56 protein-coding genes (2 of these 56 cut by a window edge) are annotated in these 56644 nt (G+C 67.8%); 42 read left to right on the top strand and 14 right to left on the bottom strand.

Going from position 1 to position 56644, the window contains the following annotated elements:
- From rimP to AC5Y6Y_RS15440, 7 genes are all read left to right on the top strand, one after another.
- Window positions 1-21, top strand: the end of a protein-coding gene (gene rimP / locus AC5Y6Y_RS15470) for a ribosome maturation factor RimP (protein WP_463826971.1). Its footprint begins 501 nt before the window's first position; 21 of the gene's 522 nt are visible here — the last part of the coding sequence; its start codon lies off the left edge, out of view; its stop codon occupies window positions 19-21.
- On the top strand, window positions 18-1061 hold the full coding sequence (gene nusA, locus AC5Y6Y_RS15465; RefSeq protein WP_463826970.1) for a transcription termination factor NusA: 1044 nt from the start codon (window positions 18-20) through the stop codon (window positions 1059-1061). The genes rimP and nusA overlap by 4 nt, the downstream gene beginning before the upstream one ends.
- Window positions 1062-1127: 66 nt before the next feature.
- A complete protein-coding gene (locus AC5Y6Y_RS15460; RefSeq protein ID WP_463826969.1) occupies window positions 1128-1478 on the top strand; it encodes a YlxR family protein in 351 nt (116 codons plus the stop codon).
- A 75-nt stretch (window positions 1479-1553) separates the two neighbouring features.
- Window positions 1554-4358, top strand: a complete 2805-nt coding sequence (gene infB, locus AC5Y6Y_RS15455) for a translation initiation factor IF-2 (RefSeq protein ID WP_473139936.1) — start codon at window positions 1554-1556, stop codon at window positions 4356-4358.
- Between the two features lie 47 nt (window positions 4359-4405).
- Window positions 4406-4945 (top strand): 30S ribosome-binding factor RbfA, encoded by a 540-nt coding sequence (gene rbfA, locus AC5Y6Y_RS15450; protein ID WP_463826967.1) that lies wholly within the window; start codon window positions 4406-4408, stop codon window positions 4943-4945.
- Window positions 4908-5933 (top strand): DHH family phosphoesterase, encoded by a 1026-nt coding sequence (locus AC5Y6Y_RS15445; RefSeq protein ID WP_473139935.1) that lies wholly within the window; start codon window positions 4908-4910, stop codon window positions 5931-5933. The genes rbfA and AC5Y6Y_RS15445 overlap by 38 nt, the downstream gene beginning before the upstream one ends.
- The gene (locus AC5Y6Y_RS15440; RefSeq protein ID WP_463826965.1) at window positions 5926-7227 is read left to right on the top strand and encodes an MATE family efflux transporter; all 1302 of its coding nucleotides are present in this window, start codon (window positions 5926-5928) and stop codon (window positions 7225-7227) included. Before AC5Y6Y_RS15445 ends, AC5Y6Y_RS15440 begins: the two co-directional genes overlap by 8 nt.
- A gap of 52 nt (window positions 7228-7279) precedes the next feature.
- Here the strand turns inward: AC5Y6Y_RS15440 and AC5Y6Y_RS15435 are convergent, their stop codons facing one another.
- Window positions 7280-8029 (bottom strand): enoyl-CoA hydratase, encoded by a 750-nt coding sequence (locus AC5Y6Y_RS15435; protein ID WP_463826964.1) that lies wholly within the window; start codon window positions 8027-8029, stop codon window positions 7280-7282.
- Window positions 8030-8114: 85 nt separating this feature from the next.
- On the opposite strand from AC5Y6Y_RS15435, the gene AC5Y6Y_RS15430 reads away from it, so the two are divergent.
- Window positions 8115-8384: a DUF2277 domain-containing protein gene (locus tag AC5Y6Y_RS15430; protein WP_463826963.1), complete on the top strand. Its 270-nt coding sequence runs from the start codon at window positions 8115-8117 to the stop codon at window positions 8382-8384.
- A 16-nt stretch (window positions 8385-8400) separates the two neighbouring features.
- Entirely contained in the window at window positions 8401-8943 is a 543-nt protein-coding gene (locus AC5Y6Y_RS15425; protein ID WP_473139934.1) for a DUF1802 family protein, read from the top strand.
- On the opposite strand, the gene AC5Y6Y_RS15420 is transcribed toward AC5Y6Y_RS15425, so the two are convergent.
- Together AC5Y6Y_RS15420 and AC5Y6Y_RS15415 are read right to left on the bottom strand one after the other, a co-directional pair.
- Window positions 8902-10620, bottom strand: a complete 1719-nt coding sequence (locus tag AC5Y6Y_RS15420) for a CocE/NonD family hydrolase (protein ID WP_473139933.1) — start codon at window positions 10618-10620, stop codon at window positions 8902-8904. The genes AC5Y6Y_RS15425 and AC5Y6Y_RS15420 overlap by 42 nt on opposite strands.
- A gap of 45 nt (window positions 10621-10665) precedes the next feature.
- Window positions 10666-11247 (bottom strand): DUF3558 domain-containing protein, encoded by a 582-nt coding sequence (locus AC5Y6Y_RS15415; RefSeq protein ID WP_463826960.1) that lies wholly within the window; start codon window positions 11245-11247, stop codon window positions 10666-10668.
- A gap of 106 nt (window positions 11248-11353) precedes the next feature.
- On the opposite strand from AC5Y6Y_RS15415, the gene pptH reads away from it, so the two are divergent.
- The 3 genes from pptH to truB are packed head-to-tail and all read left to right on the top strand — an operon-like array spanning window position 11354 to window position 13868.
- Window positions 11354-12313, top strand: a complete 960-nt coding sequence (gene pptH, locus AC5Y6Y_RS15410) for an ACP phosphodiesterase PptH (RefSeq protein ID WP_463826959.1) — start codon at window positions 11354-11356, stop codon at window positions 12311-12313.
- The gene (pptT, locus tag AC5Y6Y_RS15405) at window positions 12310-12990 is read left to right on the top strand and encodes a 4'-phosphopantetheinyl transferase PptT (protein ID WP_463826958.1); all 681 of its coding nucleotides are present in this window, start codon (window positions 12310-12312) and stop codon (window positions 12988-12990) included. The genes pptH and pptT overlap by 4 nt, the downstream gene beginning before the upstream one ends.
- On the top strand, window positions 12987-13868 hold the full coding sequence (truB, locus tag AC5Y6Y_RS15400) for a tRNA pseudouridine(55) synthase TruB (protein ID WP_473139932.1): 882 nt from the start codon (window positions 12987-12989) through the stop codon (window positions 13866-13868). The genes pptT and truB overlap by 4 nt, the downstream gene beginning before the upstream one ends.
- Before the next feature lie 55 nt (window positions 13869-13923).
- Here the strand turns inward: truB and mntR are convergent, their stop codons facing one another.
- Window positions 13924-14613, bottom strand: a complete 690-nt coding sequence (gene mntR / locus AC5Y6Y_RS15395) for a manganese-binding transcriptional regulator MntR (RefSeq protein WP_463826956.1) — start codon at window positions 14611-14613, stop codon at window positions 13924-13926.
- A gap of 83 nt (window positions 14614-14696) precedes the next feature.
- Between mntR and AC5Y6Y_RS15390 the strand changes: the two genes are divergently transcribed.
- The 6 genes from AC5Y6Y_RS15390 (at window position 14697) to AC5Y6Y_RS15365 (ending at window position 21537) form a co-directional block, all read left to right on the top strand.
- Entirely contained in the window at window positions 14697-15665 is a 969-nt protein-coding gene (locus AC5Y6Y_RS15390; protein WP_463826955.1) for a bifunctional riboflavin kinase/FAD synthetase, read from the top strand.
- Window positions 15666-15819: 154 nt separating this feature from the next.
- A complete protein-coding gene (gene rpsO, locus AC5Y6Y_RS15385; RefSeq protein WP_065161293.1) occupies window positions 15820-16089 on the top strand; it encodes a 30S ribosomal protein S15 in 270 nt (89 codons plus the stop codon).
- 47 nt (window positions 16090-16136) lie between these two features.
- The gene (lppU, locus tag AC5Y6Y_RS15380) at window positions 16137-16625 is read left to right on the top strand and encodes an LppU family putative lipoprotein (RefSeq protein ID WP_473139997.1); all 489 of its coding nucleotides are present in this window, start codon (window positions 16137-16139) and stop codon (window positions 16623-16625) included.
- A gap of 313 nt (window positions 16626-16938) precedes the next feature.
- Window positions 16939-19191, top strand: coding sequence for a polyribonucleotide nucleotidyltransferase (locus AC5Y6Y_RS15375; RefSeq protein WP_473139931.1), 2253 nt, complete (start codon window positions 16939-16941; stop codon window positions 19189-19191).
- Window positions 19188-20504, top strand: a complete 1317-nt coding sequence (locus AC5Y6Y_RS15370; protein WP_463827173.1) for a M16 family metallopeptidase — start codon at window positions 19188-19190, stop codon at window positions 20502-20504. The genes AC5Y6Y_RS15375 and AC5Y6Y_RS15370 overlap by 4 nt, the downstream gene beginning before the upstream one ends.
- 4 nt (window positions 20505-20508) lie before the next feature.
- On the top strand, window positions 20509-21537 hold the full coding sequence (locus AC5Y6Y_RS15365; protein ID WP_463826953.1) for a nitronate monooxygenase: 1029 nt from the start codon (window positions 20509-20511) through the stop codon (window positions 21535-21537).
- Here the strand turns inward: AC5Y6Y_RS15365 and ald are convergent.
- Window positions 21525-22658 carry an alanine dehydrogenase gene (gene ald / locus AC5Y6Y_RS15360; protein ID WP_463826952.1) on the bottom strand — a complete coding sequence of 378 codons (1134 nt, stop codon included), beginning with the start codon at window positions 22656-22658 and terminating at the stop codon, window positions 21525-21527. The genes AC5Y6Y_RS15365 and ald overlap by 13 nt on opposite strands.
- Before the next feature lie 88 nt (window positions 22659-22746).
- Here ald and AC5Y6Y_RS15355 point away from each other — a divergent pair, with 88 nt between their 5' ends.
- The 4 genes from AC5Y6Y_RS15355 (at window position 22747) to AC5Y6Y_RS15340 (ending at window position 26844) form a co-directional block, all read left to right on the top strand.
- On the top strand, window positions 22747-23208 hold the full coding sequence (locus AC5Y6Y_RS15355) for an SRPBCC family protein (protein WP_473139930.1): 462 nt from the start codon (window positions 22747-22749) through the stop codon (window positions 23206-23208).
- 71 nt (window positions 23209-23279) lie between these two features.
- On the top strand, window positions 23280-24197 hold the full coding sequence (locus AC5Y6Y_RS15350; RefSeq protein WP_463826950.1) for a metal-dependent hydrolase: 918 nt from the start codon (window positions 23280-23282) through the stop codon (window positions 24195-24197).
- 3 nt (window positions 24198-24200) lie between these two features.
- Complete coding sequence (locus tag AC5Y6Y_RS15345) at window positions 24201-25757, top strand: SDR family NAD(P)-dependent oxidoreductase (RefSeq protein ID WP_473139929.1); 1557 nt, start codon at window positions 24201-24203, stop codon at window positions 25755-25757.
- A gap of 4 nt (window positions 25758-25761) precedes the next feature.
- Complete coding sequence (locus AC5Y6Y_RS15340; protein ID WP_473139928.1) at window positions 25762-26844, top strand: PDR/VanB family oxidoreductase; 1083 nt, start codon at window positions 25762-25764, stop codon at window positions 26842-26844.
- Here the strand turns inward: AC5Y6Y_RS15340 and AC5Y6Y_RS15335 are convergent.
- Window positions 26841-28571 carry an alpha/beta fold hydrolase gene (locus AC5Y6Y_RS15335; RefSeq protein WP_473139927.1) on the bottom strand — a complete coding sequence of 577 codons (1731 nt, stop codon included), beginning with the start codon at window positions 28569-28571 and terminating at the stop codon, window positions 26841-26843. The two genes, AC5Y6Y_RS15340 and AC5Y6Y_RS15335, sit on opposite strands and share 4 nt — an antisense overlap.
- A 53-nt stretch (window positions 28572-28624) precedes the next feature.
- Window positions 28625-29965, bottom strand: a complete 1341-nt coding sequence (nhaA, locus tag AC5Y6Y_RS15330; RefSeq protein WP_473139926.1) for a Na+/H+ antiporter NhaA — start codon at window positions 29963-29965, stop codon at window positions 28625-28627.
- A 180-nt stretch (window positions 29966-30145) separates the two neighbouring features.
- Between nhaA and dapB the strand changes: the two genes are divergently transcribed.
- The 6 genes from dapB (at window position 30146) to AC5Y6Y_RS15300 (ending at window position 38065) form a co-directional block, all read left to right on the top strand.
- Window positions 30146-30883: a 4-hydroxy-tetrahydrodipicolinate reductase gene (dapB, locus tag AC5Y6Y_RS15325; protein ID WP_463826945.1), complete on the top strand. Its 738-nt coding sequence runs from the start codon at window positions 30146-30148 to the stop codon at window positions 30881-30883.
- The gene (locus AC5Y6Y_RS15320) at window positions 30880-31344 is read left to right on the top strand and encodes a tetratricopeptide repeat protein (protein WP_473139925.1); all 465 of its coding nucleotides are present in this window, start codon (window positions 30880-30882) and stop codon (window positions 31342-31344) included. Before dapB ends, AC5Y6Y_RS15320 begins: the two co-directional genes overlap by 4 nt.
- Entirely contained in the window at window positions 31341-31796 is a 456-nt protein-coding gene (locus AC5Y6Y_RS15315; RefSeq protein ID WP_473139924.1) for a flavodoxin family protein, read from the top strand. Before AC5Y6Y_RS15320 ends, AC5Y6Y_RS15315 begins: the two co-directional genes overlap by 4 nt.
- Before the next feature lie 134 nt (window positions 31797-31930).
- On the top strand, window positions 31931-33472 hold the full coding sequence (locus tag AC5Y6Y_RS15310; protein ID WP_473139996.1) for a class I adenylate-forming enzyme family protein: 1542 nt from the start codon (window positions 31931-31933) through the stop codon (window positions 33470-33472).
- A 190-nt stretch (window positions 33473-33662) separates the two neighbouring features.
- A complete protein-coding gene (locus AC5Y6Y_RS15305) occupies window positions 33663-34793 on the top strand; it encodes a PPE family protein (protein ID WP_473139923.1) in 1131 nt (376 codons plus the stop codon).
- Window positions 34794-34813: 20 nt separating this feature from the next.
- Window positions 34814-38065, top strand: coding sequence for an acetyl-CoA carboxylase family protein (locus AC5Y6Y_RS15300; protein ID WP_473139922.1), 3252 nt, complete (start codon window positions 34814-34816; stop codon window positions 38063-38065).
- Between the two features lie 8 nt (window positions 38066-38073).
- Here the strand turns inward: AC5Y6Y_RS15300 and AC5Y6Y_RS15295 are convergent, their stop codons facing one another.
- A complete protein-coding gene (locus tag AC5Y6Y_RS15295) occupies window positions 38074-38400 on the bottom strand; it encodes a PE-PGRS family protein (protein ID WP_463827171.1) in 327 nt (108 codons plus the stop codon).
- Window positions 38401-38502: 102 nt separating this feature from the next.
- On the opposite strand from AC5Y6Y_RS15295, the gene AC5Y6Y_RS15290 reads away from it, so the two are divergent.
- Genes AC5Y6Y_RS15290 through AC5Y6Y_RS15280 form a run of 3 tightly spaced genes read left to right on the top strand, consistent with a single transcriptional unit; the run spans window position 38503 to window position 41533 of the window.
- Window positions 38503-39270, top strand: coding sequence for an SDR family oxidoreductase (locus tag AC5Y6Y_RS15290; RefSeq protein WP_473139921.1), 768 nt, complete (start codon window positions 38503-38505; stop codon window positions 39268-39270).
- On the top strand, window positions 39267-40448 hold the full coding sequence (locus AC5Y6Y_RS15285; RefSeq protein WP_473139920.1) for an acyl-CoA dehydrogenase family protein: 1182 nt from the start codon (window positions 39267-39269) through the stop codon (window positions 40446-40448). The genes AC5Y6Y_RS15290 and AC5Y6Y_RS15285 overlap by 4 nt, the downstream gene beginning before the upstream one ends.
- Window positions 40445-41533 carry an acyl-CoA dehydrogenase family protein gene (locus tag AC5Y6Y_RS15280; RefSeq protein WP_473139919.1) on the top strand — a complete coding sequence of 363 codons (1089 nt, stop codon included), beginning with the start codon at window positions 40445-40447 and terminating at the stop codon, window positions 41531-41533. The genes AC5Y6Y_RS15285 and AC5Y6Y_RS15280 overlap by 4 nt, the downstream gene beginning before the upstream one ends.
- Window positions 41534-41536: 3 nt before the next feature.
- Here AC5Y6Y_RS15280 and AC5Y6Y_RS15275 read toward each other — a convergent pair whose 3' ends face one another.
- A complete protein-coding gene (locus tag AC5Y6Y_RS15275) occupies window positions 41537-42274 on the bottom strand; it encodes a dienelactone hydrolase family protein (protein WP_473139918.1) in 738 nt (245 codons plus the stop codon).
- Between the two features lie 316 nt (window positions 42275-42590).
- Between AC5Y6Y_RS15275 and AC5Y6Y_RS15270 the strand changes: the two genes are divergently transcribed.
- The 4 genes from AC5Y6Y_RS15270 (at window position 42591) to AC5Y6Y_RS15255 (ending at window position 45953) form a co-directional block, all read left to right on the top strand.
- Entirely contained in the window at window positions 42591-43391 is an 801-nt protein-coding gene (locus AC5Y6Y_RS15270; protein ID WP_463826936.1) for a thymidylate synthase, read from the top strand.
- A complete protein-coding gene (locus tag AC5Y6Y_RS15265; RefSeq protein ID WP_463826935.1) occupies window positions 43388-43867 on the top strand; it encodes a dihydrofolate reductase in 480 nt (159 codons plus the stop codon). The genes AC5Y6Y_RS15270 and AC5Y6Y_RS15265 overlap by 4 nt, the downstream gene beginning before the upstream one ends.
- Before the next feature lie 66 nt (window positions 43868-43933).
- A complete protein-coding gene (locus AC5Y6Y_RS15260) occupies window positions 43934-44680 on the top strand; it encodes an ATP synthase subunit B family protein (RefSeq protein ID WP_473140078.1) in 747 nt (248 codons plus the stop codon).
- 61 nt (window positions 44681-44741) lie between these two features.
- A complete protein-coding gene (locus AC5Y6Y_RS15255; protein WP_473140089.1) occupies window positions 44742-45953 on the top strand; it encodes a winged helix-turn-helix domain-containing protein in 1212 nt (403 codons plus the stop codon).
- A gap of 184 nt (window positions 45954-46137) precedes the next feature.
- Here the strand turns inward: AC5Y6Y_RS15255 and AC5Y6Y_RS15250 are convergent, their stop codons facing one another.
- Window positions 46138-46314 (bottom strand): hypothetical protein, encoded by a 177-nt coding sequence (locus AC5Y6Y_RS15250; protein ID WP_473140077.1) that lies wholly within the window; start codon window positions 46312-46314, stop codon window positions 46138-46140.
- 71 nt (window positions 46315-46385) lie between these two features.
- On the opposite strand from AC5Y6Y_RS15250, the gene thyX reads away from it, so the two are divergent.
- The 3 genes from thyX (at window position 46386) to AC5Y6Y_RS15235 (ending at window position 49999) form a co-directional block, all read left to right on the top strand.
- The gene (gene thyX, locus AC5Y6Y_RS15245; protein WP_473140076.1) at window positions 46386-47138 is read left to right on the top strand and encodes an FAD-dependent thymidylate synthase; all 753 of its coding nucleotides are present in this window, start codon (window positions 46386-46388) and stop codon (window positions 47136-47138) included.
- Between the two features lie 274 nt (window positions 47139-47412).
- The gene (gene dapA, locus AC5Y6Y_RS15240) at window positions 47413-48315 is read left to right on the top strand and encodes a 4-hydroxy-tetrahydrodipicolinate synthase (protein ID WP_473140075.1); all 903 of its coding nucleotides are present in this window, start codon (window positions 47413-47415) and stop codon (window positions 48313-48315) included.
- Window positions 48316-48322: 7 nt separating this feature from the next.
- Window positions 48323-49999, top strand: coding sequence for a ribonuclease J (locus tag AC5Y6Y_RS15235; protein ID WP_473140074.1), 1677 nt, complete (start codon window positions 48323-48325; stop codon window positions 49997-49999).
- A 43-nt stretch (window positions 50000-50042) separates the two neighbouring features.
- Here AC5Y6Y_RS15235 and AC5Y6Y_RS15230 read toward each other — a convergent pair whose 3' ends face one another.
- The 3 genes from AC5Y6Y_RS15230 to AC5Y6Y_RS15220 are packed head-to-tail and all read right to left on the bottom strand — an operon-like array spanning window position 50043 to window position 52052.
- Window positions 50043-50915, bottom strand: a complete 873-nt coding sequence (locus tag AC5Y6Y_RS15230) for an SAM-dependent methyltransferase (RefSeq protein WP_473140073.1) — start codon at window positions 50913-50915, stop codon at window positions 50043-50045.
- Window positions 50916-50919: 4 nt separating this feature from the next.
- Window positions 50920-51741, bottom strand: coding sequence for a mycofactocin-coupled SDR family oxidoreductase (locus tag AC5Y6Y_RS15225; protein ID WP_473140088.1), 822 nt, complete (start codon window positions 51739-51741; stop codon window positions 50920-50922).
- Complete coding sequence (locus AC5Y6Y_RS15220; protein WP_463826928.1) at window positions 51738-52052, bottom strand: putative quinol monooxygenase; 315 nt, start codon at window positions 52050-52052, stop codon at window positions 51738-51740. Before AC5Y6Y_RS15220 ends, AC5Y6Y_RS15225 begins: the two co-directional genes overlap by 4 nt.
- Window positions 52053-52230: 178 nt before the next feature.
- Here AC5Y6Y_RS15220 and AC5Y6Y_RS15215 point away from each other — a divergent pair, with 178 nt between their 5' ends.
- Window positions 52231-54759 (top strand): FtsK/SpoIIIE family DNA translocase, encoded by a 2529-nt coding sequence (locus AC5Y6Y_RS15215; RefSeq protein ID WP_473140072.1) that lies wholly within the window; start codon window positions 52231-52233, stop codon window positions 54757-54759.
- Between the two features lie 13 nt (window positions 54760-54772).
- On the opposite strand, the gene AC5Y6Y_RS15210 is transcribed toward AC5Y6Y_RS15215, so the two are convergent.
- Window positions 54773-55297 (bottom strand): amino-acid N-acetyltransferase, encoded by a 525-nt coding sequence (locus AC5Y6Y_RS15210; RefSeq protein ID WP_463826926.1) that lies wholly within the window; start codon window positions 55295-55297, stop codon window positions 54773-54775.
- A gap of 58 nt (window positions 55298-55355) precedes the next feature.
- Here AC5Y6Y_RS15210 and pgsA point away from each other — a divergent pair, with 58 nt between their 5' ends.
- From pgsA to pspA, 3 genes are all read left to right on the top strand, one after another.
- Window positions 55356-55952 (top strand): CDP-diacylglycerol--glycerol-3-phosphate 3-phosphatidyltransferase, encoded by a 597-nt coding sequence (pgsA, locus tag AC5Y6Y_RS15205; RefSeq protein ID WP_463826925.1) that lies wholly within the window; start codon window positions 55356-55358, stop codon window positions 55950-55952.
- 95 nt (window positions 55953-56047) lie between these two features.
- Window positions 56048-56368 (top strand): transcriptional regulator ClgR, encoded by a 321-nt coding sequence (gene clgR / locus AC5Y6Y_RS15200; RefSeq protein WP_463827168.1) that lies wholly within the window; start codon window positions 56048-56050, stop codon window positions 56366-56368.
- A 111-nt stretch (window positions 56369-56479) separates the two neighbouring features.
- Window positions 56480-56644 carry the beginning of a phage shock protein PspA gene (gene pspA / locus AC5Y6Y_RS15195; RefSeq protein WP_463826924.1) on the top strand. The gene runs 657 nt beyond the window's last position, so the window shows 165 of its 822 coding nt (coding positions 1-165); its start codon is at window positions 56480-56482; its stop codon lies off the right edge, out of view.

Below are 56644 nucleotides of genomic sequence, written 5' to 3'. Positions count from 1 at the left end.
GGGACGGAGGCCGGAGCATGAACATCGATATGGCCGCGCTGCACGCGATCGAGGTGGACCGGGGCATCTCGGTCAACGAACTGCTCGACACGATCAAGTCCGCGCTGCTCACCGCCTACCGGCACACCCAGGGGCACCAGAATGACGCCCACATCGAGATCGACCGCAAGACCGGTGTGGTCAAGGTGATGGCCCACGAGACCGACGACGAGGGCAACCTGATCGGCGAGTGGGACGACACCCCGGAGGGTTTCGGGCGCATCGCCGCCACCACGGCGCGTCAAGTGATGCTGCAGCGTTTCCGCGACGCCGAGAACGAGCGCACGTTCGGTGAGTTCTCCACCCGCGAAGGCGAGATCGTCGCCGGGGTGATTCAGCGCGACAGCCGGGCCAACGCCCGCGGGCTGATCGTGGTGCGCATGGGCACCGAAACCAAAGCCTCCGAGGGCGTGATCCCCGCCGCCGAACAGGTGCCCGGCGAGACCTACGAACACGGCAACCGGGTGCGCTGTTACGTCGTCGGGGTCAGTCGCGGTGCCCGCGAACCGGTGATCACCCTGTCGCGCACCCATCCCAACCTGGTGCGCAAACTCTTCTCGCTGGAAGTGCCCGAGATCGCCGACGGGTCGGTGGAGATCGTGGCGGTAGCCCGGGAGGCCGGCCACCGCTCCAAGATCGCGGTCAAGTCCAACGTGGCGGGGCTGAACGCCAAGGGCGCGTGCATCGGCCCGATGGGCCAGCGGGTCCGCAACGTGATGAGCGAGCTGTCCGGGGAGAAGATCGACATCATCGACTACGACGAGGACCCGGCCCGGTTCGTGGCCAACGCGCTGTCGCCGGCGAAGGTGGTCTCCGTTTCGGTGATCGACGCGACCGCCCGCGCAGCCCGCGTGGTGGTGCCCGACTTCCAGTTGTCGTTGGCCATCGGCAAGGAGGGCCAGAACGCACGGCTGGCGGCCAGGCTCACCGGTTGGCGCATCGACATCCGGGGCGACGCGCCGGCCCAGCCCGGCAACCAACCCGAGCAGGGCGCCGCCCACGGAGTGCCGCAGGACCATTAGCCCGCCGCAGTACACCGGGCCCGCCGGGTGGTTCAGGGCACCGGTCCGGTGACGCTAAACTAAACCGTGATCCAGCGCGAGCCTTCGGTCTCGGCGCACGGAAGCCCGGATAACCCCAGCGGACCGGTGCGGACATGTGTCGGGTGCCGGAAGCGAGAGTTGGCCGGCGAACTGCTTCGAGTGGTGGCTCGGTCGGATGGGAACGGCGGCTACGCCGTGATCGTTGATCCGGCCGGACGCCTGCCGGGGCGGGGTGCGTGGCTGCATCCCGTTCCGCAGTGCCTACACCAAGCGATTCGGCGGCGGGCTTTCACCAGAGCGTTGCGCATCACCGGTTCGCCGGAAACATCCGCGGTGGTCGAGCACGTGAGTCCACCCGTAACAGAACAGGTAGCGAAGAACATGAGCACACCGTGAAGTCCCGATGACCATGTGTCATAGCTAATACCCGAGGCGCGGCCCAGCACTGTCGCCTCTTAGACAGGAGATGTAGTGGCAGGTAAGGCCCGCGTACACGAGTTAGCCAAGGAACTCGGTGTCACCAGCAAGGAAGTCCTCGCCCGACTGAACGAACAGGGCGAATTCGTCAAATCCGCATCCTCGACCGTGGAAGCGCCGGTAGCCCGGCGGTTGCGCGAGTCCTTCGGCGGCAGCAAACCCGCCGGCCAGAAGGCCCCGGCAAGCTCGCCCAGCGCCCCCGAGAAGGTGGCAGCCAAGGCGCCCGATGCGGCCCTTGATCAAGCACTCGACAAGGCGGTCGGCAACGGTGCCGCGGTCCCCGCGCCTGCCAAACCCGCAGCGCCTGGGCGCCCGGCGCCACCCGCAGCTCCGCCCACCCCGGCCGCACCGGCCGCCAGCACGCCCACTCCTGCTGCGCCGGCACGGCCGACGCCCGGGCCTCCGGCACCCACACCCGCCCCGGGCCAGCCCGGCCCGCAGGCACCCCAGCCGGGTGCAACGCCCGGACCGCGTCCGGGCCCGGCGCCCAAGCCCGGGGTCCGCACCCCGCGCGTCGGCAACAACCCGTTCTCGTCGGCGCAGCCCGTCGACCGGCCCATCCCGCGGCCGCACCCGCAGGCTCCGCGGCCCGGCGCACCCCGGCCGGGTGCACCACGCCCCGGCGGCGCTTCGCCGAGCAGCATGCCGCCGCGTCCCGGCGGTGCCGCGGGCGGTCCCCGTCCGCCGCGCACCGGCGCGCCCCGGCCCGGCGGTGCCCGGCCCGGCGGTGCCGGTGGCGGACGCGAAGGCGGCGGCGGTAACTACCGCGGCGGTGGCGGCGTCGGTGCCGCACCCGGCGGCGGCGGTCCCGGCGGTTTCCGCGGCCGGCCCGGCGGTGGCGGTCCCGGTGGCGGCGGTGGCCGGCCCGGCCAGCGCGGCGGTGCTGCAGGTGCGTTCGGCCGGCCCGGCGGCGCGCCGCGGCGGGGACGCAAGTCCAAACGGGCCAAACGCGCCGAGTACGAGAACATGCAGGCGCCGGTCGTCGGCGGCGTGCGGTTGCCGCACGGCAACGGCGAGACCATCCGGCTGGCCCGCGGGGCGTCGCTGAGCGACTTCGCCGACAAGATCAACGCCAACCCGGCCGCGCTGGTGCAGGCGCTGTTCAACCTCGGCGAGATGGTGACGGCCACCCAGTCGGTGGGCGACGAGACCCTCGAGCTGCTGGGCAGCGAGATGAACTACGTGGTCCAGGTGGTCAGCCCCGAGGACGAGGACCGTGAGCTGCTGGAGTCCTTCGACCTGACCTACGGCGAGGACCAAGGCGACGAGGACGACCTGCAGACCCGGCCGCCGGTGGTGACCGTCATGGGTCACGTCGACCACGGTAAGACCCGACTGCTGGACACCATCCGTAACGCCAGCGTCCGCGAGGGCGAGGCCGGTGGCATCACCCAGCACATCGGTGCCTACCAGGTTGCCGTCGAATTCGAGGGCAGCGAGCGGCTGATCACCTTCATCGACACCCCGGGTCACGAGGCGTTCACCGCCATGCGTGCCCGCGGCGCCAAGGCCACCGACATCGCCATCCTGGTGGTCGCGGCCGACGACGGTGTGATGCCGCAGACCGTGGAGGCGATCAACCACGCCCAGGCCGCCGACGTGCCGATCGTGGTGGCGGTCAACAAGATCGACAAGGAGGGCGCCGATCCGACCAGGATCCGGTCGCAGCTCACTGAGTACGGTCTGGTGGCAGAAGACTTCGGTGGCGACACCATGTTCGTCGACATCTCCGCCAAGCAGGGCACCAACATCGCGGCACTCGAAGAGGCGGTGCTGCTGACCGCCGATGCCGCGTTGGACCTGCGGGCCAACCCCGACATGGAAGCCCAGGGTGTGGCCATCGAGGCGCACCTGGACCGCGGTCGCGGTCCGGTGGCCACCGTGCTGATTCAGCGCGGCACCCTGCGGGTCGGCGACTCGATCGTCGCCGGCGACGCCTACGGCCGCGTCCGACGCATGGTCGACGAACACGGCGAGGATGTGCACGAGGCGTTGCCGTCGCGTCCGGTGCAGGTGATCGGTTTCACGTCGGTGCCCGGCGCCGGCGACAACCTGTTGGTGGTCGACGAGGACCGCATCGCCCGCCAGATCGCCGACCGGCGCAGCGCTCGCAAGCGCAACGCGCTGGCAGCGCGCAGTCGCAAGCGGATCAGCCTGGAGGACCTGGATTCGGCGCTGAAGGAAACCAGCCAGCTGAACCTGATCCTCAAGGGCGACAACGCCGGTACCGTCGAGGCGCTGGAAGAGGCCCTGATGGGTATCGAGGTGGACGACGAGGTGGCGCTGCGCGTCATCGACCGCGGCGTCGGTGGCATCACCGAGACCAACGTCAACCTGGCGTCGGCCTCGGATGCGATCATCATCGGCTTCAACGTGCGGGCCGAGGGCAAGGCGACCGAGCTGGCCAACCGCGAGGGCGTGGAGATCCGCTACTACTCGGTGATCTACCAGGCGATCGACGAGATCGAGAAGGCCCTGCGCGGCATGCTCAAGCCGATCTACGAGGAAAACCAGCTGGGTCAGGCCGAGATCCGGGCGATCTTCCGGTCCTCCAAGGTCGGCATCATCGCCGGCTGCATGATCACCTCGGGTGTGGTGCGCCGCAACGCCAAGGCGCGGTTGCTGCGGGACAACATCGTGGTCACCGAGAACCTTTCGATCAATTCGCTGCGCCGGGAGAAGGACGACGTGACCGAGGTCCGCGAGGGCTTCGAGTGCGGTCTGACACTGGGCTATTCGGACATCAAGGAAGGCGACATCATCGAGTCCTTCGAGCTGGTCCAGAAGGAACGCGCCTGACCACGACAAGGCAGTGCGAAGCGATGAGAAGAAGGCGGTGAAGTGATATGGCCGACCCGGCCCGGGCGCGCCGATTGGCCAAGCGGATCAACACGATCGTCGCCTCGGCGATCGAATACGAGATCAAAGATCCGGGGCTGGCCGGCATCACCATCGTTGACACGAAGGTGACCGCCGACCTGCACGATGCGACGGTCTACTACACCGTGATGGGCCCCACCCTCGATGACGAGCCGGACTACCCCGGCGCGGCGGCGGCGCTGGACCGGGCCCGGGGTGTGTTGCGGACCAAGGTGGGCGCCGGCACCGGGGTGCGGTTCACCCCCACCCTGACGTTCGAGCGCGACACCACCTCCGACGCCGTCAAGCGGATGGAGGAGTTGCTGGCCCGCGCCCGCGCGGCGGATGCGGATCTGGCGCGGGTCAGGGTGGGCGCGAAACCCGCCGGCGAGGCCGACCCGTACCGTGAGAGTGGGTCGACGGCCGAACCGGCGGCCTCAGGGGGACTCGGAGCTTTGGGGGTACCGCCCGTTCGCGGGGGAGACGCCGATGACGACAACCGACCGCACGATCGATCCGAAGACTGAGCTGACCGGTATGCCGCGCCTTCCCGGGGCGCGCGTCGACGCAGTCGGCGCCGCCGAACTGCTGTCGGCGGCCGACTCGGTCGCGGTGATCTGCCATGTTCACCCCGACGCCGACACCATCGGCGCCGGACTCGCGCTCGCCGCGGTGCTCGACCAAAGCGGTAAGAAGGTGCAGGTCAGCTTCGCCACGCCGGCACAACTGCCGGAGTCGCTGCGGTCGCTGCCCGGCTGTCACCTGCTGGTCACGCCGGAAGAGTTGCGCCGCGACGTCGATCTGGTGGTGACCGTCGACGTGCCCAGCATGCACCGGCTTGGCGCGTTGCGGGATCTGGCTGCCCCCGGCCGGCAACTGCTGGTTATCGACCACCACGCGTCCAACGGTCTGTTCGGCACCGCGAATTTCGTCGACGAGTCGGCCGATTCGACGACGATGATGATCGCCGAGGTCCTCGACGCGTGGGGCAAACCGATCGACCAAGGTGTGGCGCACTGCATCTACGCCGGGTTGACCACCGACACCGGGTCGTTTCGCTGGGCCAGTGCCCGCGCCCTGCGGCTGGCCGCGCGGCTGGTCGAGATCGGTGTGGACAACGCCGCGGTCAGCCGGGCACTGATGGACACACATCCGTTCGCGTGGTTGCCGATGCTGTCGCGGGTGCTGGGGTCGGCCCAGCTGGTGCCGGAGGCGGCGGGCGGTCGCGGACTGGTCTATGCCGTCGTCGATCACCGGGATTGGTCGGGATCCCGTCCCGAGGAGGTCGAGAGCGTGGTCGACATCGTGCGCACCACGCAGCAGGCCGAGGTGGCGGCGGTGTTCAAGGAGGTCGTCCCGCAGCAGTGGTCGGTGTCGATGCGCGCCAAGACCGAGGTGGACCTGGCTACGGTCGCATCCGGTTTCGGCGGTGGCGGTCACCGGCTGGCGGCCGGCTATTCGACGGCCGGCGCCATCGAGGACGTCGTGGCGTCGTTGTGCGCGGCGCTTGGCTGAGTTTCGCCAGATCACCCGGCTGGCTCTGCCCGCGTTGGGCGTGCTGGCCGCCGAACCGCTGTATCTGTTGTTCGACACCGCGGTGGTCGGTCGGCTGGGGGCGGTGCCGCTGGCCGGACTGGCGATCGGCAGTCTGGTGTTGGGTCTGGTCAGCACTCAGCTGACGTTTCTGTCCTACGGCACCACGGCCCGCGCGGCCCGCTACTTCGGCGCCGCCGATCGTGGCGCCGCGGTCCGCGAAGGGGTGCAGGCGACCTGGCTCGGCCTGGGTTTGGGCGCGGCGATCGTCGTCGTGGTGCAGGCCGCGGCGGTGCCGGTGGTGTCGGCGATCGCCGCGGGTGGCGAGATCGCCGCTGCGGCGTTGCCCTGGTTGCGGATCGCGATCCTGGGGGTGCCGGCGATCCTGGTCTCGCTGGCCGGCAACGGCTGGCTGCGCGGCGTGCAGGACACCGGACGTCCGCTGCGTTTTGTGGTCGCCGGATTCTCGGTGTCGGCGCTGCTGTGCCCGCTGCTGGTCTACGGCTGGTTGGGTCTGCCCCGGTTGGGGTTGACCGGGTCGGCGGTGGCGAACGTGACCGGGCAGTGGCTGGCGGCGTTGCTGTTCGGCCGTGCGCTGCTCGCCGAGCGGGTGCCGCTGCAGGTCGATGGTGCCGCGCTGCGCGCCCAGGTGGTGCTCGGACGTGACCTGATCCTGCGCAGCCTGGCGTTCCAGGTGTGTTTCGTCTCGGCGGCCGCGGTGGCCGCCCGGTTCGGCGCCGCCGCGCTGGGGGCCCACCAGATCGTGTTGCAGCTCTGGACCTTTCTGGCTCTGGTGCTTGATTCGCTCGCGATCGCCGCGCAGGCCCTGGTCGGCGCCGCGCTGGGAGCCGGTGATGCGGCGCACGCGCGGTGGGTCGCGTGGCGGGTGACGTTGTTCTCGCTGCTCGCCTCCGCACTGTTGGCCGGTTTCTTCGCGGCGGGATCCGCGATGCTGCCGGACCTGTTCACCGACGACAGCTCGGTGCTGGCGGCGATCGGAGTGCCGTGGTGGTTTCTGGTGGCCCAATTACCGGTCGCCGGAATCGTTTTCGCACTGGACGGAGTGTTGCTGGGCGCCGGGGACGCCGCGTTCATGCGCACCGCGACGGTGCTCAGTGCGCTGCTGGGATTCCTGCCGCTGATCTGGTTGTCGCTGGCCTACGGCTGGGGGTTGACCGGTATCTGGTCAGGGTTGAGCACCTTCATGGTGCTGCGGCTGGTGTTCGGCGGCTGGCGCACGCTGTCGGGACGCTGGGTAGTGACCGGCACGGCCTGACGGCTCGGACGGCATCGTGACCGGGCGTATCCGGGGGGTGCGGGTGACGCGATCAGCGCACCTGCGAACGTCCGCGCTGCAGCACCGCTTCCCGGTTGGCGGCGATGTCGTCGCCGCTGGGCCGGAACTGCCGAGCCGCGGCCGCTTCCAGCCACAGCCCGCCGCCGAGCTGCGCGTCGTCGATGTGGTGGTAGGACGCCAGCAGGGCGCGCACCGCGTCCTGGTTGTTGCCGACGATGGACGCCGCGACGCCGCGCGCGGTCGCCAGCAACTTGTCGTGCGGCACCACTTCGGTGACCAGCCCGGCGCGCAGCGCGTCGGCCGCCGACAGGTAATCCCCGGTCATGCTCATCCGTCGGGCCAGGCCCACCCCCACTTTCTGCGGCAGTCGCACGCTCAAACCCCAGGTGGGCAGCAGACCCACCCGGGCGTGCGTGTCGGCGAACCGCGCCTGCTCGGAGGCGATCAGGATGTCGCAGTACAGCGCCAGCTCGAGTCCGCCGGTGACCGCGGCGCCGTTGATGGCGCCGATGACGGGTTTGGTCAGCGCCGGCCAGCGCGGCGAGATGTCGGGCAACGCGGTCTGCCCGCCCAGCTCCTTGAGGTCCAGTCCGGCGCAGAACACCGGGTCGGTGCCGGTGACGATCACGACGTCGACGCCGTCGTCGGACTCGGAATCGGCCAGGGCGCCGAAGAATTGGTCGCGCAGCGCCGCGGACAGCGCGTTGCGGGACTGCGGCCGGTTCAGGGTCAGGGTGCGTACCCGCTCGTCGGTGTCGATCAGCAGGATGTCGTCGGTCATAAGGTTCACCGTAGTCACCCACGGGGTGGCGATCGGCACCCGCGGCCGATCGCGGTCTGGTAGCGCCGCACCTATCGTGGACACCATGTGTCGGAATATCACCGAGCTGCGTGGGCTGGAACCACCGGCTACCGCCGAAGAGATCGCGGCCGCGTCACGTCAGTACGTGCGCAAGGTCAGCGGCATCACGCACCCGTCCGCTGTCAACGAAGACGCCTTCGAGGCCGCCGTCGCCGAGGTCACCGCCACCACCACCCGGTTGCTCGAAGCGCTGGCACCTCGACGGCAGCCGCCCAAGACGGTGCCGCCCCTGCGCCGCCCCGAAGTTCTGGCCCGGCTCGCCAGATCGCAGTAGCGGAGAACGCTGAAAGATGTACGCGCTCAAGGAGTGGAGCGCGGCGGTGCACGCGCTGCTCGACGGGCGCCAGACCATCCTGCTGCGCAAAGGCGGCATAAGGGAGAAACGGTTCGAGGTCGCCGCCCGGGAGTTTCTGCTGTTCCCGACGGTCGCGCACAGCCACGCCGAACGTGTCCGGGCTGAACATCAAAGCCTGCTCGCACTGGCGGCCGCCGACAGCACCGAGCAGCAGGTCACGGTGCGGGCCGCCGCGAAAGTGGTTGCCGCGCTGCCGGTCAACCGCCCGGAGGGGCTCGCCGAGATCGAGGATCTGCACATCTGGACCGCCGAGTCGGTGCAAGCGGACCGGCTGGACTTCCGGCCCAAACACAAGCTGGCGGTGCTGGTCGTCCAGGCGATGCCGCTGGTCGAGCCGGTCCAGCCGACCCGTACCCCCGACTATGCGGGATGCACCAGTTGGGTGCCGCTGCCGGTCGAGCCTGCGCTGGCGGCGCCGGTGCACGACGACGGGACGCTAGCCGGGATCGGGGCCCGGGTCCGGCGCGCGGTCGGATGAGTCTGCCTGCACCGGCAACAACAGCCGGGATTCCCCGAAGTGCACCGAGTGCGTCGCCGGGCGGATCTGGCGCCCGGTCAGCACCGGCTCGTCAGTACCGAGGTTGCGCGCGTAACGCGGAAACCAGCTGCCGGTGATCAGCACCCGGATCCGGGAACCGGCCTCGAAGCGGTGCGCGATCGCGTCGAGTTCGATGGTGACCCGTCGGGTGCCGGGCTCGTCGGTGGCCAGGCGCCGGTAGCCGTCGCTGACATTCTGGGACCTGCCCTTGGCGTTGACCTTGCTGACCCGCACGAACAGGTCGACGTTGGGGTTGTCGGCGCTGTGCTCCAGTTCGATGACGGGTTGGCCGTAGACGTGCAGGTCGTGGGGGAGCGCGGCGCCGGTGAAGCTCAGCACGTCGTCGCGCGTCGCCAGATGGGTGTCGTCGCGGTAGCCGCCCTTCGGTGACAGCAGTGGACCACCGGTGGTGGGGGTCGGGTCGGCCGGGTCGTAGTGGAAATTCGCCGGTCGCGTCTTGGTGGTCGGCGGAGTGTCGCCCAGGTGTCCATAGGGCTGCAGGTACAGCGCGTGTTCGCTGGTGGCCGGTGGCCAGTCGGGCAGGTGACGCCACCCCACGCCGGCCTCGTAGATGTGCACCGGGCTGGGACGGTCCAGGGCCGGCGCGCCGCCCAGATAGGTGTCCAGCCAGTCCAGGGTTTCGCGCGCGCAGGTCGGCAGCCCCTGGACCAGCATCTGGGTGTGGGTCCACGGCCCGACGGTCAGCGCGACGTTCACCCCGCGGTCGCGCAGGTGCCGGTACTGCTGCAGGGTCTGGCGCAGGAAGATGTCCTGCCACCCGCTCAGCAGCAGCACCGGTACTTCGACGCGGTCCAGTGCGTCAGGGAAGCGCAGCCGGTCCCAGAACGGGTCGTGCGCGTCGGTGTGTTCGACCCAGGATTCGAACCACGGCGCGCCGGCGCCGAGCAGGGTCCGCGCGGCCGGCCCCAGCGGCACCTCGCGGACCGTGCGGGCCACTTTGCGCGGTGCCCGCAGCTGGCGAAGGCCGGTCCGGAGGCGTCCCGGATCCTCCTGGCGGGCGACCAGATCACTCCAGCCCAGGAAGTCGTTGACGGCGAATGTGCCGGTGCCCCACACCGAGTCGCGGAAGTCGTGCGGCCCCACCGTGATCACCGCCGCGGCCAGCTCCGGCGGCGGGTCCTGCAACAGCGCCCACTGGGTGAAGCCGAGGTAGGACAGGCCCACGGTGGCGAAGCGGCCGGTGAACCACGGCTGTTGACGCAGCCATTGCACCGTGTCCTGGCCGTCGGCGGCTTCGTGGACCATCGGCTCGAAGTCACCGGTGGAGCCGAAGGTTCCCCGCACGCTCTGCAACACGACGTGGTAGCCGCGGGCAGCGTACAACCGGGCGAAGGCAAGGGAGAACGGGAACTTACGTCCGTACGGGCCGCGGGCCAGCAGGGTGCCGGCCGGCTTGGCCGTTGCGGGCGCGTAGTGGTCGCCCACCAGTTCGACGCCGTCGCGCATCGGGATGCTCACCCGGGTGACGGTGTAGCGGGTCCTTGCCCGGGGCAGCCGCAGAGCCAGGCCGAGTGCGCCCAAAGCCGCTCGGCCGCCGGCTCCGGTGGCGCGGGTGCGTAGCTTCGGCTCGTCGTGCGGGATCGATGTGGTGCTCACGTGCCAAGCCTAGGGAAGGCCGGGCGCGCACCGCGCAACCCGGGACTAGAACTTGTACATCGGCGCGAGTTCGTTGGCGCGCTGCAGGTTGGTCGACGGGCAGTCGACGTCGGGCTCGGAGTAGACCGTGGAGTAGAACAGCGACTGCTGGATCACCCCGTAGCTGGTCTTGAACGTCACCATGCACGAGATGTACCAAAAGCTGTTGTGGTAGGTGGGTTTGAGCACCCAGTACTGCGCGGCGCGGTGACCCTGGATCGTGGTTTCGATGGCGTCCGGCGGCAGGGTCTGGGCGTAGGTGCGCCAGACGATCGGCTCCACGGCCAGCTGGTAGTTGCCCGCGTCGAACTGGCAGCGCAACCCTTCCTGCGGTTCGGGCGGGGTGAACGCCAGGCCCAGCCGCTGCACCGCCTCCAGCGGGATGTCGGTGCACGGGTCGAACGGGCTCGGATCGGTGGTGGCCACGATCGGGCTCTTCATCGTGGTTTCCATCGGCGCGGCGGTGGACCGCAGTTCGACTTTGCCACGATGGGTCGGCGGGGGGCCGTCCTGCCAGCCGGCCACCCCCACCGTGACCGCTGTGACCAGCGCACCGAACGCTGCAGCCAGACGCATTTTGGCGAACACGACACCCCCTGCTCTCGGCAGCACCCTTGCCGGGAGTGTACAAGTAGCCTCTGCGCGGTCACAGGGAAACGAGCACACCGACCGCGGGTCGCTAGGCTGGTTAATCGTGGCAGGACACGAATCGACCGGACAGCCGACGCTGTGGGCTGTCTCGGACCTGCACACCGGGCATCTGGGCAACAAGCCGGTCACCGAGTCGCTGCATCCGTCGTCGCCGGATGACTGGCTGATCGTCTGTGGCGACGTCGCCGAACGCACCGACGAAATCCGCTGGGCGCTGGACTTGCTGCGCCGCCGCTTCGCGAAGGTCATCTGGGTGCCCGGCAACCACGAGTTGTGGACCACCAACCGCGATCCGATGCAGATCTTCGGGCGCGACCGCTACGACTACCTGGTCAATATGTGCGACGAGATGGGTGTCGTCACCCCCGAGCACCCCTTCCCGGTCTGGACCGAGCGGGGCGGCCCGGCCACCATCGTGCCGATGTTCCTGCTCTACGACTACAGCTTCCTGCCGGCCGGAGCCGCCACCAAAGCCGAGGGCATGGCCATCGCCAAAGAGCGCAACGTGGTGTGCACCGACGAATTCCTGCTGTCGTCCGAGCCGTACGCCACCCGCGACGCGTGGTGTCGCGACCGGGTCGCCAAGACCCGGGCCCGCCTCGAACAGCTGGACTGGATGCAGCCGACCGTGCTGGTGAACCATTTCCCGCTGGTGCGCAACCCCTGCGACGCGCTGTTCTACCCGGAGTTCTCGCTGTGGTGCGGCACCACCAAGACTGCGGACTGGCACACCCGCTACAACGCGGTGTGTTCGGTGTACGGGCACCTGCACATTCCGCGGACGACCTGGTATGACGATGTGCGCTTCGAAGAGGTGTCGGTCGGCTACCCGCGGGAGTGGCGGCGCCGCAAGCCCTACAGCTGGCTGCGTCAGGTGCTGCCGGACCCGCAGTACGCGCCGGGGTACCTGAACGACTTCGGCGGCCACTTCGTCATCACTCCGGAAATGAAGGCGCAGGCCACCCAGTTCCGGGAAAAGTTGCGGCAACGGCAAAACCGGTGACGGCGCGCACACTGGTGTCGACGTTGTTGCCCGGCACCCTGGTCGACGACATGGGTTACGCCGAGTTGTATTCCGACCCGCCCGGGCTGGTGCCGTTGCCCGAGGAGGAGCCGCTGATCGCCAAGTCGGTGGCCAAGCGGCGCAACGAATTCATCACCGTGCGGCACTGCGCGCGGATCGCGCTCGACGAACTCGGGGTAGCGCCGGTGCCAATCCTCAAGGGCGACAAGGGCGAACCCTGCTGGCCCGACGGTGTGGTCGGCAGCCTGACACACTGCACCGGATACCGCGGCGCCGTCGTCGGCCGCAGCGAGGCGGTGCGTTCGGTGGGCATCGACGCCGAACCCCACGACGTGCTGCCCAATGGTGTGCTGGACGCGATCAGCCTGCCCGCCGAACGCACCGAGCTGCCGCTGGCGCTGCCGTCCGCGCTGCACTGGGATCGAATCCTGTTCTGCGCCAAGGAGGCAACGTACAAGGCGTGGTTCCCGCTGACCAAGCGGTGGCTGGGGTTCGAAGACGCGCACATCACCTTCTCGGCGGACACCGAGTCCAGCGGGCGGTTCGTCTCCCGCATTTTGATCGACCCGGCCGCGCTGTCGGGCCCACCGCTGACGACGCTGGCCGGACGCTGGTCGGTGGCAAATGGCTTGGTGCTGACCGCGATCGTGTTATGAGCGAGGCCGGTCTGGCGATCGTCGACAAACCGGAAGGCATGACGAGCCACGACGTGGTGGGCCGGTGCCGGCGGATCTTCGGCACCCGCCGGGTGGGTCATGCCGGCACGCTGGATCCGATGGCCACCGGCGTGCTGGTGCTCGGAATCGAGCGGGCCACCAAAATTCTGGGCCTGTTGACCATGACCTCCAAGTCGTATGCCGCGACCATCCGGCTCGGGCAGACCACCTCCACTGAGGACGCCGAAGGTGAACTGCTGCAATCGGTTCCGGCTTCGCACCTCACCGATGAGACGATCGAGGCGGCGCTGGCCCCGCTGCGCGGTGACATCGAGCAGATACCGTCGGCGGTCAGCGCGATCAAGATCGGTGGCCGGCGGGCGTACCAATTGGCCCGCGCGGGGGAGGCGGTGCACCTGCAGGCCCGACCGGTGCGCATCGACCGCTTCGAGGTGCTGGCCACCCGACGCGGAGTGGACCTGCTGGATCTCGACGTTGAGGTGGACTGCTCGTCGGGCACCTACATCCGCGCGCTGGCCCGCGACCTGGGTGAGGCGCTGGGCGTCGGTGGTCATCTGACGTCGTTGCGGCGCACCCGCGTCGGCCGCTTCGACCTGAGCCAGGCCGTGTCGCTCGAGGAACTGGCCGAGCGGCCGCGGCTGAGTCTCAGCCTGGACCAGGCCTGCCTGCTGATGTTCCCGCGCCGCGACCTCACCGCCGAGGAGGCTGTGGCCACCAGCCACGGCCGCGCCCTGGCGCCGGCCGGAATCGACGGTGTCTACGCGGCCACCGACGCCGACGGGCGGGTAATTGCGCTGCTGCGCGACGAGGGTTCGCGGACCCGGTCCGCAGTGGTGCTCCGCCCGGCGACCCTGTGAGGCAGCCGGCCGTGCGCAGATGAGGAAGTACGGCGCCGAAAGCGCCGGTCAGCGGCTAAGCCACCACCCAGATCGCGCACGCGGCCGGACTGCCCAGATCCACCGTCGTCGCACCGTCCTCCGATTCGACCGCCACCGAGACCATCCCGGCGAACTCCCGGCGGGTCAGCACCCGCAGCCGTGAGTCCAGGTTGATCCCCACGCTGTCGAAATATCGCAGCATCTCCGGGTCGGCGTCGGAAATCCGGGCCACTGTGCCGGTGTCGCCGTCGCCGCACGCCCACAGTTGCCGAGCCGGCGGTGTCGGGACCTGCCCGTCGGTGGCCGGGATCGGATCGCCGTGCGGATCGCGCTGGGGGAAGCCCAGCTTGGCGTCGATGCGGGCCATCAACCGGTCCGACACCGCGTGCTCGAGTACCTCGGCCTCGTCGTGTACCTCGTCCCAGCCGTAGCCGAGCTCGTTGACCAGGAAGGTCTCCAGTAGCCGGTGCCGGCGCACCATGGCCAGCGCCGCGCGGCGGCCGGACTCGGTCAGCGTCACCGCGCCGTACTTCGCGTGGTCGACCAGGCCCTGCTCAGCGAGCTTTCGAATGGACTCCGAAGCCGTGCTGGCCGACACCCCGAGCTTCTCGGCGAGCAACTTGGTGCTCACCTTTTCCCGAGACCACTCTTGAGTTGTCCAGATGACTTTCAAATAGTCCTGGGCAACCGCGGTGAGTCCACCAGGCTCTTCGTCGGCCCTCACAAACACGAATCTTAGGCAATGCACGCCTAAACGGTTGTCCCGAGATTGCCGGGACGCTAAGCGGGACGATTAGGCTTGCGCTCGTGCAGCGGTGGCGTGGCCAGGACGAGATCCCCACAGACTGGGGCCGATGCGTGCTGACCATCGGAGTTTTCGACGGCGTGCATCGGGGACATGCGGAGTTGATTGCGCACGCGGTCAAGGCTTCCCGGGCGCGCGGGGTGCCCTCGGTGCTGATGACGTTCGACCCGCATCCGATGGAAGTCGTGCACCCCGGCAGTCACCCCGCCCAGCTGACCACGCTGACCCGCCGCGCCGAACTCGTCGAGGAACTGGGCATCGACGTCTTCCTGGTGATGCCGTTCACCACCGACTTCATGAAGCTCACCCCCGAGCGTTACGTGCACGAGTTGCTGGTGGAGAACCTGCACGTGGTGGAGGTCGTGGTCGGGGAGAACTTCACCTTCGGCAAGAAGGCGGCCGGCAACGTGGAGACGCTGCGCCGGGCCGGCGAGCGGTTCGGCTTCGCGGTGGAGTCGATGTCGCTGCTGTCCGAGCACCACAGCAACGAGACCGTGACGTTCTCGTCGACATACATCCGCTCCTGCGTGGACGCCGGGGACATGGCGGCGGCCACCGAAGCGCTGGGGCGTCCGCACCGCGTCGAGGGCGTGGTGGTGCGCGGATACGGGCGCGGGGTCGAGTTGGGATATCCCACCGCCAATGTGGCGCCGCCGATGCACTCGGCGATCCCGGCCGACGGCGTATATGCGGCGTGGTTCACCGTGCTCGGGCACGGACCGGCCACCGGCACCGTCGTCCCCGGTGAGCGCTACCAGGCAGCAGTGTCGGTCGGCACCAATCCGACCTTCTCCGGGCGTACCCGCACCGTCGAGGCATTCGTCCTGGACGCCAAGGCTGACCTGTACGGGCAGCATGTGGCATTGGATTTCGTCACCCGCATCCGCGGTCAGCAGAAATTCGATTCGGCCGAAGATCTGGTCGCCGAGATCGGCAATGACACCGACCGCACCCGCAAACTGCTGAGCTAGTGGCGGCCCGCCGCGCCCGGCTGCGCCGCGCCTGCGACCGCAGGATTGCATGGTGGCGGCCCGCCGCTGTTAAACTGCCCGACGGCATGCGCTGCGGTTCGCGGTGGCCGTGCCCGTTGACTCTGATCGCGGACCTATTGATGGAGATGTTTTCGTGGCGCTTACCGCCGAGCAGAAGAAAGAAATTCTGAATTCCTACGGTCTGCATGAGACCGACACCGGGTCGCCGGAGGCGCAGATCGCGCTGCTGACCAAGCGGATCGCGGATCTGACCGAACACCTGAAGGTGCACAAGCACGACCACCACTCGCGGCGCGGGTTGCTGCTGCTGGTGGGTCGGCGCAAGCGGCTGGTCAAGTACCTGACCCAGGTCGACGTGGAGCGTTACCGTTCGCTGATCGAACGGCTGGGTCTGCGCCGCTGATCCGTGGCGCCGTGCGCGCCGCGAGCACCGGGTTGGTCCTGGTCTCGATGGTGACGGCATCAGCGGGGTGTGCGGGGCAGGCCAGCGGGCCCGGTCTCGGCGACATCAAAGTGGGGGATTGTCTCAAGCTCGGCGGCACGGCCGACCGACCGCAGGCGGCCAGAGCTACGTGCGGCAGCCCCGAGTCCAACTTCAAAGTCGCCGCGCTGGCCACCGCAGGGGCGAAGTGCCCCGCCGACGTCGACTCGTCCTACACGACGCACAACGCGATCAGCGGCACCGACAACACTCTGTGTCTAGACATCGACTGGGTGATCGGCGGATGCATGAGTGTGGACCCGCACCACGTCGCGGACCCGTTCCGGGTCGACTGCAACGACGGCGCTGCACCGCACCGTCAGCGAGCTACGCAGATCCTCACCGATCTCGACCCTCCGGTCAGCGTGGACCAATGCGCCAGCGGCCTGGGTTACACCTATGCGCAGCGGCGCTTCGCTGTGTGCGTGGAAAATGTCACCGCCGGAGTGCCGAAATAGAAGTTGCGCCCTCGGGTCTGCGCCGATCCGGGGAGTTAGCCAGTGTAGAGTGAGGGCGTTCTGGGCCGGTTCGGCCCGAGCAACCTGGTGCGGCTCACGCATATCCGCGGGCGCCGTTCCAGCGAGTCACTGCAAGTTCGAGGGACCCGGCCTGAATCGGGCGGTCTTCGGTAGTGGCTGCCGGGCTCCCCGGATCTGGGACAGGTCGGCCGCTTCGATCGATGGCCGTAGCCGCATCCGGGCTCGTGACCGCCCTCTGGATTCCGCGTGACGACGCGAAACAGCTGAATAACCAGAGAGGCCGCACTGACGTATGTCTGCGACTGAAATTGAAGAAGGCGTGTTCGAATCCACCGCCACCATCGACAACGGGAGCTTCGGCACCCGCACCGTGCGTTTCGAGACCGGCAGGTTGGCCCTGCAGGCCGCCGGCGCCGTCGTCGCCTACCTCGACGACGAGAACATGCTGCTGTCGGCGACCACCGCCAGCAAGAACCCCAAAGAGCACTTTGACTTCTTCCCGTTGACGGTCGACGTCGAAGAGCGCATGTACGCTGCGGGCCGCATTCCCGGCTCGTTCTTCCGGCGTGAGGGCCGGCCGTCCACCGACGCGATCCTGACCTGCCGGCTCATCGACCGGCCGCTGCGCCCGTCGTTCATCGACGGGCTGCGCAACGAGATCCAGGTGGTGGTGACCATCCTGAGCCTGGACCCCAACGACCTGTACGACGTGGTGGCGATCAACGCCGCGTCAGCCTCCACCCAGCTCAGCGGGCTGCCGTTCTCCGGCCCCATCGGCGGCGTGCGGGTGGCGCTCATCGACGGCCAGTGGGTGGCCTTCCCGACCGTCGAGCTACTCGAGCGGGCGGTGTTCGACATGGTGGTCGCCGGTCGCATAGTCGGCGAAGCTGACGACAAAGACGTGGCGATCATGATGGTGGAAGCCGAGGCCACCGAGAAGGTCATCGAGCTCGTCGAAGGCGGCGCGCAGGCGCCGACCGAGACGATCGTGGCCGAAGGTCTGGAAGCGGCCAAGCCGTTCATCGCCGCGCTGTGCACCGCGCAGCAGGAACTCGCCGACGCGGCCGCGAAGCCGACCAGCGAGTACCCGACGTTCCCCGCTTACGAGGAGGACGTGTACTACTCGGTGTCCTCGGTGGCCACCGACGAGCTGGCCAAGGCGCTGACCATCGGCGGCAAGGCCGAGCGCGACGCCCGCACCGACGAGCTCAAGGCCGAGGTCCTCGAGCGGCTGGCCGGCACCTACGAAGGCCGGGAAAAAGAGGTCAGCGCCGCGTTCCGGTCGCTGACCAAGAAGCTGGTCCGCCAGCGCATCCTGACCGACCACTTCCGCATCGACGGCCGCGGCGTCACCGACATCCGCGCGCTGTCCGCCGAGGTCGCAGTGGTGCCGCGGGCACACGGCAGTGCGCTGTTCGAGCGGGGCGAGACCCAGATCCTCGGCGTGACCACCCTGGACATGGTCAAGATGGCCCAGCAGATCGACTCGCTGGGACCCGAGACATCCAAGCGGTACATGCACCACTACAACTTCCCGCCGTTCTCCACCGGCGAGACCGGCCGGGTCGGGTCGCCCAAGCGGCGCGAGATCGGGCACGGCGCGCTGGCTGAGCGGGCGCTGATCCCGGTGCTGCCCAGTGTCGAAGAGTTCCCGTACGCGATCCGTCAGGTGTCCGAAGCGCTCGGCTCCAACGGGTCGACCTCGATGGGGTCGGTGTGCGCGTCGACGCTGGCGCTGCTCAACGCCGGTGTGCCGCTGAAGGCGCCGGTGGCCGGCATCGCGATGGGCCTGGTCTCCGACGACGTCGACGGCGAACGTCGCTTCGTGACGCTGACCGACATCCTGGGCGCCGAGGACGCATTCGGCGACATGGACTTCAAGTGCGCCGGCACCAAGGACTTCGTCACCGCACTGCAGCTGGACACCAAGCTGGACGGGATCCCGTCCCAGGTGCTCGCCGGCGCCTTGGCCCAGGCCAAAGACGCCCGCGTGACGATCCTCGAGGTCATGGCCGAAGCCATCGACCGGCCCGACGAGATGAGCCCGTACGCCCCCCGGGTCACCACCATCAAGGTGCCGGTAGACAAGATCGGCGAGGTCATCGGGCCCAAAGGCAAGGTCATCAACGCGATCACCGAGGAGACCGGCGCGCAGATCTCCATCGAGGACGACGGCACCGTGTTCGTCGGCGCCACCGACGGCCCGTCGGCGCAGGCCGCGATCGACCGAATCAACGCGATCGCCAACCCGCAGCTGCCGACCGTGGGCGAGCGGTTCCTCGGAACCGTGGTCAAGACCACCGATTTCGGTGCGTTCGTGTCGTTGCTGCCCGGTCGTGACGGCCTGGTGCACATCTCCAAGCTGGGCCGGGGCAAGCGCATCGCGAAAGTCGAGGACGTGGTCAACGTCGGAGACAAGCTGCGGGTGGAGATCGCCGACATCGACAAGCGGGGCAAGATCTCGCTGGTCCTGGTCGCTGAGGACGGCGCGGCCGCGGCACCCGCTGACGCTGCGCCGGCGGATGCCGCGCCGGTCAGCAGCTGACGCTGCGGGTGGCACGAAACGCTGAACGGTCGCCGGGGGTGCGTCGTAGCACCTTGCCGGGCGGGCTGCGGGTGGTCACCGAGTATCTACCCGCGGTCCGGTCCGCCTCCGTCGGCGTCTGGGTCGGGGTCGGCTCGCGCGACGAGGGCGCCACGGTGGCCGGGGCCGCGCACTTCCTGGAGCATCTACTGTTCAAGTCCACCCCGACCCGCACCGCGGTGGACATCGCGCAGGCGATGGATGCCGTCGGCGGTGAGCTCAACGCCTTCACCTCCAAAGAGCACACCTGCTATTACGCCCATGTGCTGGACACCGACCTGACGCTGGCGGTCGACCTGGTCGCCGACGTGGTACTCAACGGCCGGTGCGCCGCCGACGACGTCGAACTGGAACGCGACGTCGTGCTCGAGGAGATCGCGATGCGCGACGACGACCCCGAGGACGCGCTGGCCGACATGTTCATGACGGCATTGTTCGGTGACCATCCGGTGGGCCGTCCGGTGATCGGCAGCGCGCAATCGGTGTCGGCGATGACCCGGTCGCAGTTGCACTCGTTCCATCTGCGGCGTTACACCCCGGAGCGGATGGTGATCGCGGTGGCCGGCAACGTCGACCACGCCGAGGTAGTCGGCTTGGCGCGCCGGCACTTCGGGCCACGGCTGGTGCGCGGCCGGGGGCCGGTGGCGCCGCGCCGGGGTGCCGGCCGGGTGAGCGGCCGGCCCGGCCTGGTGCTGGGCAGCCGCGACGCCGAACAGACCCACGTCTCGCTGGGTGTGCGCACGCCGGGCCGGGGGTGGGAGCACCGCTGGGCGCTGTCGGTGTTGCACACCGCGCTGGGCGGCGGGCTGAGCTCGCGGTTGTTCCAGGAGGTGCGCGAGGCCCGCGGGCTGGCCTACTCGGTCTATTCCGCGCTGGACCTGTTCGCCGACAGCGGGGCGCTGTCGGTGTATGCGGCCTGCCTGCCGGAACGGTTCGCCGATGTCATGAAGGTCACTACCGCGGTGCTGGAATCTGTTGCGCGGGATGGGATCACCGAGGCGGAGTGCCGGATCGCCAAGGGTTCCATGCGCGGTGGACTGGTCCTGGGGCTGGAGGATTCGGGCTCGCGGATGAGTCGCATCGGCCGCAGCGAACTGAATTACGGCGCGCACCGCAATATTGCGCACACGCTGCGGCAAATCGACAAAGTCACCGTTGACGAAGTCAACGAGGTGGCGCGGCGGCTGCTGAACAAACCGTTCGGAGCGGCTGTGCTCGGCCCGCATAAGTCGAAACGATCGCTGCCGCAACAACTTCGAGCGGTGGTAGGTTAGCCCGATGGTACTGGGTTTCTGGGACATCGCAGCGCCCATCGTGGGTGCGCCGATGGCGGGTGGCCCGGGAACGCCGGCGCTGGCGGCGGCGGTGTCCAATGCGGGCGGCCTCGGCATGGTCGCCGGTGGCTACCTCAGTGCGGACCAGTTCGCCGCGGACATCTCCGCAGCGCGCGCCGCGACCACCGGTCCGATCGGGGCCAACCTGTTCGTGCCCCAACCGAGCGTCGCCGACTGGGCGGCGCTGGAGTACTACGCCGAAGATCTCGAAGAGGTCGCCGACCACTACCGCGTGGACGTGGGTCGGCCCGTGCACGGCGACGACGACGACTGGGACCGCAAACTCGAAGTGATCGCCGACGTGCGCCCGGAGCTGGTGTCGTTCACCTTCGGCGCTCCGCCACCGGACGTGATCCGCCGGTTCAGTGCGCTGGGACTGCTGGTGTCGGTCACGGTGACCTCGGTGTACGAGGCGGGGGTAGCCGTTGCCGCCGGCGCGGACAACCTGGTGGTCCAGGGGCCCGCCGCGGGCGGGCACCGCGGCACGTTCGCGCCGGACATGGAACCCGGTTCCGAGTCGCTGCACCAGCTGTTGGAGCAGATCGGCGCCGCGCACGAGGTGCCGTTGATCGCCGCGGGTGGGTTGGGCACCGTGGAAGACATCGCCGCGGCGTTGCGCCGGGGCGCGGTGGCCGCTCAGGTCGGCACCGCGCTGCTGCTGGCCGACGAAGCCGGCACCCATCCCGCTTACCGTGTCGCACTGAAGAATCCGTTGTTCGACGCCACCGTCGTCACCCGCGCGTTCTCCGGTCGCTACGCCCGGGGGTTGGCCAACAACTTCACCCGGTTGCTCGATCACGTGGCGCCGCTGGGCTATCCCGAGGTCAATCAGATGACCAAGCCGATCCGCGCGGCGGCGATCCAGGAAGAGGATCCGCACGGCACCAACCTGTGGGCGGGGGAGGCCTACCGGGAAGTGCAGCCCGGCCCGGCCGGCGACATCGTCACCGCGCTGGCGCCCTACGTGCGCTGATCGTCGCGGGCCAGCAAACCGGAGGGGTCGGTGTAGGGCAGGTCCAGGTCGTCGGCCACATGGTCGGCCAGCAGGGCGCCCGCGTGCGTCGAAAGCCCTTTGGCGAGCGCCGGATCCGAGCGGCACGCCGCATGCCAGCCCAGGTCGGCAATCTTGAGCACGTAGGGCATCGTCGCGTTCGTCAACGCATAGGTCGACGTCTTGGGCACCGCGCTGGGCATGTTGGCCACGCAGTAGAACAGCGTCTCGTGCACGGCGAATGTCGGCTCGTCGTGGGTCGTGGGCCGCGAATCCTCGAAGCAACCACCCTGGTCGATCGAGATGTCGACCAGCACCGCTCCCGGCTTCATCTGCGCCACAAGCGAATTGGGGATCAAGCTGGGCGCCTTCGCGCCGGGCACCAGCACTGCGCCGATCACCAGGTCGGCACGTTTGACCGCCCCCACCAACTCGTAGGTCGATGAGTAGCGGGTGCCGATGCGGCCGGCGAACTCCGCATCAAGCAGCCGAAGCTTGCCCAGACTGACGTCCAGGACCATGACCGACGCGCCCATACCGCAGGCGACCCGGGCGGCGTTGTACCCAGCGGTGCCGCCGCCGATCACCACGATGTCTGCCGGCTTCACTCCCGGCACCCCGCCCATCAACGCGCCGCGGCCGCCCTGCGTCCGCATCAGGTGGTAGGCGCCGACCTGCGCCGAAAGCCGGCCCGCGACCTCACTCATCGGGGCCAGCAACGGCAGGGCGCCGTCGGCGGTCTGCACGGTCTCGTAGGCGATCGACGTCGTGCCGGCCTTCAACAACGCGTCGGTGCACGAGCGCGATGCGGCCAGGTGCAGGTAGGTGAAAAGGGTCTGATCCGCGCGCAGGTGACCGTACTCGGCCGGCAACGGTTCCTTGACCTTGAGCACCAGGTCCGCTTCGGCCCACACCTGCGCGGCGGTGTCGGCGAGTTGTGCACCCGCCGCCGTGAATTTCTCGTCGGAGATCGCCGAACCTTCCCCGGCGCCGGTCTGGACCAGGACCTCGTGGCCGCGCTGGGTCAACGCCGCGACCCCGGCCGGGGTGATAGCCACCCGGAATTCGTTGTTCTTGGTCTCGGTCGGAACTCCGACTCGCATGATCGCCTCCTGCCGAGCCTGGTGTGGGTACTTCATTGTTCCCGACAACGCCGGCGGACGCCGACCGGGCGCTGGTTAAGATCAGCGGATGACTGCCCCCTCCGCGACCGCCACCGTGCAGATCAACGCCACCCCGGACGAGGTGTACGGCCTGCTCACCGACCTGTCGACGCTGGCCGCGCTGGCCGAGGAAACGGTCGAGATGGAGTTGCGCAAGGGCGACGGGATCAGCAAGGGCGCGGTGTTCGTCGGGCACAACGAGAACAGCGGCAAGCGCTGGGCCACCAAGTGCACCGTCACCGACGCCGAGCCCGGACACCTGTTCGCCTTCGACGTGCGGCACACGGTCATTCCCATCGCCCGCTGGCAGTACGAGCTGGTCCCGACCGGCGGCGGGTGCCGTGTGACGGAAAGTACCTGGGACCGGCGGCCGGGCTGGTTCCGCAAGATCGCCGGCCTCGCCACCGGGGTATCCGACCGGGCCGCGGAGAACACCAAAAACATCGAGTTGACGCTGCAGCGGCTCAAGCAGCGGGCCGAAAAAAGGTAGTACCGCGGGTATCGCATACTGTGCTCTCGTGGCTAGACTGATCCGGGAAAAGCCGAGGCGAGGGGGCCTTGATGAGCACAGTCGACGACAGGGCAGTGGGTCCGCACTCGACGGATTCGACCGCCGCCGACCACGAACGACTGGTCCTCGAAGCACGCAACGTCGAGTTCGACTGGACGGAGCTGCCGTTTCACTACGTGCCCAATGAGCCGATGGCCACCCATGTGCTCAATGTCCTGCACCTGCTGCTGCCGGCCGGGGAAGAGTTCTTCGTCGAGGTCTTCAAGAAGACCTTGCCGCTGATCCGCGACGACCAACTGCGGCTGGACATCCAGGGATTCATCGGCCAGGAGGCCATGCACTCCCAGGCGCACTCCGGCGTGCTCGCCCATTTCGACGCCCAGGGCATCGACCTCACACCGTTCACCAACCAGATCCGCTGGCTGTTCCAGCGGCTGCTCGGCGAACGGTCCTACCGGAGCGAACGGCGGCGGCATTCCTGGCTGCTCGAGCAGGTGGCGATGATCGCCGCGGTGGAGCACTACACCGCCGTCCTGGGCGAGTGGGTGCTCGATTCGCCTGCACTCGACGCCGCCGGCGCCGATCCGGTGATGTTGGACATGCTGCGCTGGCACGGTGCCGAGGAAGTCGAGCACAAAGCCGTGGCTTTCGACACCATGAAGCACCTGCGGTCCGGGTACTGGCGGCAGGTACGCGCCCAGCTGGTGGTCGCGCCGGTGTTGCTGCTGTTGTGGATCCGCGGCGTGCGGTTCATGTTCTCAGTCGACCCGTGCGTGCCACCGGGCACCCGGGCGCGCTGGCGGGACTACCTGAAGGCCGCGCGTCGCGGACTGGTGCCGGGACCGCTACCGCTGATCCGGGCGGTCGGCTCGTACTACCGTCCGGGCTTCCATCCGTCGGAACTGGGCGGGCTGGAGCGTGCCGTCGAATATCTTGCGGTGTCGCCGGCGGCCCGCGCCTCGCACTGACCGATGAGCATTGTCGCCGCGTCCGACGGGGTCCCCCTGGCGGTTCACCGGTACAGCGAATTCGACCCGGGACGCCCGTCCGTGCTGGCCGTGCACGGTTATCCCGACAACCACCGGATCTGGGACGGCGTGGCCGAAAAGCTGGTGCCGCGGTACAACGTCGCTGCCTACGATGTGCGTGGTGCCGGCGAATCAGGTTGTCCGGCAAGCAGATCCGGGTACGCGCTGGAACAGTTGGTGACCGACCTGGACTCGGTGATCGACAGCCTCGGTGTCGGGCAGGTGCACCTGCTCGCGCACGACTGGGGATCGGTTCAGGGTTGGGCCGCGGTCAGCGACCGGCGTCTGGCACGCAAGATCGCCTCGTTCACCTCGATATCGGGGCCGCACCTACCGGCTGCCGGCCGGTTTCTCAGATCGGTGCGCACACCGCGGTCCGCCGCCGAGGTTGCCGGGCAGGTGATGTCCTCGGGGTACCTGGGACTGCTGCTGTGCCCGCGGGTACCGGAGTTGGCGTTCCGTTCCGGGCTCGGCGTGAAAGTCGTTGAGGCTGCGGAGCGTATCGGCCAGACGAGCACCCTGAGCCGGCGCGTCCGCCCGCCGCGTGCGATCGGCGACTACGTCAACGGGCTGAGTCTCTACCGGGAGAACCTGCCCGGACCGCTGGTGTCGCCGGGCGACGGACTGCCGGAAATCGAGGTCGCCGTCCAGGTGCTGGTACCGGGAAAGGACGTTTTCATCAAGCCGCCCCTGCAGCGGTACATCGGTGCGATTCCGCAGGGCGGCAGGGTGATTCCGATTCAAGGCGGCCACTGGGTGGTCACCTCGCGGCCCGATGTCGTGGCCCGACTGACGGGCGAGTGGATCGACCAGGCGGTGGAGGGTGACTCGCCGCGCGGCGCCTCAGTGGTCCGCGGCGGCCCGCGGGAGGTGCGCGGCAAACTGGCATTGGTCACCGGGGCGGGCGCGGGCCTCGGCCGGGCCGCTGCGGTGGAGTTGGCGCGCCACGGTGCCCGCGCGGTGGTGATCGTCGATCCAGACCTGGCCGCTGCCAATGAGACTGCAGACGCCGTCCGCGCGGCGTGTGCTGCGGTTGCGGTACACCGGGTCGACAGCACCGACGACGACGCGATCAACGACCTCGCCGCACGAGTGCGCGACGAGCACGGGGTGATCGACATCCTGGTGAATAACGCCGAAATCGGCAGGGCGGGCTGGTGGGGAACCAGCCGGGCGTTCGGTGCCCAGATGGTTGAACGCGGCGAGGGCGGCACGATCATCAATGTCGCCGCGGACGCGGCATACCTGCCCTCGACATCCATCAGCCCCAGCACCACCACGGCTGCGGTGCTGAACGACAGCAAATCCCTGCGCGCCGAATTCGCTGAGGAGGGCATCACCGTCACAGTCGTCCGCCTGGGCACCGCCAGCGCCGACATTGCCAAGAGCGCCAAGGCAATTGTCAAGGCCGTCCGGACCGGTGCGCCGGTGGTGCCCGTCGCCGCCGAGTCCAGACTCGGTCACGCGATGCGCCGCATCAGCGTCAGAACGCAGAAATAGGACTATGACAATGCCGGGGAGTATTTGGACGAGCAGACCCGCCGACCTGTACGGTCGCCGGGACCGGGACCGCTTCCTGACGGTGTTGTGGGGACTGCGCACCGTGATGGGCGGGTTGTCGGCGACCTCGCGGTGGACGCCGTCGCGGGTGTTGCCGGTGCGCCGGACGCACCGTGCGACGGTGACTGGACGCGAACTCGTGGCGCCGGACGTGGTGGCCCTGACGCTGGCTGACCCGGACGGGGGACTGTTGCCGTCCTGGACGCCGGGTGGACATGTCGACGTTCAGCTGCCCTCGGGGCGGCGTCGGCAATATTCGCTGTGCGGTCCGCCCGGGCGGCGTACGGACTACCGCATCGCGGTGCGCCGCATCGAGGACGGTGGCGGCGGTTCGATCGAGATGCACGACGCCTTCGATGTCGGTGACACGCTGGTGTTCGAAGGACCTCGCAACGCGTTCTATCTCGGTGCGTCCGAGCGCGATGTGCTGTTCGTGATCGGCGGCATCGGCGTCACGCCTATCCTGCCGATGATGCGGGTCGCGCAGCAACGCGGAATCGATTGGCGCGCAATCTATACCGGCCGTAGTCGGGAATACATGCCGTTGCTGGACGAGGTGGTGGCGGTGGCGCCGGAACGCGTGACGGTGTGGGCCGACGACGAGCGCGGCGGTTTCGCGCCGGTCGACGATCTGCTGGCCGGTGCCGGTCGGAGAACCGCGGTGTACGTCTGCGGACCGGCCGCCATGCTCGAGGCGGTCCGGGTGGCCCGCAACGAATATGCCGATGCACCACTGCATTACGAGCGGTTCAGTCCGCCGCCGATCGTCGACGGTGCTCCGTTCGAGCTCGAACTCGCCCGATCCGGGGACGTACTGAACATTCCGGCGAACCGTTCGGCGCTCGATGTCCTGCTCGACCACGATCCCACCACTGCCTATTCCTGTCAGCAGGGCTTCTGCGGCACCTGCAAAGTCAAAGTGCTTGCCGGAAAGGTAGATCGGCGCGGCCGCACCGCGGAAGGTGACGGCGAGATGCTCGTATGCGTGTCGCGGTCGCGGGGAGACCGGGTCGTCGTCGACGTCTAGAAGACCGACGTCTGCTCGAGGGTGTCGGCGAACTGCGTCAGATCGGCGGCGAACAGTGCGGGCTGTTCGAACGCTGCGAAGTGACCACCCCGGTCTTGGACCGCATAGTGCACCAGGTTGTAACGGGCAGCCGCCCAGGCCCGCGGTGTCTGCAGCAGTTCGCCGGGGTAGACGGCGTATCCGGTGGGCACGTCGACCCGGCCGGTCCACTCGTCCAGCGCGCCGGTGCCGGCCCGTCGCGATTCGCAGTAGAGGCGCGCCGCCGACGTCGCAGTGCCGGTCAGCCAGTACATCATCAGGTTGTCGATCAGCCGGTCGGTGCTGATCGGCATGCCGGCTGTGATGTCACACCACGCGTGGAACTTCTCGAGTATCCAACCCGCCAGGCCCACCGGTGAATCGTCCAACCCGAACCCCAGCGAATGTGGCCGCGTGGACTGCAATTCCAGGTAGGCGGTGCCATCCGTGGTGCGCTCCATACTGGCCGCAATCGCGGCGAGTTCGGATTCGGAGATGTCGGCCAACAGTTTCGGATCGTTCTGATCCGGCGGTGCGAACAACATGTTGGTGTGGATCGCTGCGACATGCGGCGGGTAGTGCTCACCGAGATAGCGGGTGACCAGCGCGCCCCAGTCCCCACCCTGGGCGACATAGCGTTCGTACCCGAGTTGGGCCATCACCTCGGCAACGGCGGCGGCGACGCGGGCGACGTCGACTCCCCGTTGCCGCGTCGGCCCGGAGAACCCGTACCCGGGCATCGACACGACAACGACGTGAAAACGCCGCCGCAGCAACGGTAGAGCGTCCAGAAACTCGACGATCGATCCCGGCCAGCCGTGCGTCACCACCAGCGGGATCGCATGCGGGTGTTCGGACTTCGCGTGCAGGAAGTGCACGCGCTGACCGGCCGCCTCGGTGATGAACGATCCCACCGCGTTGATCTCGGCTTCGGTGCGCCGCCAGTCGTAACGGTGCAGCCAATGCTCGATCACGTCCCTGAGGAATACCTGGTCGGTGCCGTAATCCCAATGAGCATCGGCGATTTCGGCCGGCCAGCGGGTGCGGGCCAGCCGGTGGCGCAGGTCGTCCAATTCGGAGTCGGGCACGTCGATGACATACGGCTGTATCGGGTTGCTTGTTCGGGGCGTAATCAGGGACGCGATCGCTGACGGGCTGGCGCTGGGCACAGACGTTTCGGCGCTGGTTTCGGGCGGTGCCGAGCGGTACAAGCGGTAGCCGACGTGTGGGACGGTCACGCCGGGCAGCAGCATCATCCCGTAGGTGCGGCCGTCGAGCTGGAAACCCTTCTTCTCGTAGAAGTCGCGGGCCAACCGGTTCTGGTCAGCACACCACAGAATCACGTCGTTGTCCGGGAAGGTCTGCGTCAGCTTGTCCAACACAAGTCCACCGACACCGTGCCGTTGGTGCTGTTCGGCGACATAGAGCGCGTCGAGCTGAATGTGCTCGGGACTGCTCAGGTCCGGGCCGAACAGCGCCATGCCGATCAGTTGGCCCCGCAGCTCCACGACCCACATCCGCCAGCCGCCACGCCGCAGAGTCACCGGATAGGTGATGTCCACCCAGATCTTGGGCGTGCTGAGCATGTCCAGTACGTGCGTCGCCACGATCCCGCGCCAGGACTGCCGCCACACCGGGTATTGCATGGCAGCGACCCTGGCGAATTCTTTCGGCCTTGCTTCGCGGATCCGGATGTCGCTGGATCTCACGCGCGCACCTCCGCCGTCGGATTTGGACATCGATTCCTCAGCTTAGAGATGCGCTACGGGTGCCCGATCCCGTCGCCTCGGCCCCGGGTGTAGACATCGGGTATCCCGTCGTGGTCGGCGTCCAGCTCTTCCTCCGCGCACAGTGTCCGATAGTGGCGGTTGCGCAACCTCAGCACTACCCCCGCGACGGTAGCTGCGATCAACGACCCGCTCAGGACACCGATCTTGACGAGTTCGTCGCGCTTGGAGCCGGCGCCGTAGGCGAGTTCTCCCATCAGTAACGACACCGTGAATCCGATCCCGGCCAGCAGCGCGAGGCCGAATACGTCGACCCACCGCAGCCCGGCATCGAGGGTGGCCCGGGTAGCTGCTGCTACCAGGCGAGCGGTGCCGAAGACGCCGAAGGTCTTGCCGATCACCAGCCCGGCGACGATGCCGATGGTGAGCGGGTCGGCGAGCGCGTCGAGAAATCCGTCGACCCCGCCGACCGTCACACCCGCGGCGAAGAACGCGAAGACAGGCACCGCGAAACCCGCAGACAACGGACGCAAGCGGTGCTCGAAATGTTCGGCCAGCCCCGGCCCGGCTTCGGGCCCGCCGGCATCGGTGCTGCGAACCACCGGGACGGTCAGACCCAGGAGGACGCCGGCGACGGTGGCGTGTACGCCGGATTCGTGGACGAGCGCCCAGGTCGCCAGCGCGAGTGGGATAAGCACCCACCAGGCACGCACCCGCCGCTGCACGCAGACGGCGAACAGCGCCAACGGCACCGCAGCGGTGACCAGGGCCCAGAAGCGGATCTGGTCGGTGTAGAAGACCGCGATCACGGTGATCGCCAACAAATCGTCCACGACGGCCAAGGTCAGCAGGAAGCTGCGCAGAGCCGACGGCAGGTGCGTTCCGATAACCGCCAGCACCGCGACAGCGAAAGCGATGTCGGTGGCTATCGGGATGGCCCACCCCCTCGTCACACCTGCGCCGACGTGGGCGGTGACGGCGACGAAAACCACAGCGGGCAAAACCATTCCGCCCACCGCCGCCACGATGGGCAACGCGGCACGCGCAGGGTCGCGCAGGTCTCCGGCAACGAATTCGCGCTTGAGCTCCAACCCCACGACAAAGAAGAAGATCGCGAGCAGTCCCTGGGACGCCCAGGTTCCGAGCGTCGCATTCAGATCAAGGCCGAGAACATCGGCGCCCAGTCGGTGATTCTTGAGCGAATCGTAGGCCGACGCCCAGGGGCTGTTGGCCAAGACCAACGCAATGGCGGACGCGACCAGCAGCAGCGCGCCACCCACCGTTTCCTTGCGGAGGATCGCTGAGATCCGCGATGCCTCGGACCAGGACCCGCGGGTGAGCAACAAGGTGGCACGCTTGAATGCACTTTCGGACACGGTGACCTCGATCCTTCGGCTGCGGCACGCGAACACGTTCACACCGCCGACCAGACTTCCCGGCACACCGCTTAGTGCTTTGCGGCAAATACTACGACAGGAAGCCCCGCCGCAAGGATGCGCCTACGGAGCCCTACCGACCGGTCAGAGCCCCGACAGGCGAACAGTAGGCTGCAGACCATGCGGGTAGGCGTACTGGGAGCTCGAGGCAAAGTCGGCGCGACGATGGTGCGGGCGGTCGAGGCGGCACCGGATCTGACCCTCTCGGCAGCGGTCGATGCGGAGGACGCGCTGAGCCTGTTGACCGACGGCAACACCGAGGTCGTCATTGACTTCACCCATCCCGACGTCGTGATGGGGAACCTGGAGTTCCTGATCGACAACGGAATTCACGCTGTCGTGGGTACCACCGGCTTCACTGCGGAGCGCATCGACCAGGTCGAGTCCTGGCTGGCCGCCAAGCCCGGGACCGCTGTGCTGATCGCGCCCAACTTTGCCATCGGGGCCGTGCTGTCCATGCACTTCGCCCAGCAGGCCGCACCGTTCTTCGATTCGGTCGAGGTCATCGAACTTCATCACCCGCACAAAGCCGACGCCCCGTCGGGCACGGCGACCCGCACCGCCAAGCTGATTGCCGCGGCCCGAAAAGATATGCCGCCCAACCCCGATGCCACCAGCACCAGCCTGCCCGGAGCGCGTGGCGCAGACGTCGACGGCGTGCCGGTTCATGCGGTGCGGCTGGCCGGGCTGGTCGCCCACCAGGAGGTGCTGTTCGGCACCGAGGGAGAGACGCTGACCATCCGCCACGACAGCCTCGATCGCACCTCCTTCGTGCCGGGTGTGCTGTTGGCGGTACGACGCATTCAGGAGACCCCCGGCCTGACCATAGGCATAGAGTCGCTGCTCAACCTGCAATGACGGACTCCGCCCGCACGGTACGAATTCAGCTGCTCATCACCTTCCTGTGCGTGGCGATGCTGGCGTACTTCGTCATGCTCGGCCGCGTCGCCGTGGTGATGATCCAGTCGGGTCGGCCGGCCGCCGTGGGTCTGGGACTCGCGGTGCTGGTACTGCCGTTCCTCGGGTTGTGGGCGATGGTCGCGACGCTCCGGGCCGGGTTTGCGCACCAGAAGCTGGCCCGCCAAATAGCCTACGAGGGAATGGAACTCGACGTCAGCACGTTGCCGCGACGAGCGTCCGGACGGATCCGGCGCGATGCCGCCGACGCACTGTTCGCCACCGTGCGCTCCGAGGTGGAAGACGACCCCGATGATTGGCGCCGCTGGTATCGCCTGGCGCGGGCGTACGACTACGCGGGCGACAGGCGTAGAGCTCGCGAGGCGATGAAGACCGCCGTGCAGCTGGAGGCGCGAGGATGAGCAAGAAGCTGTTGATCGTCCATCACACTCCGTCCCCGCACTGCCAGGAAATGCTCGAAGCAGTCGTCGCCGGCGCGACCGACCCCGAGATCGAGGGCGTCGAGGTCATCCGGCGCCCGGCGTTGACGGCGTCCCCGGTCGAGATGCTCGAAGCCGACGGCTACCTGTTGGGCACCCCGGCCAACCTCGGTTACATCTCGGGGGCTCTCAAGCACGCCTTCGACCAGAGCTATTACCAGCTCCTCGACTCCACCCGTGGCCGCCCTTTCGGGGTCTACCTGCACGGCAACGAAGGCACGGAGGGCGCCGAACGCGCCATCGAAGGCATCGCCGCCGGCCTGGGCTGGATGAAAGCCGCCGACCATGTGCTGGTATCGGGCAAGCCGACCAAGGCCGACCTCGAAGCGTGCTGGAACCTTGGGGCCACGGTCGCAGCAACACTCATGGAATAGCCTGCGCTGCAACAGAATCAAGCACAGCGTAGCTGTGAGGCTGAGAGTCGGCGTCGACACCGGAGGATGCCTCGGGCATGATGGCGGAATCCGCGATCGTCGACATTCAGGACCACCGAGAGCGAGGTCCGGGCATGCCCACCACTGCCCCCGTCATCGAAATCCCGCGCAGCCACAACCCATTCCCGCGAACGGGGGTGTCGGTGGATGCGCGCGGCGTCCCGCACTACGACGACCTCCCGGCCACCCTGTTGGACATGCTCGCCGAGCAGGTCGACGCCCACCCGGACAGCGAAGCCGTGATCGAACTCGGTTCGCAACGGTTGACCTATCGCCAGCTGTGGGACCGTGCGGCACGGGTAGCCGGCGGGCTGCGAGCGGGCGGTCTGAAACCAGGCGAGCGCGTCGCGGTGCGTTATCCCGCGGGGGTGAAGTGGGTGCTGGCGTTCTGGGGCACGGTGATGGCCGGAGGCGTTGCGGTGGCCGTCAATACGCGCTCTGCCCAGCCGGAGGTCGACTTCGTGTTGTCCGATGCCGGAGCCCATGTCGACCTTGCCGGGGACGCACCGTTGCCTGACGGCTCGCCCTATGTGACCGAACACCTCACCAGCACAGATGTCGCCGCGTTGTTCTACACCTCGGGCACCACCGGTCATCCCAAAGGGGTACCGACCACGCACGAGGCATTTATGACCAACACCGAGAATGCGGTCCGATGCCTGCAACAGCCCAGAGACATCGGTGCGGATCTGCGCACCTTGATTTCGGTGCCGCTGTTTCACGTAACAGGTTGCAACTCACAGCTTCTGGCCGCGACTCGGCTGGGTGGGGCGGCGGTGATCATGGCCGCTCTCAATCTCGAACAGCTGATGGACACCCTGACTGCCGAGCGGATATCGGTCCTGGTCACCGTCCCTGCCATCTACTCGCTGTTGTTGCGGTACAAAAGCTTTGGCGCAACGGATGTGTCCGGTGTGCGCTGGGCCGGTTACGGCGGCGCACCGATCGCGCCCGCGTTGGTGCAGGCGGTCAAGTCGGCGTTTCCAAAAGCCAGGGTGTTCAACGGATACGGCATGACCGAGAGTGCGTCGCTGATGACCGTCCTGCCCCACGAGGAGGCGATCGAGCACGCGGACTCGGTCGGTTATGCGGTTCCCTCGGTGGATCTGGGCCTGATCCCACTCGAGGACAAGCCGGGTGGTCTCGTCGGCGAGTTGGTGACGAGAGGCGCCAACATCACCGCCGGATACTGGAACCGCCCGGAGGCCACCGCCGCCACCGTCGTGGACGGCTGGCTGCACACCGGCGACGTGGTCCGAGTTGACGACGCCGGCCGCGTGCACATCGTCGACCGGCTCAAGGACATCGTCAATCGCGGTGGGGAGAACATCTCCAGCGTCGAGGTCGAGGCGGCGTTACTGGGAGCGCCCGGTGTCCTGGACGCCTGTGTGCTCGCGGTGCCCGACGAGGTCATGGGCGAGAAGGTCGGTGCCGTGCTGTGCGGAGAACAGGTGGATGTGGCCGCGGTCCTCGACCACTGCCGCAACTCGCTGGCCGACTTCAAAATACCGCAGTACGTCTGCGTCGTAACGACGCCGCTGCCCCGCAATGCAGGTGGCAAACTGCTCAAAGGTCGACTCCGCGAGCAGGTTCAGTGGGGACCGGCGTTGCGCTGACTCGCATGAAAAGACGGCGGGATGATACCCGTCACCAGGTAATTACGGCAACCGTTGTGTTCATTAGAATTTGCCATGAGTTAGGGCCGCAGTCCGGCGACGAGACTGTCGCTGACGGAAGATTGTTGCTGACGTAGATGCCTGGGGGAGTGTCGACGGCCGCGGCCTCGACCGGGATGGGACCTGCCTAGTGGATTTTGGAGCGCTGCCGCCGGAGGTCAACTCCGCCCGCATGTACTCCGGCGCGGGCGTTTCGCCCTTGCTCGCGGCCGCTGGCGCGTGGAACGGCATCGCTTCGGAGTTGAACGCGGCAGCATCCTCCTTCGATGCGGTCATCACCCGGTTGATCACCGACGAGTGGACGGGTACTGCGTCGCTGCTGATGGCGGCCGCAGTGCAGCCCCACGTGGCGTGGCTGTCCTACACCTCGGAATGCGCGGCCTTCGCCGCGACGCAGGCGATGGCCTCCGCGGCGGCCTTCGAGCAGGCATATGCCATGACGGTGCCACCCGCCGAGGTGGCCGCAAACCGCGCGCTGCTTGCCCGACTGGTAGCGACCGACACCTTCGGGCACAACGTGGCGGCCATTGCCGCCACCGAGGCTCGCTACTGCGAAATGTGGGCCCAGGACGCTTCGGCGATGTACAGCTACGCCGCTAGCTCGGCCGCGGCGGCCAAACTGAATCCCCTCACCGACCCGGCGCCCGTCGCCGATGCGGCCGGGGCCGCTAACCAGGCCGCCGCCGTTGCGCAGTCCGCCGCGGTGGGGCAGGCCGCCGCCACCGGTCCGGCGGAGCTCCGTGGCCTGATCGCCAGCGGTCCGGAGGCGGTCACCGGTCTCGCGGCCCCCGGCGCGGCAGAGGCTTCGAACTGGATGGAGCTGCTGGTCGCATTCGATCGCGCCGACCTCTGGTGGGTCGAATCGCTCAACCATCAGCGAGCGACCTACTGGGACTACGGTGTCGGCTGGCCGATGGGCGGCGACGAGGAGGAAGAGATCGAAACCATTGCCGGCGCGGCCGATTCGGGTATCCGGCCCGCGCCGTTGACGCGCTCCATGAACGCGGGCGCGCCGCCGGTGGCTCACCTGGGCAAAGCCCTGCTCGTCGGCGAATTGTCGGTGCCGGCGAACTGGCCGGTCGCCGCGCCGGTGACCACCGAGCGCCCGGCCGTGGAAGCCACCGGCTGGACGGTTGGCGACAAGGATGAAGAGCCGTCGGTAGCTCCCGGCATGGTGGCAGTCGCGCACGGATCCGGCCGCGGGTCAGTGCCGCGGTACGGCGTCAAGCCGATCGTGATGCCCACCCAGGGTGTCTTCTGAGCGGTCCGTAGGCTTGGCCCATGCGGCCACCACCGCGCGATGACCACACGACGCTGCTCATCGCCAACCGCGGCGAAATCGCCCTGCGCATCGTGCGCACCGCAATCGAATTAGGTATCCGGACGGTGGCAATTTATGCCGCCGACGACGCCGACAGTCCACACGTGCACGCCGCCGACGAAGCAATCGCTTTGCCCGGCAACGGGGTATCCGCCTACCTGGACGGGGAGTCGATCCTCGCCGCGGCAGCACGCTGTGGTGCGCGACTGATTCATCCCGGTTACGGATTCCTCAGCGAGAGCGCAGATTTCGCCCGCGCCTGCGCGTCCGCGGGGCGCACGTTCGTCGGGCCCGCCCCCGAGGTGCTGGACCTGGTCGGCAACAAGTCATCGGCACGCGCCGCCGCAACCGATGCCGGCGTGCCGGTGCTTCCGGCTACCGACGGGCCGAGCAGCATCCAGGACGTCCGCGAATTCTTCGCGGCCCAGGACGGCGACATCATGATCAAGGCGCTGGCCGGAGGCGGTGGCCGCGGCATGCGCAAGGTACACAGCGTCGATGAGATCGACGCTGCCTTTCGGCAATGCGCCGCGGAGGCGCAGCTGGGCTTCGCCGATTCGAGCTTGTTCGCCGAGGCGGTGCTGCCCACCGCACGGCACATCGAAGTGCAGATCGTTGCCGCGCCGATGGGTCACCAGACGCGTGCGCTGGCCCTGGGTGACCGGGATTGCAGCATCCAGCGGCGCTTTCAGAAGCTCATCGAAATCGCTCCTGCACAACAGCTCTCCGACCAGTTGCGGCGCAGTCTGCACGAGGCAGCGGTCCGGTTGTGCGCGCGGGCGCGGCTACGTGGTGTGGCCACCGTCGAATTCCTGCTCAGCGGTGATGAATTCGTGTTCCTCGAAGTCAACCCACGGATCCAGGTGGAGCACACCGTCACCGAGGAGGTGACCGGGGTCGATCTGGTCGCAGTGCAGTTGGCCATCGCCGGCGGCGCGTCGTTCTACGAGCTGGGTCTGCCGGCCGGAATCGGCTCGGATGGCATCGAAGTGATCGGCGAGCCTGCGGCGCGGACAGGTATCGCAATTCAAACCCGGGTCAACGCAGAGACTTTCGGGGCCGACGGTTCCGTCCTCCCGGCTACCGGAACCCTGAGCGTATTCTCGCCGCCGAGCGGACCAGGGGTGCGGGTGGATACCTACGGCCGCGCGGGCCTGGTGTTGAGCCCCAGCTATGACTCGCTGCTCGCCAAGGTCGTCACCCATGTACGGAGCTCGTCGTTTTCCGCCGCGGTCCGTAAGGCGCGCACTGCGTTGGCGGAGTTCAGCATCGAAGGCGTCGGCACGAACATCGAGTTACTACGAGAACTCATGTCCGACAGCCAGTTTCAATCCGGTACGGCATCGACGAGCCTGCTCGACGACAAGCTCCCCGAGCTGACGGCCGCCGTGAAGCCACACCAGCAGCACCAGCACACCCATGTCGAGCTCTACCCGGGTGAAGAAGTGTTGCGTGCCCAACTGGCCGGCACGGTGATCGAGGTGGTTCCCGAGGGAGCGGACGTGGCAGCAGGCGGTCAGGTGGTGGTGCTCGAAGCGATGAAGATGCAGCACGTGCTGGTGGCGCCGCAGTCGCTGCGGACGGTTCGCAGCCTGGTTGCGCCGGGTCAGGTCGTCGGCACCGGCGACCCGCTCGTGGTCTTCGCCGGCGCCGGAGCTGGTGCGGACAAGGGATCCAGCTCAGCCGCAGTCGATCTCGACCGCCCCCGGGCTGATCTCGACGAGGTGCGGCGGCGGCATGCGATGACTCTGGACGAGGCCCGCCACGCGGCAGTGGCCAAACGGCACAAGCAGGGCCGGCGGACCGCCCGCGAGAACATCGCCGACCTGGTCGATCCCGGCAGTTTCATCGAGTACGGTGCGCTGGCGATCGCCGCTCAGCGCAGCAGGCGTACCGAGGAGGACTTGATCGCCAACACTCCGGCGGACGGCCTGGTGGCAGGCCTGGCAACCATCGGCGCAGATACCTTCGGGCGCGAGGCCGCTGAGGTGGTGGTGGTGTCCTACGACTACACCGTGCTCGCCGGGACGCAAGGCATGCGCAATCACGCCAAAACCGACCGTGTATTCGACCTGGCAGTCCGGAAACTGTTGCCGGTGGGGCTGTTCGCCGAAGGCGGCGGCGGCAGGCCCGGAGACACCGACGTAGGCGGGCACGCCGGGCTGGATGTGCCGACGTTCCGGGTGCTTGCAGAGATGTCCGGGCGCGTCCCGCTGGTGTCGATCGTGTCCGGGCGTTGCTTCGCCGGCAACGCCGCGCTGGCCGGGGTGTGTGACGTCATCATCGCTACGCCGGATGCCAACATCGGCATGGGCGGGCCGGCGATGATCGAGGGCGGCGGGCTCGGGGTCTACCCCCCGGAGGCGATCGGACCTATCGAGGTGCAGCGGCGCAACGGCGTGGTCAGTCTGGTGGCCCGCGACGAGTCGCATGCCGTGTCGCTGGCCAAGCGTTATCTGTCGTACTTCCAGGGTGACGTCCGCGACTGGGAGGCGCCCGATCCTCGGCTTGCCCGGCAAGTGGTGCCGCAGAACCGACTACGTGCCTACGACGTGCACCGGGCGATCGATTCGATCGCGGACGTCGGGTCGGTGCTGGAACTGCGGCCGGAGTACGGCGTCGGCATCGTCACCGCACTGGTGCGTGTTGAGGGCGTGGCATACGGGCTGATCGCCAACAGCAGCCACCACCTCGGCGGTGCCATCGACGCCGAAGCCGCCGATAAGGCCGGCGATTTTCTGTCGAGGTGCGACGCGTTCGGATTGCCGATCGTTTCGCTGTGCGACACACCGGGATTCATGGTGGGCCCGGAAGCAGAGAAGGAAGCTGCCGTACGCCGTTTCGGCCGCATGTTCATTGTCGGCGCGCAGTTGACGGTGCCCTTCGGCATGGTCATCCTGCGCAAGGGTTACGGACTGGGTGCGATGGCCATGGCCGGCGGATCGTTCCACGCGCCGCAGTTCACGATCGCGTGGCCGACCGGGGAGATCGGCGGCATGGGGCTGGAAGGTGCTGTGCGACTTGGTTTCAGCAAGGAACTCGCCGCCGCCGCTGACGACTCAGAGCGGCAGGCACTCTTCGACAAACTCGTCGCAGCCGCGTACGAACACGGCAAGGCGTTGCGTGCGGGCACCACGTTCGAACTGGACGACGTCGTCGATCCCGCGGCGACCCGGGCCTGGATCACCAGGCTCCCGGGCCACCGAGGGTGAGGATGTGTCTAGCCGTGTCCAGAGCCGCAGCCGACACCGGGCAGACAGCCTTCGCCGCCGGGAATCCCGTTCGGACCGAAGAACTGGCCACCCTCGCCGCAGCCGACGCCCGGAATGCAGCCCTGACCGCCAGGACCGCCACCAGGTCCGCCGTTGACGCCGCCGGAGCCGCAGTTGCCGTTCGGGTCGCAACCGCCGCCGCCGGGGTCAAGCGGGATGAAGTGGGTGATGCCGGTGCTGGGAGCGCCCGGCCCCGACGCGACAACGTCGGCGGAGGCCAGTGGCGCCGCAGCGATCGCTGTAGCGACGGCCCCGGCCACCACCAGTGGTTTCAGTGAAATGAATTTCGATAACATGCGTTTCGCATACCACGCGTGCGCAAATTCAAACCTCGCAGATCGCAACCCTACTTCCAAGCGACAGAAGGCGTTCCCACCATGACTTCAACAGACCTGACCGGCCGCACCGCTATCGTCACCGGCGCCTCCCGCGGCATCGGGTTGGCGATCGCGCAACAGCTCGCCGAGGCCGGCGCGAACGTCGTCCTCACCGCGCGTAAGCAGGAAGCGGCCGAGGCGGCGGCAGCGGAGGTCGCCGGTACTGCGCTGGGCGTCGGCGCGCACGCCGTGGACGAGGACGCCGCGCGCCGGTGCGTCGATCTCACGCTCGAGCGTTTCGGCCGGGTGGACATCCTGATCAACAACGCCGGTACCAACCCGGCCTACGGACCGCTGATCGACCAGGACCACGCTCGGTTCAGCAAGATCTTCGACGTCAACCTGTGGGCGCCGTTGTTGTGGACGTCGCTCGTCGTCAAATCGGGGATGGGTGAGCACGGCGGTGCAATCGTGAACACCGCTTCGATCGGCGGCATGCATCAGTCGCCGGCCATGGGCATGTACAACGCCACCAAAGCCGCACTGATCCACGTGACCAAGCAACTGGCACTTGAACTTTCGCCGCGGGTACGGGTCAACGCGATCTGTCCGGGCGTGGTGCGCACCAAGCTCGCCGAGGCACTGTGGAAGGACCACGAAGATCCGCTGGCCAGTTCCATCGCACTGGGCAGGATCGGTGAACCAGACGACGTCGCGGCTGCGGTGGCGTTCCTGGTGTCCGATGCCGCCAGCTGGATCACCGGCGAGACCATGGTGATCGACGGTGGTCTGCTGCTAGGCGCAGCGCAGGGATTTCAGGCCAGATGATCAGCGAGGACCTGGCCCAACGGGTGCAGGAGTTACTCGACCGGCACCCTCCCGCCAGCACCGAAACGCGGGAATTCCTCGGCGCTCAATACGACGCCGGACTGGCGTGGGTGCACCTGCCGGTGGGCTTCGGCGGGCTCGGCCTGCCCCGGGCCGCACAGGAGAAGGTCGACCTGGAACTGGCCGCGGCCGGCGCACCGGTGGGCGGCACCCCGAAGAATTACATCGGCATGGGGATGGCGGCGCCGACCATCGCGGCGTTCGGTACCGACGAGCAGAAACGAAAGTTTCTGCGCCCGTTGTTCACCGGTGAGCAGATCTACTGCCAGTTGTTCAGTGAACCGGGAGCGGGATCAGACCTGGCCGCCGCGGCCACCCGCGCGGTACGCGACGGCGATGAATGGATTGTCAACGGACAGAAGGTGTGGACGTCGCAGGCCCAGCATGCGCACATGGCCATCCTGGTCGCCCGCACCGACCCCACCGTTCCCAAACACCTTGGCCTGACATACTTTCTGTGCGATGTGACGCAACCGGGGGTGGAGATCCGGCCGCTGCGGCAGATCACCGGCGAGGCGGAGTTCAATGAAGTGTTCCTCACCGACGCCCGGGTGCCCGACGCCAACCGGCTGGGTCCGGTAGGGGGCGGATGGCGGGTTGCCACAACCACACTGAACAACGAACGCGTCGCAATCGGCACGCGGGCCGGGGTGCCGCGCGAAGGCGGTCATATCGGCAAGGTCACCGGGGCCTGGCGGGACCGGCCCGGGCTACGCAACCCCGCAATGCACGACGAACTGATGCGGTTATGGGTGGCCGCGGAAGTCTTCCGGCTCAGCGGCGAACGGCTGCGCCAGCAAGCGGTCGCCGGGCAACCCGGGCCCGAAGGCGCCGGCATGAAGGTGATGTTCGCCGAACTGGCCCAAGCGATTTCGGGTTTCGAAGTCGAGTTGCACGGTGAGCACGGGCTGCGCTACGACGATTGGACGCTGCGCCGCCCGGAAGTGGTCGACCTGACCGGCCGCGGCCCCGGATATCGCTACCTGCGGGCTCGCGGCAACTCGATCGAAGGCGGAACGTCGGAAATCCTGCGCAACACCGTCTCCGAGCGGGTACTGGGTCTGCCCGGGGAACACCGCGTCGACAAGGACGTCGCCTGGAAGGACATCCCCCGATGACAGACCTGCTGTATTCCGACACCGAGGAGGCACTGCGCGAGAACGTTCGGCAGTTGTTCGCCGAGCGGTGCCCGCCGGAAACCGTCACCAAGTCCTATGATTTTCCGCCGCAAGACTTTTCACCGGTATGGCACACGCTGGCCGCGGAGCTTGGGGTGGCGGGCCTGCTGGTACCGGAATCGCTCGGTGGGGCGGGTGCCGGCGCACGCGAGGCCGCGGTGGTGATGGAGGAGATCGGCCGGGCCGTCGCTCCGGTGCCGTTCCTGTCCAGCGCGGTAGTCGCGACGGTGGCGCTGTTGACGGCCGGAGACACCGAGACGGTGTCCGCGCTGGCCTGCGGCGAGGTCACTGCTGCACTGGTGGTGCCGCTGACCACCGCGCCGTGGGATGCGGTCACGGGGTTGCCGGGCGCCGACGGGCTGAGCGGCGTGGTCAACACTGTCGCCGGCGCTGCTGAAGCCGACGTGCTTGTGGTGCCGGTCGCCGGGGTCGATGGCGTTGAGCTGCATACTGTTTCGCGGGATGCGACCGGCGTCGACGTGTCGCCGGTGCTGGCCCTCGACATGACCAGACCCCTTGCCGACGTGCGATTTTCCGGTGCCGCGTCCAGGCGGGTCGGCGCGGGGGCGGATGCGATCACCGCGGCGTTACAGCTGGGGGTGGCGTTGCTGGCCGCCGAGCAGCTCGGGCTGATGCAGTGGTGTTTCGACACCACACTGCGATATGTGAAGGAACGCAAGCAGTTCGGTCGTGCGATCGGGTCGTATCAGGCGATCAAGCACCGGTTGGCCGATCTGTGGTTCGAGGTGAGCTCGGCGACGTCGGCAGCCCGCTACGCTGCCGACACGAACGCCCGCGGTGATCAGGATTCGGCGGTCGCGGCGTCCGTCGCGCAGGCCTTCTGCAGCGGCGCGGCCGTGCATGCCGCCGAGGAGTGCGTGCAGTTGCACGGGGGCATCGGGATGACCTGGGAGTATCCCGCGCACCTGTACCTCAAGCGTGCCAAGAGCGACCAGTTGGCGTTCGGCACCGAGTACCGGCACCGGTCGCGCCTGGCCGAACTGGTCGACCTGCCGGTCAGCTGACTGCTAACTGAGCGCCGATTCGAAGGTCTCCCTCAACGCCGCCCAGTGCCGATCGGCGGCGGCGACGTCATAGGGGCCATTGTCGGGTACCGCGAACCCGTGGCCGGCCCGGTACCACTCGATGGTGTGCCGCACGCCCGCGGCCGTCAGTGCCTTGCCGAGCTGTTCGGCCTGATCGGCGGTGAACGACGGGTCCTTCTCGGCGCCGCCCACATACACCACCGCGTTCATCCGGTCGGCCAGCAGGTGCGGGCTGTATTCGTTGTCCGTCACCAGACCGCCGCCGTGGAACGATGCTGCCGCAGCCACCCGCTCCGGCAGCCGTCCGGCCAGCAGCACCGAGATGCGGCCACCCATGCAGTAGCCGCAGACGCCGAAGCGATCCCCGGTGACCTCGGGACGGCTCGCCAGATAGTCGAAGTAGGCGCCGGCATCCCGGGTGATCCGGTCCGGCGTCAAGGTGCCGATCATGAACATGATGCGGGCGCGTTCCTCGGCGTCGCCGAAGGCGCTCGTCATGTCGAACGGGGCCCAGTCACCCTCGCGGTAGTACACGTCGGGAAGCAGCACGGCGTAACCGAATCCGGCCAGCTTGGCCGCCATCTCGTCGAAGGTGTCGCGCACACCGCCAGCGTCGGGGAACATGATCACGCCGGGCCAGGGGCCCGTGCCGTCGGGCGTGAAGAAGCGCACCGGACAGGTGCCGTCGGGAGTGGTGACGCTATCAGTGATTTTCGGCATGGCTCCCGTTCTACTCCAGACGCTTCCACGTATCCAATGGCGTCGACCCGCGGCGCCCGGCTTCGCCGCGCTTGCGATCGCCGCGTCATCTATGGCGTTGACCCGCGGCGCCCGGCTTCGCCGCGCTTGCGATCGCCGCGTCATCTATGGCGTTGACCCGCGGCGCCCGGCTTCGCCGCGCTTGCGATCGCCGCGTCATCTATGGCGTCGACCCGCGGCGCCCGGCTTCGCCGCGCTTGCGATCGCCGCGTCATCTATGGCGTCGACCCGCGGCGCCCGGCTTCGCCGCGCTTGCGATCGCCGCTATCCTGACCGCGTGCCTGTTGCGACGCCCTACGAGGATCTGTTGCGCCTAGTCCTCGAGACCGGGACGGCCAAATCCGACCGCACCGGTACCGGGACCCGCAGCCTGTTCGGCCAGCAGCTGCGATACGACCTGTCGGCCGGGTTTCCGCTGCTCACCACCAAGAAGGTGCACTTCAAGTCGGTGGTGTATGAGTTGCTGTGGTTCCTACGCGGTGAGTCCAACATCGGCTGGCTGCACCAGCACGGCGTCACCATTTGGGACGAATGGGCAAGCGACACAGGAGAACTCGGCCCGATCTACGGTGTCCAGTGGCGGTCCTGGCCGACGCCGGATGGTGCGTACATCGACCAGATCAGTGCCGCGCTGGAGTTGCTGCGTACCGATCCGGACTCGCGGCGCATCATCGTCTCGGCCTGGAACGTCGGCGACATCCCGCAGATGGCGCTGCCGCCATGCCACGCGTTCTTCCAGTTCTATGTGGCCGACGGCCGGCTGAGCTGCCAGCTCTACCAGCGCAGCGCCGACCTGTTTCTCGGGGTGCCGTTCAACATCGCCAGCTACGCCCTGCTCACCCACATGATGGCCGCTCAGGCCGGACTGGCGGTCGGTGAGTTCGTCTGGACCGGTGGAGACTGCCACATCTACGACAATCACGTCGAACAGGTGGCGCTGCAGCTGCGTCGCGAACCTCGTCCCTATCCGAAACTTGTTCTGAAGCAACGGAATTCGATCTTCGATTACACCTATGACGACGTCGTCGTGGAGAACTACGACCCGCACCCCGCAATCAAAGCACCTGTAGCTGTATGACGGCCCTGGTCTGGGCGCAATCCACGTCCGGTGTGATCGGCCGCGGTGGCGACATCCCGTGGCGCCTGCCCGAGGACCTGGCCCGGTTCAAGCAGCTGACGATGGGGCACACGGTGGTGATGGGTCGGCATACCTGGGACTCGCTGCCCGCCCGGGTGCGGCCGTTGCCGGGGCGCCGCAACATCGTGCTGTCCCGCCAGGCCGGCTTCACCGCGGACGGTGCCCAAGTGATGGGATCGTTGGACCAGGCGTTGACCGCAGACGACACGTGGATAATTGGCGGCGGGCAGATCTATGCGCTGGCGTTGCCGCTGGCCACCCGGTGTGAAGTCACCGAGGTCGATATTGAACTGCCGCGCGACGACGAAGACGCGCTGGCCCCCCTGCTCGACGAGGCGTGGGTGGGTACAACGGGGGAATGGCTGGTCAGCCGCGAAGGACTGCGGTACCGGTTCCACAGCTATATACGGCCGTAACTGCCGGCCCGCCGCGTCTGACGTGGTCGCCACGGTAGGCCGGGAAGTGAAGAAGGGGGAATGCAAATGGTGACCGAACCCGTCAAGACATTCGCCCGCAGGTTCCGGGGCTACGACCCGGCCGCGGTCGATGCGCACATCGAGGCGCTGACCACCAGGCAGCAGCTGTTGCGCGACGACGTCGAGAGTCTCCGGACCCGGTTGACGGAATCCGGCGAGCAGGCGGCGGCGCTGCGCAACGAGGTCGACCTGCTCATCGAAACGTCGGATTCGCCGCACGCGGTGCAGCAGCGGATGGCGAAGATGCTGCGCCGTGCCGTCGACGAGGTGTCCCAGATGCAGGCCGAGGCGCAAGCCGAAGCCGACGCGCTCCTTGCCGAGGCTCGGGCCGAGGCTGAAGCGGAGCGGCGCAAGCACGAAGAGCTGGTGGCGGGCCTGGTCGCGCGGCAGCAGGAAATGGAAGCCGAGTACGCCGAGACCAAGCAGCGCCTCGAGGCCGAACTGGCCGCCATGCGCGCCGAGACGCGATCGGCCATCGACGACGCCTGGCAGGAAAGTCAACGCGAGCGCGACCAACTCCTGGCCGACACCAAACAGGAAGCCGATCATTACCGTGAGCAGGCCCGGCGCGCTGTGGTCGAGGCGGCCCGGCAGCGGATCAAGGTGCTGGAGCAGCTGATGGGCGTCTACCGCGACCTGGAATCGATTCCGGCTGCTCTGCAGGCGGCACACGACGCCGAGGTGGCATTCGGGGAACAGGGCAACTCGGCCGACACCAACGGCGCAGCAGGCCGGAAAGTCGCCGCGGGATAGCCGGCGGCAATACGGCCGTTGACTGCAACGAACCGGTAGTCTCGGCGCGGTGTCGGTCCGCATTCCCAGGCTGACCACCGCGCAGGCCAGGCGGATAGCCGTGGCGGCGCAGGGATTCGGCACACCGCGGCCCCAGGCTCCCATCACCCGTGCGCAGCTGCGGCGGCTGATTTCGCGGATCCAGGTGCTACAGCTGGATTCCGTGTCGGTGGCGGTGCGCGCGCATTACGCCCCGGTGTTCAGCCGGCTCGGACCTTATGACCGCGATGTGCTGGATCGCGCCGCGTGGGGGCCACGAAGCGCACGGCTGTTCGCCGAATACTGGGCGCACGAAGCTGCGCTGATGGCGGTGGACGATTGGCCGTTGATGCGCTGGCGGATGCGGCAATACCGGCACGGCCGGTGGGGGGTCCATATCGTCAAAGCCAACCCACAACTCGCCGACGACGTCCTGGCCGCTGTTGCCGAACTCGGGCCCAGCACCGCCGGTGAGATCGAAACGCATCTCGAAGCGGAACCCCGCGGCGCGCGGGGACCCTGGTGGGGGCGTAGCGACACCAAGTGGGTTGCCGAGGCGCTGTTCGCCGCCGGGGTGTTGACGACGGCCACCCGGGTCGGATTCGCACGGCACTACGACCTGGTGGAACGCGTGTTGCCGGCCGACGTGCTGGCCCGCAACGTCGACGACGACGAGGCCATCCGCGAACTCGTGCTGCGGGCGGCCACCGCGCTGGGGGTGGGTACCGAAGCCGACATCCGCGACTACTTCCGGCTGTCCGCGCAGCAGGTCAAACCGGCGGTAGCCGAGTTGGTCGCCCACGGTGAGATCGAGCCGGTGGAGGTTGACGGCTGGACGGCACCGGCATACCTACGGGCGCGTTCGGTGCCTCGCTACGACCGCGGCACCGCGTTGCTGTGCCCGTTCGACCCGCTGATCTTCTTCCGGCCGCGGGTGGAGCGGCTGTTCGGCTTTCACTACCGCATCGAGATCTACACGCCGGCGGCCAAACGGCAGTACGGCTACTACGTGTGGCCCTTGCTGTTGGACGGTCAATTGGTGGCGCGGGTGGACCTCAAGGCTGACCGCGGCGCCGATGCGCTGCGGGTGCTGGGTGCGTTTGGGGAGCCCGGGATCGATCGCCGGCGGGTAGCGGGGGCGCTGGCCGGGGAGCTGGCGTCGATGGCGAGGTGGTTGGGCTTGAGCGGGGTCTCGGTGGCCGATCGGGGTGATCTGGCGGCTGAACTGGAAACGGCCTGCGGGCAGTCGGGCTGATGAACAGGACCGACACGGTGAAACTGAGCGGTCAGCTGGAACTTTCGCAAGCCGAAGCGACGGCTACCCACATCGCGTCGACCGACGATGAGATCAGCCACCTGGGGTGGCCTATCGCTGGTGGCGCGGGACTGCCCCAGCTCTCGCCAACGGTATGTGTCTATCAACACATGCCGTTGTTTCTTCAGTCGGAGCCGTTGGCGGAGATCGAGACGGCCGGCCGTACGGCGGTACGCCGGTCGTCGAACAGGCTGTAGAAGCCGTCGACGAGAAGGTCGCGCGATTGACGAGGGAGTTGCTTGAGGCGTTCGGCGAATCGGCGTTGAGCTGACCACGCTGCCGACCAGGTCGAGCAACTCATCCCCGCGGTGGAGCAAAACCTGCCCAAACCGGCCGACGCCGGTACCGGTACCGCGGGTTAAGGTGAGCGCCGTGGCCCAGACCGCACCGCTCCGCGTGCAACTGATCGCCAAGACCGACTTCCTGGCGCCCCCGGACGTGCCCTGGACGACCGACGGCCCAGGCGGCTCGGCGCTGGTCGAGTTCGCCGGCCGGGCTTGCTATCAGAGCTGGTCCAAACCCAATCCGCGGACGGCGACCAACTCCGGCTACATCAAGCACATCATCGACGTCGGACATTTCTCGGTGCTCGAACACGCCAGTGTGTCGTTCTACATCACCGGGATCTCGCGGTCCTGCACCCATGAGCTGATCCGGCACCGGCATTTCTCCTACTCCCAGCTGTCCCAGCGCTACGTGCCCGAAACCGAGTCGCAGATCGTGGTCCCGCCCGGGATGGAGGACGACCCCGAACTGCGGGAGATCCTGCTCGCGGCAGCCGACGCCAGCCGCGCCACCTACACCGAGCTGCTGGCCAAGCTGGAAGCCAAGTTCGCCGATCAACCCAACGCCGTGCTGCGGCGCAAGCAGGCCCGCCAGGCTGCCCGTGCGGTACTGCCGAACGCCACCGAGACGCGCATCGTGGTGACTGGTAACTATCGGGCCTGGCGGCACTTCATCGCCATGCGGGCCAGCGAACACGCCGACGTGGAGATCCGCCGACTGGCCATCGCGTGCCTGCGTCAACTCGCCGACGTCGCGCCCGCGGTGTTCGCCGACTTCGAGGTGACCAGCCTGGCGGACGGCTCCGAAGTTGCGACCAGTCCTTTCGCGACCGAAGCCTGAGCCCGCGCAGCGGGGGAAGGCGCAGGTCGCCATCGGACCGGGTGACCGAAGCCTGAGTCCGCGCAGCGGGGGAAGGCGCAGGTCGCCATCGGACTGGGCGACCGAAGCCTGAGTCCGCGCAGCGGGGGAAGGCGCAGGTCGCCATCGGACCGGGTGACTGAAGCCTGAGTCCGCGCAGCGGGGGAAGGCGCAGGTCGCCATCGGACCGGGTGACCGAAGCCCGAGTCCGCGGCAATGCCAAACGGCTTGCCGTAGCCAGGTAATCTGGGGAACCGTGAGCACCGTCGGATTTGACGCCCCGGCACGTCTGGGGACCCTGCTGACCGCGATGGTGACACCGTTTGACGCCGAGGGCGCGCTGGACACCAAGGCTGCGGCCCGGGTGGCAACCCACCTGGTTGATCAGGGCTGTGACGGTCTGGTGGTCTCAGGCACCACCGGCGAGTCGCCGACCACCACTGACGACGAGAAGCGTGAGCTGCTGCGAGTGGTTCTGGACGCGGTGGGCGACCGGGCACGGATCGTGGCCGGCGCGGGCACCTATGACACCGCGCACAGCATCAAGCTGGCCAAAGCCGCGGCGGCCGAAGGTGCGCACGGACTGCTGGTGGTCACCCCGTATTACTCCAGGCCGCCGCAGAGCGGGCTCAAGGCGCATTTCACCGCCGTCGCGGACGCGACCGACCTGCCGATCGTGCTCTACGACATTCCGCCGCGCTCAATCGTGCCGATCGACCCCGATACATTGCGGGCGCTGGCGTCGCACCCGAACATCGTCGGGGTCAAGGACGCCAAGGCCGACCTGCACAGCGGGGGACAGGTCATCGCCGAGACCGGGTTGGCTTACTACTCCGGGGACGACGCCCTCAATCTGCCCTGGCTGGCCGTGGGCGCGACGGGTTTCATCAGCGTGATCTCGCATCTGGCCGCTGGTCAACTCCGAGAGTTGTTGTCCGCGTTTAACTCTGGAGATCTCGCCACCGCCCGCAAAATCAACGTCTCGGTCGCACCCCTGTGCAACGCGATGGCCCGGCTGGGTGGGGTGACGTTGTCCAAAGCGGGTCTGCGTCTGCAGGGCATCGACGCCGGTGACCCCCGGTTGCCGCAGGTCGCCGCCACCCCGGAACAACTCGACGCACTCGCCGCCGATATGCGTGCGGCATCCGTGCTCCGGTGAGCCGCGCGTGAACTCCGAACTCGCTCCACCCGGTCCGCTGACCGCGGGCGGACTGCGGGTCACCGCGCTCGGCGGGATCAGCGAAATCGGCCGCAACATGACGGTTTTCGAGCATTTGGGTCGACTGCTGATCATCGACTGCGGGGTCATGTTCCCCACCCATGATGAGCCGGGTGTCGACCTGATCCTGCCCGATCTGCGTCACATCGAAGACCGCCTGGACGACATCGAGGCGTTGGTGCTCACCCACGCCCACGAGGACCACATCGGGGCGATTCCGTTCCTACTCAAGCTGCGCCCGGACATCCCGGTCGTCGGCTCCAGGTTCACCCTGGCGCTGGTGTCTGCCAAGTGCCGCGAGCACCGCATCAAACCGGTGTTCGTCGAGGTCAAAGAGGGCCAGAGCAGCCGGCACGGCGTGTTCGAGTGCGAATACTTCGCCGTCAACCACTCCATTCCCGACGCGCTGGCCATCGCCGTGTACACCGGTGCGGGCGCCGTGCTGCACACCGGTGACATCAAGCTCGACCAGTTGCCGCTCGACGGCCGCCCGACCGACCTGCCCGGTATGTCGCGACTGGGCGACGCCGGTGTGGATCTGTTCCTGTGCGATTCCACCAACGCCGAGCACCCCGGGGTCGGGCCGTCGGAAAGCGAAATCGGCCCCACCCTGCACCGGTTGATCCGCGGTGCAGACGGCCGGGTCATCGTGGCGTGTTTCGCCTCCAACGTTGACCGGGTGCAGCAGATCATCGATGCCGCAGTGGCATTGGGCCGCCGGGTGTCGTTCGTCGGCCGGTCCATGGTGCGTAACATGGCGATCGCGCGCGATCTCGGGTTCTTGAACGTCGCGGATTCCGACCTGGTCGACATCGCGGCAGCCGAGATGCTGCCGCCCGACCAGGTGGTGTTGGTCACCACCGGCACCCAGGGCGAGCCGATGGCGGCGCTGTCGCGGATGTCGCGCGGCGAGCACCGGAGCATCACGCTGACGGCGGGCGACCTCATCGTGCTGTCGTCCTCACTGATCCCGGGCAACGAGGAGGCGGTGTTCGGCGTCATCGACGCGCTGGCCAAGATCGGCGCCCGGGTTGTCACCAATGCTCAAGCGCGCGTGCATGTTTCGGGTCACGCCTACGCCGGGGAGTTGCTGTTCCTCTACAACGGGGTACGTCCGCGCCACGTCATGCCGGTGCACGGAACCTGGCGGCACCTGCGGGCCAACGCCAAGCTGGCCGCCAGCACCGGGGTGCCCGAGGAGTCGATTCTGGTGGCCGAGAACGGCGTCAGTGTCGACCTGGTGGCCGGCAAGGCCAGGATCGCGGGCGCGGTGCCGGTCGGGAAGATGTTCGTCGACGGCTTGATCACCGGCGACGTCGGTGACATCACGCTGGGCGAGCGGCTGATCTTGGCCCAGGGTTTCGTCGCGGTGACCGTCGTCGTCAAGCGCGGCACCGCGGTACCGGTGTTGCCGCCGCACCTGCAATCGCGCGGTTTCTCCGAAGATCCGAAGGCGCTGGAACCCGTGGTGCGCAAGGTCGAAGCTGAACTGGAAGCGTTGGCCGCCAACAACGTCGTCGACCCGATCCGGATCGCCCAGGGGGTGCGCCGCACCGTCGGCAAATGGGTGGGCGAGACCTACCGCCGCCAACCGATGATCGTGCCGACGGTCATCGAAGTCTGACGCTCGGGCCCACGCTCGGCGAGCAGGGGCGGAGGTCTGTCCGCTACATTTTCTCGGCGTATGCCGACCATTCGACCTGCGAGGTGTTCAGCTTGCGCCCGGTGGGCGCGACATAGCGCTGCATGAGTTCGTCGGGTCCGAGTTGCTCCCTGAGTCGCCAGCCGTACTCGGCCAGGAACGGCGCCACTTCCTCTGGTTCAAGACCGAAGTGCCACAATGGCTTTCGCCCGCGGACCGAGCGGTACAAGGTCCGGGTGCCGTATCGGTCGGTGCCGTCGATGAAGTCGCGACGGACATAGGTGAACACCAGGCGACTGCCCGGCGCCGTCGGCCGCAGGCCCTTCAGTGTGGTGCGCACCGCGTCCTCGGTGAGGTACTGGGTGACGCCTTCCCAAACGAAGAACACCCGGTAGTCGGGCAGGTAGCCGTGCTCGGCCAGCGCGGTCAGCAGATCGTCGCGTTCGAAGTTCAACGCCACCAACCGAACTGAGAGCGGCAGCTCGCCCAGCACCCGTCGTACCGTCTTGGCTTTGCGGGCGATGTTGACCGGCAGGTCCACCTCGAAGAAGAGTTTGCGAGTCTGCCGGTTCAGTCGGTAGGCACGAGTGTCCAAGCCCGCGCCGAGCACCACCACGGCGTCGATCTGGTCGCGCACCTCGTCCAGCTTCTCGTCGATGAATCGTTTGCGGCAGGCCAGATTGGCCCACAGGCCGCGACCGGTCCGTTCTGACGTGCGGATCAGCGCGCGACGGACGGCAGGCCACCGGGTGGTGGCGACGAGCAATCGCATCGGTATCGGTAAGAAGAGTTCGGCGAGGTCGTCGTCCACCAACCTGCGGTCGGCAGGCTCGTTCTGCTCGACAGCCGTCAGCACCATGGGGCCAAAGGCAGTGCGTGCAGCGGAGTTTCGGGACATGTGCCTACCTCTTATTGACGCAGCCCGCATCCACCGGCATGGCAATGCCGGTGATGTAGCGAGCCTGGTCAGATACCAGCCACGCCACGGCGTTGGCGATGTCTTCGGGCTGCATGATCTGCACGGGAAGCGCATTGCCGGCGCCCGCAGCAAATCCGGACGAAGCCATATCCGCCAGCCACTTCAGGGTGAACTCGTTGTTGATCATCGGCGTTTCTACCCCGCTCGGATGGATCGAATTCACTCGAATATTGTGCGGGGCAAGCAGATTGGCATACACCCGCATCAAACCGACCAGCCCGTGTTTGGCGGCCGCGTAGCCGATCGCGCCGGCGTCGGCGCTGGCCACGCCGATCAGACCCGCCGACGAACTGATCAACACGATCGACCCGCCGTCTTCCCGCATTTTCAGCGCCGGTATCGCGACCTCGATCGTGTAGTACACGCCGGTCAGGTTGACGTCGATGACGTCGCGCCACCCGTCGTCGCCGGACTGCATCGGGGCGATACCGGCGTTGGCGACGACGATGTCGAGCCGGCCGAAGCGGTCGATGCCGGCCTGCAATGCGGCCTGCAGCGCGGCTCGGTCCCGGACATCGGCCTGCTGTGCCACGATTCCGGCGCCGGTGTCTTCGACCAACTGGGCAGTGGTCGCCAATTCTTCGGCGGAACCCAGCGGATAGCGGACGCTGTCGATCTGATCGCACAGGTCGACAGCGATGATGTCTGCGCCGTCAGCGGCCAGTCGCACCGCATGGGCGCGGCCCTGGCCACGTGCGGCGCCGGTGATGAAGGCAACTCGGCCCTCCAGCGGGCGGGGCATCAGGCGCGGATTTGCCCTTTATCGGGGTCGCCGGCCGGAACGGGCTGCAACATCTTGATGTCGGGCGCTCCGGCCAGGTGCTCGCCCGCGGCGCTGAACATCTTGCCGATGGCGGGTGACGTGCTGTGCGTCTTGAGGGCTTCCTCATCGGCCCACTGCTCCACGAACACGAAGGTCTCGCCAGTCTGGTGCAGCGAGTACAACTGGCAGCCGGGTTCGTCGTGCACCTCGCCGACCGCGGTGGTGAGGATCTCGCGGACGGTGTCGACCGATTCGGGCTTGACGGTGAGGGTGGCGACGACGACGACGGGCATGCTTGGGGACTCCTGACGACTCTGGCGGGATGTGACGGGTGCAACTCGGCGACCGATTGTCACCCTACTCAGCCCGCCTGGTCACGAAACGGGGCACAGCTGCAGGGCAGCCAGAGATGCTTTTGTTACTAGTGTGGCGGTTGGTGCAGATGAGACTTTTGCGACTAGGCTTGCGGGCATGGCTAGTAAGACCGCGGCCCGCTCCGGAGCCCGAACGACCAGGTCAAAGGCGGCTTCCGGGGCTGGTGCGCGAAACGCCCGGTCGGGCGCACCGTCCCAAGCGCCCAGGAAGCGTCCGAACAAGCCGGTCAAGCGGGCGACCAGGCCGGCGCGGCGCCGTAACCGGCCGCTGCTGGTCTCGGCGGGGCTCACTTGCGGCCGGGCGGCACGCGCGTCCTGGATGATGGCCGCCAGGGGCACCGGGAGCGCGGCGCGTTCGATCGGCCAAGCGCGCCATATCGAGCCCGGACATCGTCGCGACGGCATCGCGCTCGCGCTGTTCGCGGTCGCCGTAATCGTCGCCGCCAGTTCGTGGTTCGGCGCCGCCCGGCCGGTTGGCGCGTGGGTGGACGCGGGGCTGCGGATGTTCATCGGTTCGGCGGTGCTGCTCCTGCCGCTGGTCGCCGCCGCCGTGGCGATCGTGCTGATGCGCACGGCGCCCGACCCCGATGCGCGGCCCCGCCTCATTCTCGGCTCGAGCATGATCACCCTGTCGTTCCTGGGATTGCGACACCTGTGGTCAGGATCGCCCGAGCTTCCCGAGATGCGCAGGCGGGCAGCGGGATTCGTCGGGTTCGCCATCGGTGGCCCGCTCTCCGATGGCCTGACGCCGTGGATCGCGGCGCCGCTGCTGTTCATCGGTGCCCTGTTCGGACTGTTGCTGCTGACCGGCATCACCATGCGTGAAGTACCCGATGCGCTCCGAAACATGTTCGGTACCCGGCTGTTTCACCGCGACTACGACGAGTACGACGACGAGGACGACCAGGACTTCGCCGGGGACGACGCCGACACCGAGGAAGTCACACCGGCCGAGGACTTCTCCGACGGCTATTACGACCAGTCGATCGATGACGTGCCGAGGGCGTGGCCGTCAGCCAAGGAACCGGTACCGGCCGAGCCGGTCGCCGACGACACGCCGACCGTTCCGGAACCCCGCCGGAAAAGTGCCAAGGCCGCGAAACGCGACACCGAGGTACTGGACCGGGTTGTCGAGGGCCCCTACACCCTGCCGTCGCTCGAGCTGCTCGTGGCCGGCGACCCGCCGAAAAAACGCAGTGCCGCCAACACGCACATGTCCGACGCCATCGGGGACGTGCTGACCCAGTTCAAGGTCGACGCAGCCGTCACCGGCTGCACCCGCGGTCCCACCGTCACCCGCTACGAGGTCGAACTGGGCCCCGGGGTCAAGGTGGAGAAGATCACCGCACTGCAGAAGAACATCGCCTACGCGGTGGCCACCGAAAGCGTCCGCATGCTGGCCCCGATCCCCGGCAAGTCCGCGGTCGGCATCGAGGTGCCCAACACCGACCGCGAAATGGTGCGCCTGTCCGACGTCCTGACCGCACCGTCGACCCGGCGTGACCACCACCCGCTGGTGATCGGGCTGGGCAAGGACATCGAAGGTGACTTCATCTCGGCCAACCTGGCCAAGATGCCGCACCTGCTGGTCGCCGGGTCCACCGGATCGGGCAAGTCCAGCTTCGTCAACTCGATGTTGGTCTCGCTGCTGACCCGGGCCACCCCGGAAGAAGTCAGGATGATCCTGATCGACCCGAAGATGGTGGAGCTGACGCCCTACGAAGGCATTCCGCACCTGATCACCCCGATCATCACCCAGCCGAAGAAGGCGGCGGCGGCGTTGGCGTGGCTGGTCGAGGAGATGGAGCAGCGCTACCAGGACATGCAGGCGTCCCGGGTGCGCCACATCGACGACTTCAACGCCAAGGTGCGTTCCGGTGCGATCACCACCCCACTGGGCAGCCAGCGGGAGTACCGGCCCTACCCCTACGTGCTGGCGATCGTCGACGAGCTGGCCGACCTGATGATGACCGCACCACGCGACGTGGAGGACGCGATCGTGCGGATCACCCAGAAGGCGCGCGCGGCCGGCATCCACCTGGTGCTGGCCACCCAGCGCCCGTCCGTCGACGTCGTCACGGGGCTGATCAAGACCAACGTGCCGTCGCGGCTGGCGTTCGCCACCTCCTCACTGACCGACAGCCGGGTGATCCTGGACCAGGCCGGCGCCGAGAAACTCATCGGCATGGGCGACGGGTTGTTCCTGCCCATGGGTGCGAGCAAACCGGTGCGCCTGCAGGGCGCCTACATCAGCGACGAAGAGATCCAAGCCGTCGTCGCAGCCTGCAAGGACCAGGCCGAACCCGAATACACCGAGGGCGTTACCGCCGCCAAGTCCACCGGCGAACGCACCGACGTGGACCCCGACATCGGCGACGACATGGACGTGTTCCTGCAGGCCGTGGAGCTGGTGGTATCCAGCCAGTTCGGCTCGACGTCCATGCTGCAGCGCAAGCTGCGGGTCGGCTTCGCCAAGGCCGGCCGGCTGATGGACCTGATGGAGACCCGCGGCATCGTCGGGCCGTCCGAGGGGTCCAAGGCGCGCGAGGTGCTGGTCAAGCCCGACGAGCTGGCCGGCACGCTGGCCTTGATCCGGGGCGGCAGCAACGCCGACGGATCCGAATAGGCCGCTCGCGCGCCTACAAGACCAGCAGCATGCGGGAGTTCCCCAGCGTGTTGGGTTTGACGTAGCTCAGGTCGAGGAACTCGGCGACACCGATGTCATAAGAGCGGCACATCTCCTCGAATACCTCGGCGGTGACCGGAGTGCCCTCGATCTCGGTAAATCCGTGCCGGCTGAAGAATTCGGTCTCGAAGGTCAGCACGAAGAGTCGCCGCAACTCCAGCTCGCGCGCGACTTCCAGAAGCTGCGCGACGATCGCGTGCCCGATGCCGTGGCCGGTCAGCGCGGGATCGACCGCCACGGTCCGGATTTCGCCGAGGTCGGACCACAGCACATGCAATGCTCCGCAGCCCACGACCTTGCCGGAACCGTCAGGGTGTTCGGCGACCCAGAATTCCTGGACGGCCTCATAGAGCGTGACGAGATTCTTTTCCAGCAGGATGCGTCCGGAATAAGTGTCGACGAGTTGTTTGATCGCGGGCACATCGGACGTGCGCGCGCGCCGCACCACCGGCCCAGAATCCGGTCGACTTTCGTTCACGCCGCCACAGTATCGACGTCGAGGTTCGCTTGAGCTGGTCAACAGCTATTCTGTTGCCGTGTCGGGGCAGCCGGAAACCGGTGAGATAGCTGGTCCTGCCAGCATTGCCAACCTGGCCAATGTGCTCACGCTGCTCCGCCTGGTATTGGTCCCGATCTTCTTGTACGCCTTGTTCTACGGCGACGGTCACCACACCTACGCGCGGATCGTCGCGTGGGCGATTTTCGCCGTCGCCTGCATCACCGATCGGTTTGACGGCCAGCTGGCCCGCAATTACGGGATGGCGACGGAATTCGGCGCCTTCATCGATCCGATCGCGGACAAGACCCTGATCGGCGCGGCGCTGATCGGTCTGTCGATGCTGGGCGAGCTGCCATGGTGGATCACCGTGCTGATCATGAGCCGTGAAATCGCGATCACCGTGTTGCGGCTGGCCGTCATCCGGCGTGGGGTCATTCCCGCCAGCTGGGGCGGCAAGGTGAAAACACTGGTCCAAGCGGTGGCGATCGGATTGTTCGTCCTGCCGTTGTCAGGTTTCCTGCACACGGCGGCGCAGGTGGTGATGGGACTGGCGATCCTGTTGACGGTGGTGACCGGCATCGACTACGTGGCTTCGACGGTCCGCGAAATCCGGCACACCAAACCCGCAGCCTAGATTTCAGCGCGTCGCCGGGAACCATCGCCGCCCGCAGCTGCGTTGACCTGAAGTCCCATGTTTTTTGGGGGATCCGGCGGATGAAGGAGAGCGCAATGGCGGCACTGGTGCGCGAGGTCATTGGCGACGTGCTGCGGGGAGCCCGGACGGCACAGGGCCGCACGCTGCGCGAGGTGTCCGATTCGGCGCGGGTCAGCCTCGGGTATCTCTCCGAAGTCGAACGCGGCCGCAAAGAGCCGTCCAGCGAACTGCTGACCGCGATCTGTGAAGCGCTGCAGGTCCCGCTGTCGCAAGTCCTCATCGACGCCGGCGAGCGGCTGGCTGGTGAGGACCGTGCCGCCCGCAGCGCGATTCCGGGCATCGACGCCGGCACCAAGGTGGTCATTCCGCCGGTTGCCCGGCTGGCCGTGGCCTGAGTGCTGCAGCGGCACTGAGGGTGGGGCTGAGCGCGCTCACCTACTAAGTTGAGCGGCAAGGGTAGCGTTGCGGCCCAACCGGCACACAAGAAGCGAAGGCGGAGCTCACCGATGGCCAATCCGTTCGTCAAAGCGTGGAAATACGTCATGGCGTTGTTCAACTCCAAGATCGACGAGCACGCCGACCCCAAGGTGCAGATTCAGCAGGCCATCGAGGAGGCCCAGCGCACCCACCAGGCGCTGACCCAGCAGGCCGCGCAGGTGATCGGCAATCAG

The sequence above is a fragment of the Mycobacterium sp. NGS24 genome (assembly GCF_059813065.1).
This window is presented reverse-complemented; position numbering and strand designations above follow the sequence as displayed.

Coding starts and splice junctions, on each gene's coding strand:
- AC5Y6Y_RS15300 (WP_473139922.1), top strand. CDS start 34,814: ATGCGGCCACCACCGCGCGATGACCACACGACGCTGCTCATCGCCAAC.
- AC5Y6Y_RS15345 (WP_473139929.1), top strand. CDS start 24,201: ATGAGCATTGTCGCCGCGTCCGACGGGGTCCCCCTGGCGGTTCACCGG.
- lppU (WP_473139997.1), top strand. CDS start 16,137: ATGGTGACGGCATCAGCGGGGTGTGCGGGGCAGGCCAGCGGGCCCGGT.
- dapB (WP_463826945.1), top strand. CDS start 30,146: ATGCGGGTAGGCGTACTGGGAGCTCGAGGCAAAGTCGGCGCGACGATG.
- truB (WP_473139932.1), top strand. CDS start 12,987: ATGAGCGAGGCCGGTCTGGCGATCGTCGACAAACCGGAAGGCATGACG.
- AC5Y6Y_RS15250 (WP_473140077.1), bottom strand. CDS start 46,314: ATGAGTTGCTCGACCTGGTCGGCAGCGTGGTCAGCTCAACGCCGATTC.
- AC5Y6Y_RS15375 (WP_473139931.1), top strand. CDS start 16,939: ATGTCTGCGACTGAAATTGAAGAAGGCGTGTTCGAATCCACCGCCACC.
- AC5Y6Y_RS15315 (WP_473139924.1), top strand. CDS start 31,341: ATGAGCAAGAAGCTGTTGATCGTCCATCACACTCCGTCCCCGCACTGC.
- AC5Y6Y_RS15220 (WP_463826928.1), bottom strand. CDS start 52,052: ATGCCCGTCGTCGTCGTCGCCACCCTCACCGTCAAGCCCGAATCGGTC.
- AC5Y6Y_RS15290 (WP_473139921.1), top strand. CDS start 38,503: ATGACTTCAACAGACCTGACCGGCCGCACCGCTATCGTCACCGGCGCC.
- AC5Y6Y_RS15280 (WP_473139919.1), top strand. CDS start 40,445: ATGACAGACCTGCTGTATTCCGACACCGAGGAGGCACTGCGCGAGAAC.
- AC5Y6Y_RS15365 (WP_463826953.1), top strand. CDS start 20,509: ATGGTACTGGGTTTCTGGGACATCGCAGCGCCCATCGTGGGTGCGCCG.
- AC5Y6Y_RS15350 (WP_463826950.1), top strand. CDS start 23,280: ATGAGCACAGTCGACGACAGGGCAGTGGGTCCGCACTCGACGGATTCG.
- AC5Y6Y_RS15275 (WP_473139918.1), bottom strand. CDS start 42,274: ATGCCGAAAATCACTGATAGCGTCACCACTCCCGACGGCACCTGTCCG.
- AC5Y6Y_RS15215 (WP_473140072.1), top strand. CDS start 52,231: ATGGCTAGTAAGACCGCGGCCCGCTCCGGAGCCCGAACGACCAGGTCA.
- AC5Y6Y_RS15340 (WP_473139928.1), top strand. CDS start 25,762: ATGACAATGCCGGGGAGTATTTGGACGAGCAGACCCGCCGACCTGTAC.
- AC5Y6Y_RS15445 (WP_473139935.1), top strand. CDS start 4,908: ATGACGACAACCGACCGCACGATCGATCCGAAGACTGAGCTGACCGGT.
- AC5Y6Y_RS15435 (WP_463826964.1), bottom strand. CDS start 8,029: ATGACCGACGACATCCTGCTGATCGACACCGACGAGCGGGTACGCACC.
- AC5Y6Y_RS15430 (WP_463826963.1), top strand. CDS start 8,115: ATGTGTCGGAATATCACCGAGCTGCGTGGGCTGGAACCACCGGCTACC.
- AC5Y6Y_RS15265 (WP_463826935.1), top strand. CDS start 43,388: ATGACGGCCCTGGTCTGGGCGCAATCCACGTCCGGTGTGATCGGCCGC.
- AC5Y6Y_RS15260 (WP_473140078.1), top strand. CDS start 43,934: ATGGTGACCGAACCCGTCAAGACATTCGCCCGCAGGTTCCGGGGCTAC.
- AC5Y6Y_RS15285 (WP_473139920.1), top strand. CDS start 39,267: ATGATCAGCGAGGACCTGGCCCAACGGGTGCAGGAGTTACTCGACCGG.
- AC5Y6Y_RS15425 (WP_473139934.1), top strand. CDS start 8,401: ATGTACGCGCTCAAGGAGTGGAGCGCGGCGGTGCACGCGCTGCTCGAC.
- AC5Y6Y_RS15320 (WP_473139925.1), top strand. CDS start 30,880: ATGACGGACTCCGCCCGCACGGTACGAATTCAGCTGCTCATCACCTTC.
- clgR (WP_463827168.1), top strand. CDS start 56,048: ATGGCGGCACTGGTGCGCGAGGTCATTGGCGACGTGCTGCGGGGAGCC.
- AC5Y6Y_RS15355 (WP_473139930.1), top strand. CDS start 22,747: ATGACTGCCCCCTCCGCGACCGCCACCGTGCAGATCAACGCCACCCCG.
- rbfA (WP_463826967.1), top strand. CDS start 4,406: ATGGCCGACCCGGCCCGGGCGCGCCGATTGGCCAAGCGGATCAACACG.
- AC5Y6Y_RS15310 (WP_473139996.1), top strand. CDS start 31,931: ATGCCCACCACTGCCCCCGTCATCGAAATCCCGCGCAGCCACAACCCA.
- AC5Y6Y_RS15230 (WP_473140073.1), bottom strand. CDS start 50,915: ATGTCCCGAAACTCCGCTGCACGCACTGCCTTTGGCCCCATGGTGCTG.
- ald (WP_463826952.1), bottom strand. CDS start 22,658: ATGCGAGTCGGAGTTCCGACCGAGACCAAGAACAACGAATTCCGGGTG.
- nusA (WP_463826970.1), top strand. CDS start 18: ATGAACATCGATATGGCCGCGCTGCACGCGATCGAGGTGGACCGGGGC.